This window comes from Acinetobacter brisouii CIP 110357 (genome assembly GCF_000488275.1).
GTDB classification, from domain to species: domain Bacteria; phylum Pseudomonadota; class Gammaproteobacteria; order Pseudomonadales; family Moraxellaceae; genus Acinetobacter; species Acinetobacter brisouii.
Window position 1 is genome coordinate 1,078,471 of record NZ_KI530762.1, and the last position, 57,671, is coordinate 1,136,141.

Annotated in this window: 42 protein-coding genes, 1 tRNA gene and 1 pseudogene (1 of these 44 running past the window's edge); 30 read left to right on the top strand and 14 right to left on the bottom strand. The window is 40.5% G+C overall.

Going from position 1 to position 57,671, the window contains the following annotated elements:
- Nucleotides 1-819, bottom strand: partial view of an SIP domain-containing protein gene (locus P255_RS05080; RefSeq protein ID WP_004901102.1) — the 5' portion only. The gene continues 489 nt to the left of window position 1, outside the view; 819 of the gene's 1,308 nt are visible here — the first part of the coding sequence; its start codon is at nt 817-819; its stop codon lies off the left edge, out of view.
- Between the two features lie 473 nt (nt 820-1,292).
- Here P255_RS05080 and P255_RS05085 point away from each other — a divergent pair, with 473 nt between their 5' ends.
- The 5 genes from P255_RS05085 (at nt 1,293) to P255_RS05105 (ending at nt 9,087) form a co-directional block, all read left to right on the top strand.
- A complete protein-coding gene (locus P255_RS05085) occupies nt 1,293-3,893 on the top strand; it encodes a PepSY domain-containing protein (protein WP_004901103.1) in 2,601 nt (866 codons plus the stop codon).
- A 432-nt stretch (nt 3,894-4,325) separates the two neighbouring features.
- Nucleotides 4,326-6,968: a DNA mismatch repair protein MutS gene (gene mutS, locus P255_RS05090; RefSeq protein WP_004901105.1), complete on the top strand. Its 2,643-nt coding sequence runs from the start codon at nt 4,326-4,328 to the stop codon at nt 6,966-6,968.
- Between the two features lie 168 nt (nt 6,969-7,136).
- Complete coding sequence (fdxA, locus tag P255_RS05095) at nt 7,137-7,460, top strand: ferredoxin FdxA (RefSeq protein WP_004901107.1); 324 nt, start codon at nt 7,137-7,139, stop codon at nt 7,458-7,460.
- Nucleotides 7,461-7,591: 131 nt separating this feature from the next.
- On the top strand, nt 7,592-8,329 hold the full coding sequence (locus tag P255_RS05100; protein WP_004901109.1) for a D-Ala-D-Ala carboxypeptidase family metallohydrolase: 738 nt from the start codon (nt 7,592-7,594) through the stop codon (nt 8,327-8,329).
- Between the two features lie 92 nt (nt 8,330-8,421).
- A complete protein-coding gene (locus P255_RS05105) occupies nt 8,422-9,087 on the top strand; it encodes an O-methyltransferase (protein WP_004901111.1) in 666 nt (221 codons plus the stop codon).
- A 121-nt stretch (nt 9,088-9,208) separates the two neighbouring features.
- On the opposite strand, the gene P255_RS05110 is transcribed toward P255_RS05105, so the two are convergent.
- Complete coding sequence (locus tag P255_RS05110; protein WP_004901114.1) at nt 9,209-10,051, bottom strand: universal stress protein; 843 nt, start codon at nt 10,049-10,051, stop codon at nt 9,209-9,211.
- A gap of 282 nt (nt 10,052-10,333) precedes the next feature.
- Between P255_RS05110 and P255_RS05115 the strand changes: the two genes are divergently transcribed.
- Nucleotides 10,334-10,759, top strand: coding sequence for an EamA family transporter (locus tag P255_RS05115; protein WP_004901117.1), 426 nt, complete (start codon nt 10,334-10,336; stop codon nt 10,757-10,759).
- Nucleotides 10,760-10,998: 239 nt separating this feature from the next.
- Here P255_RS05115 and P255_RS05120 read toward each other — a convergent pair whose 3' ends face one another.
- Together P255_RS05120 and P255_RS05125 are read right to left on the bottom strand one after the other, a co-directional pair.
- The gene (locus P255_RS05120; RefSeq protein WP_004901119.1) at nt 10,999-14,046 is read right to left on the bottom strand and encodes a diguanylate cyclase; all 3,048 of its coding nucleotides are present in this window, start codon (nt 14,044-14,046) and stop codon (nt 10,999-11,001) included.
- A gap of 261 nt (nt 14,047-14,307) precedes the next feature.
- Nucleotides 14,308-16,875: a bifunctional diguanylate cyclase/phosphodiesterase gene (locus tag P255_RS05125; RefSeq protein WP_004901125.1), complete on the bottom strand. Its 2,568-nt coding sequence runs from the start codon at nt 16,873-16,875 to the stop codon at nt 14,308-14,310.
- Nucleotides 16,876-17,899: 1,024 nt separating this feature from the next.
- Between P255_RS05125 and P255_RS05130 the strand changes: the two genes are divergently transcribed.
- Nucleotides 17,900-18,424: an SPOR domain-containing protein gene (locus P255_RS05130; RefSeq protein ID WP_004901126.1), complete on the top strand. Its 525-nt coding sequence runs from the start codon at nt 17,900-17,902 to the stop codon at nt 18,422-18,424.
- 49 nt (nt 18,425-18,473) lie between these two features.
- On the opposite strand, the gene P255_RS05135 is transcribed toward P255_RS05130, so the two are convergent.
- Together P255_RS05135 and P255_RS05140 are read right to left on the bottom strand one after the other, a co-directional pair.
- Nucleotides 18,474-19,571, bottom strand: coding sequence for a zinc-binding metallopeptidase family protein (locus P255_RS05135; protein WP_004901129.1), 1,098 nt, complete (start codon nt 19,569-19,571; stop codon nt 18,474-18,476).
- A gap of 21 nt (nt 19,572-19,592) precedes the next feature.
- Complete coding sequence (locus tag P255_RS05140; protein ID WP_004901132.1) at nt 19,593-20,219, bottom strand: LysE family transporter; 627 nt, start codon at nt 20,217-20,219, stop codon at nt 19,593-19,595.
- Between the two features lie 194 nt (nt 20,220-20,413).
- Here P255_RS05140 and P255_RS05145 point away from each other — a divergent pair, with 194 nt between their 5' ends.
- The 4 genes from P255_RS05145 to P255_RS05160 are packed head-to-tail and all read left to right on the top strand — an operon-like array spanning nt 20,414 to nt 23,366.
- The gene (locus tag P255_RS05145) at nt 20,414-21,193 is read left to right on the top strand and encodes a HesA/MoeB/ThiF family protein (RefSeq protein WP_004901134.1); all 780 of its coding nucleotides are present in this window, start codon (nt 20,414-20,416) and stop codon (nt 21,191-21,193) included.
- A gap of 54 nt (nt 21,194-21,247) precedes the next feature.
- Nucleotides 21,248-22,543, top strand: a complete 1,296-nt coding sequence (locus P255_RS05150) for an ABC1 kinase family protein (protein ID WP_004901136.1) — start codon at nt 21,248-21,250, stop codon at nt 22,541-22,543.
- 15 nt (nt 22,544-22,558) lie between these two features.
- Nucleotides 22,559-22,939, top strand: a complete 381-nt coding sequence (folB, locus tag P255_RS05155) for a dihydroneopterin aldolase (protein WP_004901139.1) — start codon at nt 22,559-22,561, stop codon at nt 22,937-22,939.
- Complete coding sequence (locus tag P255_RS05160; RefSeq protein WP_004901141.1) at nt 22,896-23,366, top strand: 2-amino-4-hydroxy-6-hydroxymethyldihydropteridine diphosphokinase; 471 nt, start codon at nt 22,896-22,898, stop codon at nt 23,364-23,366. Before folB ends, P255_RS05160 begins: the two co-directional genes overlap by 44 nt.
- Nucleotides 23,367-23,425: 59 nt before the next feature.
- Here the strand turns inward: P255_RS05160 and coq7 are convergent, their stop codons facing one another.
- Together coq7 and P255_RS05170 are read right to left on the bottom strand one after the other, a co-directional pair.
- A complete protein-coding gene (coq7, locus tag P255_RS05165) occupies nt 23,426-24,061 on the bottom strand; it encodes a 2-polyprenyl-3-methyl-6-methoxy-1,4-benzoquinone monooxygenase (protein WP_004901143.1) in 636 nt (211 codons plus the stop codon).
- Between the two features lie 3 nt (nt 24,062-24,064).
- On the bottom strand, nt 24,065-25,381 hold the full coding sequence (locus tag P255_RS05170) for an MFS transporter (RefSeq protein ID WP_004901145.1): 1,317 nt from the start codon (nt 25,379-25,381) through the stop codon (nt 24,065-24,067).
- A gap of 140 nt (nt 25,382-25,521) precedes the next feature.
- On the opposite strand from P255_RS05170, the gene P255_RS05175 reads away from it, so the two are divergent.
- The 5 genes from P255_RS05175 to P255_RS05195 all read left to right on the top strand — a co-directional run bounded on the left by P255_RS05175 (nt 25,522) and on the right by P255_RS05195 (nt 36,583).
- Nucleotides 25,522-28,191: an autotransporter assembly complex protein TamA gene (locus P255_RS05175; RefSeq protein ID WP_004901146.1), complete on the top strand. Its 2,670-nt coding sequence runs from the start codon at nt 25,522-25,524 to the stop codon at nt 28,189-28,191.
- Nucleotides 28,192-28,206: 15 nt separating this feature from the next.
- Nucleotides 28,207-32,712, top strand: coding sequence for a translocation/assembly module TamB domain-containing protein (locus P255_RS05180; protein ID WP_004901148.1), 4,506 nt, complete (start codon nt 28,207-28,209; stop codon nt 32,710-32,712).
- A gap of 21 nt (nt 32,713-32,733) precedes the next feature.
- Entirely contained in the window at nt 32,734-33,078 is a 345-nt protein-coding gene (locus P255_RS05185; protein ID WP_004901149.1) for a hypothetical protein, read from the top strand.
- Nucleotides 33,079-33,517: 439 nt separating this feature from the next.
- Nucleotides 33,518-36,157 (top strand): bifunctional aconitate hydratase 2/2-methylisocitrate dehydratase, encoded by a 2,640-nt coding sequence (locus P255_RS05190; protein ID WP_004901150.1) that lies wholly within the window; start codon nt 33,518-33,520, stop codon nt 36,155-36,157.
- A 204-nt stretch (nt 36,158-36,361) separates the two neighbouring features.
- A complete protein-coding gene (locus P255_RS05195; protein WP_004901152.1) occupies nt 36,362-36,583 on the top strand; it encodes a hypothetical protein in 222 nt (73 codons plus the stop codon).
- Nucleotides 36,584-36,736: 153 nt separating this feature from the next.
- Here the strand turns inward: P255_RS05195 and P255_RS05200 are convergent, their stop codons facing one another.
- Complete coding sequence (locus tag P255_RS05200; RefSeq protein WP_004901154.1) at nt 36,737-38,014, bottom strand: sigma-54 interaction domain-containing protein; 1,278 nt, start codon at nt 38,012-38,014, stop codon at nt 36,737-36,739.
- Nucleotides 38,015-38,196: 182 nt separating this feature from the next.
- Here P255_RS05200 and P255_RS05205 point away from each other — a divergent pair, with 182 nt between their 5' ends.
- The 6 genes and pseudogenes from P255_RS05205 to P255_RS05230 all read left to right on the top strand — a co-directional run bounded on the left by P255_RS05205 (nt 38,197) and on the right by P255_RS05230 (nt 42,276).
- Entirely contained in the window at nt 38,197-38,901 is a 705-nt protein-coding gene (locus tag P255_RS05205) for an MBL fold metallo-hydrolase (RefSeq protein ID WP_004901156.1), read from the top strand.
- A 52-nt stretch (nt 38,902-38,953) separates the two neighbouring features.
- A pseudogene (locus P255_RS05210) lies at nt 38,954-40,174 on the top strand (FAD-dependent oxidoreductase); the annotation flags it as partial.
- 25 nt (nt 40,175-40,199) lie between these two features.
- Nucleotides 40,200-40,994 (top strand): sulfite exporter TauE/SafE family protein, encoded by a 795-nt coding sequence (locus P255_RS05215; protein ID WP_004901159.1) that lies wholly within the window; start codon nt 40,200-40,202, stop codon nt 40,992-40,994.
- 12 nt (nt 40,995-41,006) lie between these two features.
- Nucleotides 41,007-41,420: a YeeE/YedE family protein gene (locus P255_RS05220; protein ID WP_004901161.1), complete on the top strand. Its 414-nt coding sequence runs from the start codon at nt 41,007-41,009 to the stop codon at nt 41,418-41,420.
- 1 nt (nt 41,421) lies between these two features.
- Nucleotides 41,422-41,838 (top strand): DUF6691 family protein, encoded by a 417-nt coding sequence (locus P255_RS05225; RefSeq protein WP_004901163.1) that lies wholly within the window; start codon nt 41,422-41,424, stop codon nt 41,836-41,838.
- Between the two features lie 204 nt (nt 41,839-42,042).
- Nucleotides 42,043-42,276: a hypothetical protein gene (locus tag P255_RS05230; RefSeq protein ID WP_004901165.1), complete on the top strand. Its 234-nt coding sequence runs from the start codon at nt 42,043-42,045 to the stop codon at nt 42,274-42,276.
- Nucleotides 42,277-42,537: 261 nt separating this feature from the next.
- Here P255_RS05230 and P255_RS05235 read toward each other — a convergent pair.
- A tRNA-Asn gene (locus P255_RS05235) sits at nt 42,538-42,613 on the bottom strand.
- Between the two features lie 234 nt (nt 42,614-42,847).
- Between P255_RS05235 and P255_RS05240 the strand changes: the two genes are divergently transcribed.
- Entirely contained in the window at nt 42,848-43,279 is a 432-nt protein-coding gene (locus tag P255_RS05240) for a hypothetical protein (RefSeq protein ID WP_004901167.1), read from the top strand.
- 84 nt (nt 43,280-43,363) lie between these two features.
- Here the strand turns inward: P255_RS05240 and P255_RS05245 are convergent, their stop codons facing one another.
- On the bottom strand, nt 43,364-44,596 hold the full coding sequence (locus tag P255_RS05245; protein ID WP_004901171.1) for a pyridoxal phosphate-dependent aminotransferase: 1,233 nt from the start codon (nt 44,594-44,596) through the stop codon (nt 43,364-43,366).
- Between the two features lie 209 nt (nt 44,597-44,805).
- Here P255_RS05245 and P255_RS15455 point away from each other — a divergent pair, with 209 nt between their 5' ends.
- The gene (locus P255_RS15455; protein ID WP_004901174.1) at nt 44,806-44,970 is read left to right on the top strand and encodes a hypothetical protein; all 165 of its coding nucleotides are present in this window, start codon (nt 44,806-44,808) and stop codon (nt 44,968-44,970) included.
- A gap of 53 nt (nt 44,971-45,023) precedes the next feature.
- Here the strand turns inward: P255_RS15455 and P255_RS05250 are convergent, their stop codons facing one another.
- The 3 genes from P255_RS05250 to P255_RS05260 all read right to left on the bottom strand — a co-directional run bounded on the left by P255_RS05250 (nt 45,024) and on the right by P255_RS05260 (nt 48,813).
- Complete coding sequence (locus P255_RS05250; RefSeq protein WP_004901178.1) at nt 45,024-46,412, bottom strand: FAD-binding oxidoreductase; 1,389 nt, start codon at nt 46,410-46,412, stop codon at nt 45,024-45,026.
- A gap of 127 nt (nt 46,413-46,539) precedes the next feature.
- Nucleotides 46,540-47,979, bottom strand: a complete 1,440-nt coding sequence (locus P255_RS05255) for a sensor domain-containing diguanylate cyclase (protein ID WP_004901179.1) — start codon at nt 47,977-47,979, stop codon at nt 46,540-46,542.
- 51 nt (nt 47,980-48,030) lie between these two features.
- Nucleotides 48,031-48,813 (bottom strand): A1S_2505 family phage non-structural protein, encoded by a 783-nt coding sequence (locus tag P255_RS05260; protein ID WP_004901181.1) that lies wholly within the window; start codon nt 48,811-48,813, stop codon nt 48,031-48,033.
- A 131-nt stretch (nt 48,814-48,944) separates the two neighbouring features.
- Here P255_RS05260 and uvrB point away from each other — a divergent pair, with 131 nt between their 5' ends.
- From uvrB to proB, 6 genes are all read left to right on the top strand, one after another.
- The gene (gene uvrB, locus P255_RS05265; protein WP_004901184.1) at nt 48,945-50,960 is read left to right on the top strand and encodes an excinuclease ABC subunit UvrB; all 2,016 of its coding nucleotides are present in this window, start codon (nt 48,945-48,947) and stop codon (nt 50,958-50,960) included.
- Nucleotides 50,961-51,094: 134 nt separating this feature from the next.
- Nucleotides 51,095-51,637: a lipocalin family protein gene (locus P255_RS05270; protein ID WP_044450496.1), complete on the top strand. Its 543-nt coding sequence runs from the start codon at nt 51,095-51,097 to the stop codon at nt 51,635-51,637.
- A 166-nt stretch (nt 51,638-51,803) separates the two neighbouring features.
- Entirely contained in the window at nt 51,804-52,748 is a 945-nt protein-coding gene (gene rarD / locus P255_RS05275) for an EamA family transporter RarD (protein ID WP_004901189.1), read from the top strand.
- Between the two features lie 183 nt (nt 52,749-52,931).
- Nucleotides 52,932-54,389 carry a glyceraldehyde-3-phosphate dehydrogenase gene (locus tag P255_RS05280; RefSeq protein ID WP_004901191.1) on the top strand — a complete coding sequence of 486 codons (1,458 nt, stop codon included), beginning with the start codon at nt 52,932-52,934 and terminating at the stop codon, nt 54,387-54,389.
- Nucleotides 54,390-54,843: 454 nt separating this feature from the next.
- Nucleotides 54,844-56,049: an Obg family GTPase CgtA gene (gene cgtA, locus P255_RS05285; RefSeq protein WP_004901192.1), complete on the top strand. Its 1,206-nt coding sequence runs from the start codon at nt 54,844-54,846 to the stop codon at nt 56,047-56,049.
- A gap of 17 nt (nt 56,050-56,066) precedes the next feature.
- A complete protein-coding gene (gene proB, locus P255_RS05290) occupies nt 56,067-57,200 on the top strand; it encodes a glutamate 5-kinase (RefSeq protein ID WP_004901193.1) in 1,134 nt (377 codons plus the stop codon).
- Nucleotides 57,201-57,671 lie beyond the last annotated feature (471 nt).

The window sequence follows — 57,671 nt, forward strand, 5'->3', positions numbered from 1 at the left end:
ATCATGAATTACAAAATCAATCGCCAGTGTTTTTGCGTCAAGATCAAACAGGCGAGGGGTGTAGTCACGTGTAATCGGTTTAATGTCATCGGCAAATTTTAAGCCTTGTTCAGTCATTTCAGGTTTGAGCAAATGTCCTGTTGCCGCATCTGGGAAGAACAGTTTGACATGGTCATCAAAACTCTCGCTTTTAAAGTCGGCGAGATCTTCACCTTGAAATACAATACGAATCAGGCTTGGGCTAATATTGAAAATATCTTGAACTGTCACAATACGAAATTTGAGGTGATGGCGCACACGGTAAGGTTTTTTATCGAGCGTTGCTGTACTGGTTTTCACTCTTGTATCCTGTTTTAGTTGTTGTAATGTCGTTGCAGCGGTTTTGAGTGCATTTACAAAAATCTCTGCTTCTTCGGCGTTCAGTGGGCGACCTGCCAATACTTCACGCACCTCTTTTTTTAATATATGTAAAGTATCGATAACCAATTTCGGTTGTTGTGCACGAATGTTGATTCGGTTCAAGATTTCCTGAATATGCTCTTTATACGCATCGATCACCTGATGACCAAGTTCAGTCATCTGATAACTTTGTTTACGTGCATCTTCTGCGCAGACTTGCATGCGGATTAGTTGTTTTTCCTGTAATTCAGTCAGTAAGGGGTAGATCATACCTGCACTTGGGCTGTAGTCGCCGTTGGTCATTTCTTGGATGGCTTTGATCAGTTCATAGCCATGTCTAGGTTTTTGGGCAATCAGATGTAAAACCACCCAACGTAAACCGCCATGCCCAAAACCTTTGTGATTGGATTTACCACGCATAGGAAAATTAGAAATAAAAAAAGATATATCTATTTTACACAATAAAAAAGATATATCTATTTTATTTTTTGAATCTGAACACGAGTCTGGCTTTATAAAGGTGACAAGATCTAGCCAAATATGTTGCTAAATCTTTTGAAGGAGCTGAGCTGTCAAATTGCTCATGTGCAATAAAACTAACAACTAAAATGCACAGAAAAATTCAAAAATACGGAGTATGTTATTTACTACTGAACTTTGTAGATCTATTGATTTCTAATGCTTGTGGAGAAATTAATCTTTTGAGGAAAGAAATACCGGATGATATCAGAGCGAAATGAATAGGCTCTCATTTCACGGGTAGTAGATGGCTTGAGCTGTCGGCTATAAGCAATTTCTGATTATCTTTCTAAATGAGAATGTAAATCCATATTATTTACACAGATATTCGGTATAATTTATTTCAATTTTAATGAACCTATTCAATAAATAATATGCTGAAAAAAACACTGTTCCAGATTCACTGGTTTTTTGGTATCACCGCAGGTCTGATTTTGTCACTCATGGGTGTCAGTGGTGCTATTTTTTCCTATCAGCCACAAATAACCAAGCTGATTAATCCAGAAAGTTATTCTGTGATAGAACAGCCACACGCCAAACTGACACCTGCTGAATTATTTTCTCATTTTAAACAGCAGCAACCTAAGATAGAGATCAACAGTATCAGTGTGACCAAGTCACCGACAGAATCTTCGGTGGTCAATATCCAAAAACAAGGTGAGCGTCGTGGTTATGACATGATGGTGAACCCATATACGGCTGAGGTTCTTCCCGAAATTAAGGGGCAGGCATTTTTCCGTTTTATTGAGCAGTTTCACCGTACTTTGACTGCTGGTGAATTTGGTAAGCAGTTGACGGGTGCCTGTACTCTGATTTTAATCTTCTTTGTGCTCAGTGGTTTGTATTTAAGATTTCCCAAAAAGCATTCTTTTAAACAGTGGTTTGCCATTAAGCCGCACCTGAAAGGACGTAATTTTTTGTGGGATTTGCATGCGGTGGTTGGTACATGGGTCATGGTGTTTTATCTGACGTTTGCATGTACAGGGCTGTTCTGGTCGTATGACTGGTGGCGTGCAGGTATGTTTAAAGTCATGGGTGTGGAAAATACCCGTGCGGGAGGAAAGGAGAAGCCTGAAGGGCGTCCAGCAAAAGGTATGCAGCAACGAGGTCCAGACGCTCAGCGACCACAACGTGTACCAGAAGCTGAACAGCAAGGTTCTACATTGTCCAATGTATTGGTTCAGCAACAATTAAATCAAGCATGGGCAGGTTTTAATACTCAGATTGCCCGCGATTATTCGAGTGTCACTTTGACTGTGCCGCAGCAGGCAGATGGGCGAGTAAAAATTTCATTTGTTGATGCGATTCCACAAAATGAACGCGCACGTAACAGCGCCGTATTTAATCTCAAAAACAATCAACTGGAAAAAGTTGATTTGTATGCCAATAAAAAGCTCAATGAGAAAATCATGTCAAGCATGTTGCCTGTGCATCGTGGCAGTTTCTTTGGCCCTGTATATCAATTTTTTGCCATGCTGGCAGCACTGACAATGCCATTATTCTTTGTTACAGGCTGGATGTTGTACCTAAAACGTCGCAAGCAAAAACGTCTGACTCAGGCGGCACGTGGTGATTTAGGATCAGAACATGCAGTCTTGACTGAGCAGGCGTGGCTGATTAGCTATGCAACCCAAACGGGCACGGCTGAGCAATTGGCTTTGGCAACAGCCAAGTCTTTGCAACAGGCAGGTTATGCAGTTGTGGTCAAATCTGTACAGCAGTTAACAGCTCAAGATTTGCAACAAGCCCAGCAGGCACTGTTTATTGTCAGTACTTATGGTACAGGTTCAGCACCTGATCTGGCGGTTGGTTTCAGTAAGCAATTGATGAAGCATCGTGCAGATTTGGCTCAGTTAAATTATGCGGTGCTGGCTTTGGGTTCCAAAGAGTACCCTGAAAGTTTCTGCCAGTTTGGTCATGCCGTGGATACATGGTTGGCTCGACAAGGTGCGAATCCACTATTTGAGTTGATAGAAGTCAATAATGCCAATCCAAAAGAGATTCAGCAGTGGTATGAGGCTTTAGCAGAAGTTACGGCAAGTGATGTTCAGCAAGTTGAAATTAAAAAGCAATTTGAAACATGGACACTGAGCAAACGTGAATTATTGAACCCAAACAGTCTAGGTGCGCCCGCCTTTCATCTGGAATTGCAAACTACAGCCGATGTGACATGGCAGGCGGGGGATATCGCTGAAACCCAGCCACAAAACAGCGTTGAACGTATTCAGGAATTTTTACAGCAGCAATCTATTTCAGCAGAAACCCTGACCAGTCAAGGTAAGACGATTTTTGAAGTGTTACGTAGCAAAGATTTAACCCAGCCGATTTGTGCTTATGCCACGCTGGATGAATTGCTCGAACAATTACCTGAATTGCCGCGGCGCGAGTATTCAATCGCCAGTATTCCTGCACAACAGTGTCTACAGTTGGTGGTACGCCAGCAGTCAGATGCTCAGGGACGACTCGGTTTAGGTTCAGGCTGGCTGACTCAGCATAGCGTGATCGGTCAAGAGATGGCGATTGCGATTCGCAGTAATCCATCATTCCATCTGATTGAAGATGATCGACCTATTATCTGTATTGGTAATGGGACAGGTATTGCAGGTTTATTAAGTTTATTGAAACAGCGCATCCAGCAAAATCGTGGTCGTAACTGGCTGATTTTTGGTGAACGTCAGCATGAGCATGATTATTTCTATCAAAACCAACTGGAAGCTTGGCAAGCCGAAGGTATGCTGCAACATTTAGATTTAGCATTTTCGCGTGATCAGGCTGAAAAACAATATGTTCATCACCGTTTACGTGAACAAGCTGAGGTATTAAAAAACTGGATTGCTGACGGTGCGGTACTGTATGTTTGTGGCAGTATTCAGGGGATGGCAACAGATGTTGATCATGCTTTAGAAGATATTTTAGGTACAGAACTATTGCAGCAGTTACGTGATGCCGGGCGTTACCGCCGTGATGTTTACTAAGATTTAAAATGTGAATTGCCAGAAAGCTTATGTTTTCTGGCGATCTCATTTAACTCAATAACAGATAGATACATCGACTCGTCGTTATTGATCGTCTTTATTTTAAATTCATGTTTTTGCGTTGCTCACTTTTCTTCAGATAAATCATTTATTTCATATCATTGCTGCTTTTGATGAGCAGCGTGCTTAGACGTCAATAAAGTAGTGCTAAAAACTGTATTTATTCATTATTTTAAAATGGTTTATTTTCGGAACGCGCATTCTAGCGAAAAAGAACAGGGCATCCAAGCTGAGGTTTTAGACATTTGTTGAGATTATTTCGCTTTACGGTGTGGTCGGGAGTGAGTTTTTGCTAAAATGCGCCACTTACATTGGTTAGTAAGCCAAACTTTTACGCATTTTAATTTTGAAATTTTAAAGGCATGAATTGATATGACAGACAGTAAAATCATGGCTGATCTTTCCTCCCATACCCCAATGATGCAGCAATACCTAAAAGTAAAAATGGCGCATCCACATGCTTTGGTATTTTACCGCATGGGGGATTTCTACGAATTATTTTTTAACGATGCCCACAAAGCCGCAAAATTACTCGGAATTACCTTAACTCACCGTGGCAAAACCAATGGTGAACCAATTCCAATGGCGGGTGTACCATATCATGCCGCAGAAGGGTACTTGGCGCGTTTGGTCAAGGCAGGCGAAACAGTTGCGATCTGCGAACAGGTTGGCGAGGTGACAGGTAAGGGGCCTGTAGAGCGTAAAGTTGTACGGATTTTAACGCCAGGAACATTGACCGATGATGCATTGCTTGGCAGCTATCAGTCTTCGAATTTGGTCGCGTTATGCATTCAGCAAAACCAGATCGGAATCGCCTTACTGGATTTAAGTGCCAGTATTTTTAAAGTCCAACAACAAACTTACACGGCTGAGCAGCTACCAATTGATTTGGCACGCCTGATGCCAAGTGAAATCGTGATTGATGAAGATCTGGTTGATCAAAACATTTTAGAAGTCATTAAAAAACAGCTGGACTGCCCGATTACCAAGCGCCCAAATGTCGATTTTAATTTAAACAATGCCCAAAAAACCTTATGCGACCAGTTTGCAGTGGCAACATTGTCGGGTTTTGGGATTGATCATTTACCTTTAGCGAAAGCTGCTGCTGCTGCGTTGATTCACTACGCCAAAGAAACTCAAAAAACCGCGCTGCCGCATATCCGTTCCATTCAACTGGAACAGTCGAGTGACTTTATCGCGCTTGACCCAGTGACGCGTCGTAACCTTGAAATTATTGAGCCGTTATTTGAACATGGCACGTCTTTATTTCAACTGATTAACCATTGTCAAACGGCAATGGGTGGACGCTTGCTCAGCCGTACTTTGATGCAACCGATTCGTGATACTGCATTACTCGATCAGCGTTTAGATGCGATTGAACAATTGTTACAGGGCTACCATGAAACACCTGTACGTTTAGTACTCAAAGAAATTGGCGATATTGAACGAGTGTTGAGTCGTGTGGCACTTGGCAGTGCGCGCCCACGTGACTTGGTGCAGTTACGTCATGCCTGTGCGCAGATTCCATTGTTACGTCATGCATTGCAACCTGTGATTCAGTCACAAAAATCAGTACTTTTAAATGATTTAGATCAACAGCTTGGTGATTTTAAAGCACTCCATCAAGAGCTCATGGCAGCGATTGTTGAACATCCACCTGTATTACTACGTGATGGCAATGTAATTGCAGAAGGCTACGATACTGAACTGGATGAACTTCGCCAAATTCGTGATCATGCAGGACAGTTTTTGATTGATCTGGAAATTAAAGAACGTGAACGTACAGGCATCAACACTTTAAAAATTGGTTATAACCGTGTCAGTGGGTATTACATTGAACTGACGCGCGCTCAGGCCGAGCAAGCGCCTGCCGATTATATTCGCCGTCAGACCTTAAAAAATGCCGAGCGTTATATCACACCAGAGCTGAAAGGTTTTGAAGATAAAGTGCTGTCGAGTGAATCACGGGCGTTGGCACGGGAGAAAATGCTGTTTGAAGCCTTACTTGAAACCTTGCGCCAAAACATTGCCAATTTACAGATGATGAGTGCGGCAATTGCTCAAGTGGATGTCCTGAGTAATTTTGCTGAGCAAGCGCGCTTATATACATGGGCGCGTCCAAGCTTTAGCCCTGAAATTGGCATCAAGATTACCGCAGGACGTCATCCTGTAGTTGAAGCACTCAATAAAGCACCATATACACCTAACGATACTTTCTTGGACGTGCAGCATCGGATGGCGATTATTACTGGGCCGAACATGGGCGGTAAATCGACTTTTATGCGTCAAACGGCACTGATTAGTTTACTGGCCTATTGCGGTAGCTTTGTGCCTGCACAGGCAGCACAGCTTGGACCGATTGACCGTATATTTACCCGTATTGGCTCAGCGGATGATTTGTCGACAGGCAAATCGACCTTTATGGTAGAAATGACGGAAACCTCACAAATTCTGCATCACGCCACCCATCAGTCTTTGGTGCTCATGGATGAAGTCGGGCGCGGAACCAGTACCTATGATGGCTTGTCTCTGGCTTGGGCATGTGTGCTTGACTTAACCAAACGTGTGAAATGCTTGTGTTTGTTTGCTACGCATTATTTTGAGCTGACTGAACTGGCACAAGAAGCGGGCATTGACAACTATCACGTTACGGCAAAAGAGCTGAATGGTCAGCTCATCTTGCTGCATAAAGTGCAACAAGGTCCAGCCAGTCAAAGTCATGGTTTGCAAGTGGCAAAATTGGCGGGGATTCCTGCGAGTGTCATTAAGGATGCTCAAAAACGTCTCAAGATTTTGGAAAAGCAGCAACAACAGCACTTACAGACTTCGGTACAAAGTGATTTGTTTATGCAGCTTGAACCTGAAATTGAGATTGTTGAAAAAACAGTTGAAATTGAGGTGGCTTCACCTGCTTTAGATTATTTACAGCAGCTTGATGTTGATAATCTGACGCCACGTCAGGCACTTGAGCAACTGTATGAATTAAAAGCGTTAGCCAAAAAGCCTGTTGAATAATCCGATTTGTTTAAAATAAAACTGGTTGTGAATGAGAATCAATCAGTTTTAATTTAAATTAACAGCCTTTTATATAATTAATATCAATAAAAGGAATTGTTTGTTCAGGGGTTTTTTGCCTACAATAGCGCAATTGATCGAAACCATATTTTTTAGGTAGCTGTCGCCATGACCTTTGTTGTCACTGAAAACTGTATTAAATGTAAATATCAAGACTGCGTTGAAGTATGCCCAGTAGACTGCTTCTATGAAGGTCCAAATTTCCTTGTAATTAACCCTGATGAATGTATCGACTGCGCACTATGCGAACCAGAATGTCCAGCCAATGCAATTTTCTCAGAAGATGAGTTGCCAGAAGGCCAAGACGTCTTTATTGAATTGAATGCTGAGCTTTCACAAAAATGGCCGAACATCACCCAAATCGGTGATCAGCCAGCAGACCGTGAAGAGTGGAACGGTAAAGCAGATAAATTACAATATTTAGAAAAATAATTGCAAAAGATCAGCGAAAGCTGATCTTTTTTTATACAAAAAATTCACATTTCATTTAAAAAAATTCAATTTTACAGCTCTGAATTGGATTACAATGTTAGTCATATTGTACTCCCTCTGTTTTATTTTCAATGATTAAATCTGTATCAAAGCATCTGTTCACCACAGGTGTGGTTTCGTTATTTCTGGTGAGCTGTACCACTACAACGCAACAAACAGGCTACAATTATTCACAAACGGGTAAACGTATTCATATTCCCGAGGAGCAGGTCTCCAATGAACGACTCGTTCCACCGAAAGTGGTGCCTGATTCTTATAATCTATGGTTAGCGCAAGGCAATAATCGCCAACACGCTTATGAATATGAAAAATTTTTAGACCAGCAACATGTGGGCAATATTATTCCAGCGTTTGAATTATTGCGTAGTGCGCGTGACTGGCAAAAATGTAGTAGTTCCGAATACGCCGTACCAAATCGCGAATTATGGGAAAATCAGGTTGCCACATTGCGCGTGTTTAAATACTTGGTTGCAACCAAAGTGTTGACTGACTTTGAAGTAACATCAGTCTATCGTGACATGCCAACCAACCATTGTGCAGGTGGGGCCAACTCTTCACGTCATTTATTTAATTCAGCAATCGATTTTCGTATCGGTGAGAAGTATCCACAACCGAGGGATCTGGCATTTATTGAAAATACCAAGTTCAAGTTGTGTCAGTTTTGGACACAGTATGGACAAAACCTGAATATGGGCTTGGGACTGTATGCATCAGGGCAAATTCATATTGATACGCAAGGCTATCGAACTTGGGGACCTAACTTGAGTCGTAGCTCTTCTATGTGTAGTGGCTACATCGCTCGTGCTTAAAAGAGATCATTTTGGTCTCTTTTTTTTCTGAGAAATTGAACTCATAGCATAAATGTATACAATGACCTGATCGTAAATAAGGTGTGCCAATCATGCAAGAAATGTGGACAGCGTTAGATGAATACATCGAGTCACATTTAATTTCTGAAGATCCAAAACTGCAAAAAATTATTGAAAATACTGCCGAGCATGGTTTTTCAAATCATCTGGCAGTAGCGCCAAATCAGGGCATGTTGTTGCAAATGCTGATACAGATGAATCATTGCAAGCGTGTTTTGGAACTGGGGACATTTGCCGCTTATAGTACGGCATGGTTGGCACGAGCGTTGCCAGAAGATGGTTATTTACTCACGATTGAAGGGCGCGATACCCATGCTGCCATGGCCCAGCACAATATTGATCAAGCCAATTATCCTGTAAAAGTTGAACTCAAAGTGGGGCGTGCTGCGGATGTATTACGCGCTTTGCCTGCTGAAACTCAGCCATTTGATTTTATTTTTATTGATGCCGACAAACAAAGCTACCCAGAGTATTTGGAACTAAGTTTACAATTTTCACGTTCTGGTACAGTCATTGTGCTCGATAATGTGATCCGTGCAGGCGATATTATTAATCCAGACAATCATAAACCGAGTATTGAAGGAATTCGTGAAACGTTTAGCGCATTAAAAGACCATCCACGCTTGTTGTCATGCACTGCCTTACAAACTGTTGGCAGTAAAGGGCACGATGGTTTTGCGATTGCAATTGTCAAATAACAGCGAATGTAACAAAAAATCACCAATTGATTTTTTTATATAAAAATAAATAGCTTAAGTATTCTGTCCATAGAGTTATCCACAGATTATGCGGATAACTATGGACAACTTTTTACGAAAACTATTTGGCGACAATGAGCGGCACATTTAAGTTTCGGAAAATGGTTGTCGTAATACTGCCCAAGAAAAATTGATGAATTTTGCTGTGACTAAATGCACCAAGTAAAACCAATTGAATGCCATGCTGACGCTGGTATTCCATGATGCTTTCTGCGACATCGCCATAACGTGCCTCAACTACGACATCTAAACCTTGTGCTTTGAGGAATTGTTCAGGTTCTTTGAGTACTTCTGGATGATCACCAACATAAAGCAAGTGACATTGAAGTTGGCGTAGTAAATCGCTTTCGGCAATACGATGCATCATTTTTAAACAGGTTGGTGAATATTCATAAGCAAATATGAATCGGGTAGGTGCTTTAAAATGATCGCCAATGGTCATGATGGTACATTTTGCCCCACGGATAAAATTTTCAACATTGCTGCCAATCGCTTTATTTTTTTCTGCAGCACGTTCCCCAACTCGACCAATAATTGCAATATCGTCTTCTTTTAAAATATTGAAGCTTTGTTCAAGAAAGTCACCTTTTTCCTGAATAATACTGACATCAATGCCATGTTTTTCTTTAATCATGTTGGAGATGTGATTTAAGAGATTATTGCTATAGTTGACGGCAAGCTCACTTTGTTTTTGTTCAAGTTCTGCAAGTTCTTTGAGCAACATGGCATTGCTTTCGAACCCGATGACACCACTAATTTCCCCTAAGTGATAACTGGCTGGATAGTAATCCAAAATTTGTAATAGCACCAATTCTCGATGTGTCTGCTTCGCGACCCATGCCGCAGCATCTGCAATGGCATTAATACAGGGTGAAGAATCTATACAAGCAATCACACGTTTCATTATAGCCTCTCTTTGAGTTGACACTCTTAGGTCTAATTCTTGGTTTTACTGTAGCACAAGTTGTTCATGCTGCAAGTTACAGATATCGCAATTTAGCTCACCTTCATAAAATTACAGAAAATATTCTTATTATTTCGTAACAATAATTTATCTCTGATCGTATTTAAACAATCAGGAAAGTTGAGCGTATGCCAAAAGCCAATGCCTGACATTTTGCCAAGCCTGACTTAAGTTTGACGATGTATGCTGAATCGGCTGAAACACAATGTAGAGAGGCGATAGATGTTATCGAATTGGTTATTTTGGGCAATTTTGTCTGCAAGTTTTGCTGCATTAACCGCAATTTTTGCCAAAGTCGGGCTACAAGGTGTAGATTCGGATTTTGCAACCCTGATCCGTACGGTTTTGATTGTACTGATTTTACTGGCATGGGTGAGTTTTTTAGGAAAATGGCAAAATCCATTATGGTTGAGTGGGAAAACGTGGTTGTTTCTCAGCCTTTCTGCTGTAGCAACAGGCGCATCTTGGCTATGCTATTTTCGTGCTTTGCAAATGGGGCATGCTTCTCAGGTTGCACCAGTTGATAAACTGAGTGTGGTGTTGGTTGCAATTTTTGCCGTGATATTTTTGGGAGAACGTCCAAGCGGGCAAGAGTATGCAGGTATTGCGCTGATTACAACGGGCGTATTAATGATTGCACTAAAATAACGATAGACGTTTGCTATGACTGCATTCGTAATTGATTTGGCTTCCTGCAATCGAAACAGATGACCTGTTTCGAGGTATGAGTTGTACTTAGAATATAAGATGATAATTCGGTTTCGGTCAGGATGTTTTACCAGTGTGCTGATGTGGCTGGCTTTTTTACAACCTGACCTAAAACAAAGATAAAATCATAAAAAAAATCATATTTTTCTCTTGGTGTTCAACAGATGCTAGCCTCCTGACTATATTTTTTTACTATTTTTCGGCATGTTTTCCTGCCATAAAGTTGAACGGTTCCGACCATTTCGTTTTGAAAAATATAAGGCGCTATCTGCACGTTCCAGACTATTTTCAATTGAGTTTTCAGGCTGTTTAATGATGTAAATACCTAAGCTGATTGTAAAGTTAATCATGCCAAGATTCACAACAGTGGCAGGGTTAGACATGATCATTTCCCTGAAAAATTCTGCACGCTCAAAGGCTTTTGTTGTATTTGTATTTGAGAGTAAAATCACAAATTCCTCACCGCCCAAGCGCCCGAGTAAGTCATTTTTTCCTAACTGTTTTGACAAAACATTGACCAAATGCTTGAGAACTAAGTCGCCAATAGCATGCCCATACGTATCATTAACAATTTTAAAGTGGTCAATATCAATCATGATCAGGGCAGAAGAAGCTGTAAGACCTTTTGAAATATCCTCAAGCTCAATCGCTAAACGGTTGATAAATGCGCGGCGGTTACTGATTCCTGTGAGAGCATCGGTTGATGCCAACAGTTCAAGTTGCGACTCTCGCTCTTTTTGTGGAGTGATATCATGGAAAATCCAGCATTGTCCAAGAAAATGGCATGAATTGATTAAAGATAGGTTTTCAATTTCGAGATAACGACCATCTGCCAGCATAATGGTTTTTTTGAAACTCTCATCTCGATCATTGTGTGTGAGGTTGAGGTGGTATCCAGTCACATGATAAAGGGTTTTTTCAAATTCATGTGTAGGCAGCTCAATGAGCTCATTTAATGACAAATCAAGTTGTAAGGTCGAAATCAGCATCTGATTCGCTGCAACAGTATGGTGTCGTTCTCCGATACTGGTATCAACAACCAGAATTCCTGAAGGAAACTGTTCAACTAATGCCTCAAGACGCTGTTGGGTTTTCACTAAATCAGATTCTGCGCGATGGCGGGCATCAACATCGTTGAGTGTCCAGATAGCGTTCCCCGAATGGTCTTCAGGGTCGAGTAAAGCACCTTGAATATCGAACCAGTTTAATGTGCTGTTATACATATACAGAGGCCATTCGTCACGAACGTAACCTGTTTGTTGTACGGTATTGAATAATTCAATTAGTTTTTCATTGGTATGATCATTTTTATGCAGATGGCTAAAGCTAATTTTCGTTTTTTGTTCGCCATAAGGTAACTGAAAAATTTTGGCTGCTCGTTCATTGGCATACAAAATTTCATGTTTGGCGCTTGTAACGACAATCAGAGAGTTACTACGGTCAAGCACGGCTTTGACCAAGTGTGAATGCTCAACTCGTTTTTGAATATCTGTGTATGTGCCTAACATTTTAGTGGGTGACGATGATGCATCGCGCTGGGTAACTTTCCCTCGAAGTTCCACCCATAACCATCTGCCATCTGCTGTTTTTAAACGAGCTTCAGTACGAAATTCATGCCCATGCTTTAAATGTTGAGAAAGCTGCTGCATAAAAGTTTCGCGATCTTGCGGGTGCAAAAACAGATTGAGAAAATCTTCAAAAGATAGTTTGAACGCGTTATGTGCATATCCCAGCATTTCATAGCAGCGTTTATCCCATTTCAATTCATCGGTAATATAGTTCCATTGCCATAAACCGTCTTGCACTGCCATAAATGTCAGACGCAGATGTTCCTCTTTTTGCCGTAATTTTTCCTGTAATATCTCATCTTGAGTAATATCAAGGATATAACCATGGCATAAAATATTGTGATCTTCTTCGATTTGGGCTTTAGCGTGGCTGCGTAGCCAGCGAATAGAACCATCTGGGCAAATCACCCGATATTTCACATCCCACGCTTTTTGGTTATGTAAACTATCACTAATCACAGTGTACACATGAGTGATATCTTCGGGGTGAATGCATTCAGTCAAATAATCCAGTTTAAAATTTTGCTCTGAAAAAGGCTGAATACCATGTAATTCAAAGAAGCTCGGATTGGTAAAAGGCAATGTTAAAGAACCATCAGGATGAATACAGACTTGAAAGAGCCCACCTGGAACTTCATTTGCCAAATACATAAAATGGCGTCTTTGTTGTACCAGCATGGCGAGGTTACGCTGTCGCTGTAAGGCGAGCCACGCACTAATCAGTACAATCACCAATAATAAGCCTGTACCAATGAGGTTATAGGTCAGGTTACGCTGGTAAGCATTATCTAAAGCAGCAAAGGTATGCTGTCTTTCAATTCCTGAACTGATAATCAGAGGAAAGCCATCAACTCGCTTCCATGCGTACATGCGTTGTAGCTGGTCTGGGCCAGTTTTTGCTTCATAAGTACCATTTTGTACATTATTTCGAAACAGTTTAAGCCGCTCTTTGGGAAGTGTTTTTCCTAAAACCTTATCTTGATACTGCGAGCGCGCTAAATAAGTTCCATCTTCGCGTGCCAGTAAAATGACATCGATAGGGTTATCAAAAATATTCTGGAAATATTGTGAAATATAGTTTGGAGATAACGACAAAATCATCACACCAATAAATTTATGGTTACGATACAATGGTTTGGTTAACTGAATTGCCCACTGATTGGAAAATTTTTCTTTGACTGGCGAGCTAATATAGAAATCAGTTTTTTGATGTAAATGAACCTGAAAATATTCACGATCTGTAATGTACATCGCATTTTTATCATTTTTAATTGGCTTTATATTGGAATAAATCAGTTTGCCTTGAGCATCGGCAATCGAAATTTGAGTGATAGAACCTCGCGGATAGCTATGGCTTACATTGTAGATTGCACGTTGAAATGCTGCATTATTCTGCAATTCGTAATTATTTTTCATGTCAATCATACTGTAGTTCAAACCTGTAAATAATGTTTGGACTTGAACAGAAACAGCATTGGAGATTTGACGCACCCGAACCCAAGCCTGCTGCTCAGTTTGCTGATAAAGGGTACGTTGCGTGTTAAAAAAAATGATCCAGTAAATTACAATTGCAAAAATAACAAAACCAGTGCTCGCCAAAATAATAAATGAGGCAGGTGTCAGATTTTCACGCCATAAGCTTTTTGAAGGAGAAGGCATATATTCACTACATTCTAAATATATATTTGAGAAAATCTCAAAATTTTTATTTACCTAAATTCTAAATAATCAAAAGAGGGTGAGAAAAAATCTCTCTTTATGACTATGAAAAACTGTAATATTTAATCGATCACAAGCTGATTTATAGATTTTCATCAAGCAATTTTATTTTTCTTGTGCCTTATTGAAATCTGTTTCAATCCTGTTCGGCGAGAAAAATAAAATAGGTATAAATCATGATAAAAGCAGCCTAATGAACATCTATCTTTTGTTAGAGAAATCCCATTCGTCTAACCAAGTTTCAAAAGCAGAAGCGGACAGTGGGCGAGCAAATAAATAACCTTGAGCAACTGAATATCCCTGTTGATATAAAATTTGGTGTTGTTCTTGTGTTTCAACGCCTTCGGCGATAATGGTTAACTTTAGCGTTTTAGCGATACTTAAAATAGCCTGACTTAAAGCTTGAGCAACTTCATCATATTCGAGGTCTGCGACAAAGCTCCGATCAAGTTTAAATTCGGAAATAGGTAGGCGGCGTAAATAACTTAAACTTGAATAGCCTGTACCAAAATCATCCATAGAAAGATGTACACCTAAGTGATGAATGTCATGGATGATTTTTGTAGTGCATGGATGACTATCTAATAAAACATTTTCTGTCAGTTCTATGGTTAAATCCCGTGGTTGTAAACCATGCAGCCGTAAAATTTCTGCAAGGGTATTTGGAAGTTTTATACAGTGAAAACTGGTCGGCGATAAGTTTACCGAAACAGATGGAACATTTAGACCCTTCATACGCCACTCTGTAAGTTGGCGACAAGCTTCTTGAATCACCCAATAGCCAAATTCGGTAATTAAACCACTTTCTTCTGCAATGGAAATAAAACGCTCTGGTGAGATTTCACCAAGTTCAGGGTGAGTCCAGCGAGCCAATGCTTCGATGCCGTATAGCTCGCCTGTTACCAAGTCAATTTGTGGTTGATAATGCAGGTTTAATTCATGATTGAAGAGTGCATGGCGAAGGTCTCTTTCCAGTTTGAGATGACCTTGCAATAATTCGTTCATTTCATGACTAAAAAAACAAAACTGATTGCGCCCACTATTTTTTGCCTGATCCATCGCAATATCTGCACGATGTAGTAGATCTTCAATGTTATGACCATCATCTGGAAACATCGCAATCCCGATACTGGCACTTATAGTCAGCGTAATAGAGTTATGAATCTTTATGGGTTTAGCTAAATGAAGTTGTAACTCTTCAATCACAATTTGCGCTTGCTGATGGTTACTTTCAGGTAAGATAATGACAAATTCATCACTTGATATTCGCCCAATAATATCATTACTGCCTAAATTTCTTTTTAAGAGTTCAGCAACCTGACACAATAATTCATCCCCAACAAAATGCCCGTATGAATCATTGATTATTTTGAAGCGATCAAGATCAACATATAAAACAGCGATAGGCGTATTATTGCGAATACTCGAAGTAATGAGCTGATCAGCCTTGCTCAGCAATAAACTGCGATTGGCTAAACCTGTCAATTCATCATAAAAAGCCAATTGCTGAATGCGCTGTTTAGTCTTTTCGCGCTCAAATGCCAATGAACAAAGATTGCTACAAGCATTGATAATCTGTTGGTGAAAGCTCTCCAGCTCTAAATTTCGTGGCTGTTTAAAATAGAAAGCAAAAGTACCAATCACTTGATGCTGATTGTCAAAAACAGGTGTTGACCAGCATGCAGTATGCTCCAAAGGATGCATAGCATCACGATAATGGTCCCATAAAGGATCTGTTGCAATGTCATCTACAATGACAGGTTTGCCACGCCAAGCTGCTGTACCACATGAGCCAACACTAGGGCCAATACGCACATTGTTAATGATTTGACCATAATGCGCTGGTAAATTGGGAGCAGAGATGGGATGCAATAATCCTTGTGCATCGACTTCTAGAATGGATGGTGTGATTTCTGGTGCAAGCAATTCAACTTCATTACAAATAATATCAAGAACATTGGTCAGTGAAGATTCTTTAGACATTGCTTCTAAAACTTTGTGTTGCAATGTTTCACGTAACTTGGTGATGGAAATATCCGAAAAGGTGATAATTGTATATTTCCGATGGTTATCTGGATCAAGGATTGGTTTTTTTATAATTTTTGCCCAGTAACGTCGATTTTTCGCAACAACCAGCTGTTCATCTATCAGCGTATTGTTTTCATTTAACTCACTGGCCTGCGGTTGGTGCGTAAATAAAGAGAATGGGCTTTTATCCAAAATCTCATGTTTTTCCCAGCCAAACATACGGTTAAAGCCTTTATTACAGTATACAATTCGAGAAGAACTATCTGTAATGAGAACCGCTGTATCATTAATATCTGCTGCAAGTGAGAGATGATCCAAATACAATTGCTGCTCTCGCTCATGTTGCAAGCGAGCACTGATATCTGTAGCAATTTTTAAAATTTGAATCACTGTTCCATGTTGATCCAATACAGGGGTATAGGTAGCTTCAAGCCAACAGCTGCTCTGGTCTTCCCGAATCCGTTCAACAAAACCTGAATAGGGAATACCTTGGCATAAAGATAACCAAAAATCATCATAACATTCTGTTTTTGCAAAAGAAGTTGGGCAAAAACTACGATGAATACGTCCAATTGCCTGACTTTCAGTCATACGAAATAAAAAGAGATAGTTTTTATTTGCCCATTGCAAAATCCCATCTGGAGAAAACTCAGCAATAGCAATTGTTTTTTCTAATGCTGTGAGTTGTAAAGTTGGTGTTGCTGTTCGCTTCGCTGAAGTCAGCTTAACTTTATCTTTCATTATACTTTTTCCAAAGCATAGAAATTAATCTTAGGTTTGATTATCAACAATTTAATCATTTATTTTTTATAAATTGAGACACTCCAAATGCTATGCCAGATCAGTGGATTAGGCTTCATTCACCATTGTTTAGCTTTTTTCTCACTGAGCAAACAATATTTAAATATATTTCAATCACGCCCAAGAGAAATAAAATGGGCGTATGAAACAAGTCGATTAATTCGTTCCTATGGCTAGAATGTGACCAAAACCATTTACCTCTATTTATATTATACAAGATGCTAAAATTTGCAAAAAAATTCCATGACTCATGTTCATTTTTATCTAGGCCTAAAAAATACAGTGATCGATTGAAGCATAATGGAGTGGAGTTCGATATAAACTGTATACTAATAGCCAATTAAAAAAACACGCTATATTGATATTGGGTTTGAGTTTTTATGCGAATTCAGTTTAGTTGTTACAACAAAGACTTTATTAAGATTAAGCAGATCTGGGAAGAATAAACGTTACATCAAATACATTATTTAGGAGATGTACAAATTTTTAGAGATATAAAAACCTTGCCTTTTCATATAAACCTTATTTTTGAACCAGTTCTTACACATACGCTCTTTTGTTCAATAAAAAAGCTATTTCACTATAATGTAATAAAAAATCTGTAATTTCTATCGGTTTTTCAATCGAAATGATTTTGTTTTAGTCGCTGTGTTTTTTAACTGGTTTAAATAAAATTTATTTATATAATTGATTTTTATCTATTTTTTATGGATGGTGTTTTTGCGGTAATGTTTGCATGAATAAAGCCATGTGAAAAATATGGGTATAAAATATACAAATGAGAATAAAAGCCCTATCCAACATGGATTGATTGTTGAAAGATGAAATATTTTTTACTAAATGGTTGGAGTATTTTTTATAAAAAACATATAGATATATTGTATTTTTCAATATATTTTGAATTGTTTTTAAAATGTATCTTTTTTGTATATAATAATCAAAAACGTGAACCAAGTAACACTTTATGAAAAAAATATTTATTTCTATGCTTGCTATGGTTTTTTCTGCAAACTGTTTTGCAGCAGCAAACCTAGAAAAAGAAAACATGTACTGTTTCTCCTTACCACAAAAACAAGGTGTTTATGTGTGTAAACCATGGTCAGAATGGGCTGCAAATCCAGTTGCTAGTAAAGCGAAAGTTGAGGTTGAAGATTTAAATACGGCCTTAGAGGCAGCTACGGCCCCTGTACTGGCTAAAAATAAGCGCTTAACCAGTGCGGAAGCCCGCAATCTACTGGAACATGGTGATAAAACCTGGATGATTCAGATTGCGCTAGCTGCCAATGAAGCCAATGCCGACAGCATCGTATCTAAATTAAAAGCCAAAGGTTATCCTACTAAGAAAAGTATGACCTCGAAAGGTGTTCGCGTGATGGTCGGACCAAATGATTACCAGACGGCTAGTGAATTAAAAAAGAAAATTCAGGATGATAATAGCTTAGGTGCGAAATCGGCATGGTTATTTAATTGGGGAACATCTTTGCAATAATTGTCATTTATTTTAGATGCGTATTTTGCTCGGTTAACCTCAAGGCTTTTTATACTTGATGTGTATTTTGATGAGTGAAAATTCGTTGATGAATATCGAGCAGGCTACGATGAATAAAGTGCAATTTCTTCAGCACAATTCCAGAAAGCGTAAATGGGTAAGCATCTTCTTGTCCGATGCTGCGATTTAAGCCATTTAGAATATACGTTAATGCAAACCAGTTGCTTAGCGTATGTTCAAAGTCCTGAGACAATAATGGTGGTTCTTTAAAATGGAGATCAGGGTCAATGGCATGTTGCCCCTGCATTTTCAGACCTGCATGATAAGCTGTATCGAGCGTGTCCATCATATGTAAATAATGTGCCCACGTTTCTGCCCAATCTTCCCAAGGGTGTGCACAGGCATATCGACTGACATAAAAATCTGACCAGTTTTTGGCTGGACCATATTCATAATACCGCTCAAGTGCTTGAGCATAATCCTGACGCTCATCACCGAAGTGTTGACGAAACCCTTCAAGCCACTCTGGGAAAAAATGCTGCATTAAATCAAAATAATAATGCCCACTTTCATGACGAAAATGCCCAACTAAAGTTCGATAATTCTCTGCCATATCCAGTCGGGTTTTCACTCGAATCACAGCATCGGCTTCGCTGGCATCTAGTGTAATCACACCATGAGCATGACCTGTCATAACAGGTTGCCCATCGTAAGGCATTAAGAAATTAAACTGTAAACCAAGGTGATCGTCAGGATGTTTTTTAGGCTTGGGAAATATTTCCAGTTGATTGGTGAGATATAAAAAATAGCGTTTGGCGGATTCAATATGACGCCAGTAGTGTAAGTTCTTTTCGACAGATAAGTCTGGAATGATATGTGTTAACTGACAGGATTCGCAGTACAGTTGATCCTGTTCGGCAGGAATGACCCAGTTACACGCCTGATAAGTCGAATAATTATAACAAGGACGATAATAAAGATGAGGATCTTCTGGATTCAGGTTTCGCCATGTTTGCGCATCGATTTTAGCGAAAGATCCCATGCTGTTCGTTTCTACTTGAAAGCCTAAAACCGTCGAACAGTATTGGCATACTGTATTGTGGAAAAACACCTGATGTTTGCAATTCTCACAATAAAATACGTTCATGCCGAGATATTCCTATCGGGTTTAGATTTTTTGTCGAACCAAACTTAAAAGCATGGCAGCAACACCATACATGGAAGCAAAAAAACGATTGACGATTTTTAACTTTTTATAAGATTGAAATACACTTGAAGCCTTCGAAGCTAAACCCGTATAACCTAACATCACGATCACATCAATTGGAATCATGGTCAGTGCCATAATCATATATTGTTTGAACTGAGGTGCTTTAGGGTCAATAAACTGCGGAAAAATAGCCAAAAAGAATACAATGGCTTTGGGATTGCTAATATTGATTAAAAAGCCTTTGAGTGTTGCCATTGAACCTGAAAACTGCTGCTGATCTTTGTGAATGGCAATGCGGTTAACAGGTGCTTTCCACTGTATATATGCCAAGTAAATTAGATATAAAACCCCGAGCCATTTCACAGCAAGAAAAATTACAGGAAAGGTATTAAGCAACATTCCTAAACCTGTTGCAACAATCAAAATCTGAAGCAGTAGTGCCAGTTGCAACCCCAGAATATTCCAAAGTCCACGTAAAAAACCGTGACTTAAACCATTGCTCATAGATGCAATTGCACCCGCACCAGGAAATAAACTAATCACCCAGCATGCAGCAAAGAAAGATAACCAGAGATGAAAGGACATGATCACTATGATCCAAGATTAAAGGAGTGTTTTACACTGTTTTGGGTGGGAAGGAAAGAGCCAAAATTATGATCAATGATGGGGCTATTAATTGTCTATTTTTATGTTCATTTGCAAAGAGTAATGCTATTTTTTTTCTAAACAAGCTACACTTAGCCCTCTGTTTTTCAGCAACATAAATTGGATTGTCCGTGATGGATCAGCAAACCGAAATCTGGCAACAGCTCAGTGACGATGAAATGCATTTTTATAGCCGACAAATATTACTAGATGGCTGGGATATTGATGCTCAGGAAAAGCTCAAACTCGCCAATGTCTTGCTGATTGGGGCTGGGGGGCTAGGCTGTCTGACTGCGGAACTGCTTACACGGGCAGGAGTGGGTAAGCTGACAATTCTGGATGCTGATCAGATTGAAACCAGTAATTTACAGCGCCAAGTGGCGTTTCAACCCCAAGATATTGGCTTTTATAAAGCAGAAACACTGGCAAAACGCTTAAAACAGATTAACCCACATATTCAGGTTGAAGCTCATAATATCCGACTCACCGAAGATAACGCAGCAGATTTTATTGCATCTCAAGATTTGGTGCTCGATGGTTGTGACCAATTTGCTACGCGTTATTTGGTGAATCAGGTATGTACTCAGTTGGCTGTGCCATTGATTAGTGCATCGGCAATTGCCTATGAGGGGCAACTGTTTATGGTCACAGCAGACTCAGCTTGTTACGAATGTATTTTCCCAAAAACCGAAAGTCAGGATGAAAGTCTGCGCTGTGCCAATTCGGGCGTGTTGGCAACTACTCCCAATGTGATGGCGAGTTTGCAAGCACATCATGCTTTGTTATATTTAGGCTTGAATTTAACGCCGTTGAAACAAAAATTGCTCCTTTGGAATGGTTTGACCATGCAGCAACGTATTGTTAAATTTGAAAAAGATATAAATTGTCCAAACTGTCAGGCAAGAACTATATGACAGAAAGTTTTTTTTGCTACACTAGCCATAGATTTGAATTGGCATGAACTGCTTATGAAAAAAAATATTCTGGTTGATAGTTTACGCTCGGTCGCTCGTATGGGGGAAACCGCAGTCGTGGCGGCAAAAGCAGGCTATAAATATGCCACCGTAAAACCAAGCAATGCCAAGCTGATGCGGGAAACCTTTGAAGAGCTGGGTTCGACTTATATTAAACTCGGACAGTTTATTGCCAGTACGCCTTCATTATTTCCACGTGAATTTGTAGAAGAGTTTCAGGGGTGTCTGGATCAGACGCCAAAACTTCCATTTAGTTATATTGAAGAAGTATTGCAACAAGAATTTGCAGATCGAAACCTGCATGATATTTTTGCTTCAATTGAAGAAATTCCGCTGGCTTCGGCATCGATTGCCCAAGTCCATGCCGCTAAACTGGTCAGCGGTGAAGATGTGGTCATTAAGGTACAGAAGCCAGGTGTCGAAACTATTTTGTACACAGATTTAAATGTTTTGCACTGGGCAACAAAAGTTTTGGAAAAAGTGGTTCCTAAAGTCAAATTTGCGTCTTTAGCCGATATTGTTGAAGAAATTAAAACGCGGATGGTGCGAGAAGTCGATTTTATTGAAGAAGCGCAAAATATTGATGATTTTGTTGAGTATTTAAATGTCACACAGAATCGGGCAGCAACAGCACCTAAAGTTTATCATCAGTATTCAACGCGTCGTGTGCTGACCATGCAGCGTTTGTATGGCGTGCCATTGACTGATTTTGATGTGGTCAAACATTATGCCAAAGATCCATCACAAGTGTTGATTACCGCCATGAATACATGGTTCGGTAGCCTTATGATGTGTAAGAGTTTTCATGCTGACTTACATGCAGGTAACCTGATGTTGCTCGAAGATGGTCGCGTGGGCTTTATTGATTTTGGAATCGTTGGTCAGTTGAATCCAGAAGTCTGGACAGCTTGTATGGCATTTATGGATGCTTTGCAGCATACCAATTATGATGCTATGGCAGAAAGCATGTTAAAAATGGGGATGACCAAAACGTCGGTTGATACCACCGTACTTGCCAAAGATATTGAGCGTTTGTTTAGTGGTGTGATTTTGACTGATCCACAAAAAATCCTTTCAAGTAACCCTGCCGACTTAAATGACATTATGCTCGATATAGTTGCAATTGGTGAACGCCACGGTATTCACTTTCCGCGAGATTTTGCTTTACTGTTTAAGCAAATGTTATATTTTGATCGGTTTATGCGTGTACTTGCGCCATATGTCGATATTTATGCCGATCAGCGCCTGAAAATGGTTCAGGATGTTGATGTGCCATTGCTAAAACATTAATGCTGGAAAAGATGTATGGATGCCATCATTATTGAAGGGCTAAAAGTAGATACCGTGGTCGGTTGCTTTGCTTGGGAAAGACAAATTCATCAGCCATTGATGCTGGATTTGATTATTCACCATGATTTGTCACAAGCAGCTCAGTCTGATGAACTGAATGACACGATTAACTATGCACAAATTTGCGAACTGAGTGCTGAAGTGATTCAGAAGGCTCAGCCCAAGTTGATTGAACATGCAGCGCAGTTAGTGATGCAGCGCCTGTTTCATGAGTTTGAAGGTATTCAAACGATCACACTCACTATTCGTAAGCCTGCGATTATCGCGCAAGCCAATTCAGTAGGAATTCGTCTTGAACGCCAACGACACGATTTTTGCTCTCGCACTGGCGAGTAATTTTCAGCCCAAGCAACATTTAACTTGGGCAATCCAACAATTGGCTTGTTTGGGGACACTTGAGTTATCACATGTCTACCAAATTCCATGTCGAGATGGGGTTGGAGAAGATTACTTAAATTGTGCCTGTATACTACGCTCCCATTTATCGAGTCAGGATTTGCAGGATCTGCTAAAAGACTTGGAACAGCATACGGGGCGGGTGCGACCTTCACATAAAATCTCATTGGATATTGATCTGATCGCATGGGGCAAGCAACTTTCAGAATTACAGCTGAATCAGAAAAAAATGCCATTTGCACCTGATGTAAAAATTCCAATGTACGAGCTGATCGCCAGTGACGATTTTAGCTATACTGAAACGGTGAATTATCCGAAAATCAGGTTGCCACTGGAGTCTATCGACTGTGCAATTGCTGCATCCTAAAACTAAAAAAGCCAAGTTGTTACTTGGCTTTTTATTGGCTATAAACGACGATTTTTATATTAAATATAATAACTGGTTTTGGTCATGAGTTTAGAAATCGCAGTCATGGTAATACGTACAGGAAGTGGCAAATCAACGCCGCCTGCATGTAATGCAGTATCACGGTGATGCAACTCATCTTCATTCATTTGTTCTAAAATTTTACGTGAACGCTCATCTTGCTGTGGTAACTGATTGAGATGATCTGTTAAATGCAAACTAACTTGACGTTCAGTTTCAGCCACAAAACCAAGGCTGTATTTGTCACCTGCAACACCTGCTGCTGCACCCATCACAAATGACAGCCCATACCATACAGGATTTAAAATACTCGGAACACTATCCAATTCTTTGAGGCGGTCTTCACACCATGCCAAGTGGTCTTGTTCTTCAATCGCTGCCTGTTCCATTTCACGACGTACATTGGGTAGTTTTGCGGTAAGTGCTTGCCCATGATACAGCGCTTGTGCACAGACCTCGCCACTATGATTGACGCGCATCAAGCCTGCGACATGACGTGCTTCACTCACTGAGAGTGGTGCTGGGTTTGTTTCTGCCGGGTTGTTGCGGTGAGCAGCGGTTGCTCCAGGGACTAAACTGCGTAAACCCTGATCAAAGGACTGAATAAGACGATCAATACCTGAATAATGGCGCATAACTTAATCCTCTAAAGCATTGTTTATACCATTTAATAATGGTTTTAATTTCAATAGTAATCCAGTGCAAAAGATAGCACTAAATACGGCAGTCATGCAGAATAAAATTTGCATATCGAGCTGGAAGACACTCAAAATTAAAATTGAAAAAATAGCTGACGCGACCATAAAAATCGCATTAAAAATATTGTTGGCAGCGACTACACGGGCGCGGTGTGATACAGGTGAATAGGCTTGCATCATGGCATAGAGCGGCACAATATAAAAACCACCACTGATCCCAAGTAGAATAATCGCCAGCATGACATGATAATAGATCAGACCGTGCGAAAAAATGTCCTGAATACTGAAAAGCGTGTGATGTACTGGCAATTGATACATTGCCCATGCCAAATAAAAGGCAAAAATAGTCAATCCAATCGCGCCTACAGGCACCATTTTAATATTGACTTCTGCTCCTCCAATTTTACGGCACAGCAATGAGCCAACGCCAATCCCCACTGAAAAAAATGTGAGCAATAAACTCACCACATTTTCTGAGGCATATAGATACTTGTGGGTCAGCTCAGGAATTTGAGTCAGGTACGATGCACCATAAAACCAGTACCAGGAATTTCCCATTAAAATAAGAAATATGATTTTAATATCTTTGGCATATTGAATCGTTTGCCAACTGGTGCGGAAAAAATTCCAGTCAATTTTCAGTTCGGAAGCACTGACGCGCTGGGTCAAAATAAAGCGGCTGGAGATATAACCCAAAATTGCAATAATTAATACGGTTAAGCATACCCAAATTAGTGTGTCATGCGAAATAGAAATAACAGCACCGCCCAAAATCATGCCAAATAAAATGGCAAGAGATGTTCCCGTTTGGAATAGGGCATTGCCTGACATGAGTTCATTGGTATGCAGAATTTCAGGCAAAATGGCGTATTTGATTGGGCCAAAAAAAGTGGAATGTACTCCCATCAAAAACAGTGCCAGCAACAAGAGCCAGATTTGACCGAGCATAAAGCCAGCACTGCCAATCGACATAATCATGATTTCTAGGACTTTAATCCCACGAACCAGTTGAGCGCGTTCAAATTTGTCTGCAATTTGCCCAGCCGTTGCTGAAAATACAAAATAGGGAGAAATAAACAGTAAAGCAGCCAGATTATTTAAAGTACTGATATTGCCTGAGCTATGTTGAATCAAACCATAGGTAATAACCAGTAAGAGCGACTGCTTATAAACATTGTCATTCAATGCTCCAAAGAACTGGGTGAGAAACATTGGTAGAAAACGACGGGAGGCAAGCAAATTTTGTGGTTTTTCCATGCATTCTGCGCTCTAATTTAATGGAGAATTGTTAGTGAAGAGTATCTCATAAATAAAATCATGTATCATACTGCAGAGCTTGAGCGTAAAACTGCTTAAGTCAAAATTGATCTTTTAAAATCACATTGGTTGTTGTTTTTATGCATGTTTGCACACGATTTCAAAAAACAATCTTGGTCGAAAACTTACAAACAATTTTAAAAATAAATCAGATTCATAAAGTTGTGTGTGTGAGTTTACTGTATGGTTTTTGCCAGCATTATGCTTGGGCTGAAGAAACGACAGCTGGTATCAATAATACAAATACTGTAACAAACAGCAGTAATCTTAGCACAACAACCAGCGATACCACACAAGACAGCATGCAGATGCTGCAACAGCAGCAACAAAATCAAAATTTGACTGATTTTAAGCCTATCAGTTTTGATGATTTAGAAAAAATGCCTACAAGTAGCATCGATGCTTCTATGGCAAATGAAATTGAACGTGAAGCAGAGCAAGCCAAGAAAGAAGCACAAGCCTCTCGTTCGACTTCGTCAACTCCTGTAATCTCAAGCCAGCCGATTGCGCAAACTGCGCAGCAAGTGAATGAACTCCAGCAGTCTCCAGTCAATGTTGATGCGCTAATGCATCAGATTCAGACTGATCAAAACACGACAGTGGCTGCTGAAACCGCCAACAAAAATGCTGAAAATGATAGAGCGTTTGAACTTGCCAGTGCAAATATGGCGCAGCAAAAACCAAAGGGTTTTTTGCAAAAAGTGATCGCTAAAATAAAACCAAAGAAAGATGTAAATGCGGTGACTATTCCAAAAATTTCAGTCACTGTAAATGGTGCGCCTAAAGCTTTGCAGGATAATATAAAAAATAAACTGGAAACTTTTACCACAGAAGCTTATGCGGATTACAACTCAGCATTGCCCCAACTTCGGGCGATGGCAAACCAAGCTGCTCAGGCGGTGGGATATTACAATGCCAAGTTTAAATTCAGTAAAACAGGTACTGATCATGTAACGGTTCAGGTGACTCCAAATGAACCTGTAAAAGTGGAAACGCAGAATATTGAATTTTCTGGTGCAGGGCAAAATAATCCGCAATTTCAGGTCATTCGTTTAATTCCTGATTTAGATGTGGGTAGTATTTTCAACCATGGTTTATATGAGCAGACCAAAAACCGTATTAATGATGCGGCCAGTGAAAATGGTTTTTTTGATGCTTACTGGCGTTTGCATGATGTGAAGGTGCAATTACCAGACAATAAAGCAGACATTAATTTGCGTTATGAAACTGGTGAGCGCTATAAGGTCGCCAATGTCGAGTTTCGCATGAGTGATCCATCGAAACCATTGCCACTCAAACTCAAAGTATTACAAAGTATGGTGCCGTGGAAAGAAGGAGATGATTACACCTTTTGGCGTGTCAATACTCTTGCAAATAATTTGACCAATTCTCGTTATTTTAACTGGAGTCTGGTTGACAGTATTAAACCTAATCCGATTGTGAAACAGCTAGAGTTAGCGCCTGATATTCAGAAGCTGGTGGATGAACAAAAGCTGCAAGAAGTTGAGGCAGTTCAGCAGTCTCAAGATAACACAACAAAACGTGCCAAATATTCCAATAAAGAAGTGACACAAAACGTTGTGGATGAAAATCAGTTTGCGGGTACAGGTCAAAACCCATCAGATGAAGTTTCGCAAAGCCAGTCTCAGCAAGTCCAGCAAAAATCTGAAAAAGAACAGTTGCAGGATCAGGCACGTAGAGAGAAAAAAGTACCTGTGATTGTGACTTTAAATACAGATAAATTAAATAGTGCTGAGCTAGGTGCTGGGTGGGGAACAGATACAGGTCCACGTGTCCGTGCTCAATATCGCCGTGGGATTGTAAATAGTTCAGGACACTCTTTTGATGCGAACATGGAAGTGTCACAGATCCGTCAGGCAATTGATACCCGTTACAGTATTCCCAATAAAGACCCGTTAAATGATTATTTTAGTTTGGTGGGTGGCTACGAGCGGGAGAAATTTAATGGTGTAGGGCCAGGCATGAGCTTGACCACAGAATCTGCCGTGATGGGTGCAGAACATTTAATCAAAAACCCAATTGGGAACTGGCAGCAAATCTACGGTTTCCGTTACCGTCTAGATCAGATTCATCAAATTGGGCAAGTGAACAGCGCTAATGTCCCAGATGCTTTCTTGCAGCCTGGATCGAATCCGCAGCAGCAGGCTTTATTGTTTGGTTATCAAATTTCTCGTACGGACAGTAATAATCCTGTCAATCCAAGTAAAGGTTTTAAGCAAACCTATAAAATTCAGTTAGGTTCAAAATCGATTGTTTCTGATGCCAATATGGCAATTGCGAATGCAGACTGGAATTTTATTTATTCTATAGGGAAAAATTATGATCACCAGTTTGTCGGTGGTTTGCATTTAGGCTACATTTTTACTGATGATTTTGCTAATGTGCCATATAACCTACGTTTCTTTGCTGGTGGGGATCAAAGCGTTCGTGGTTTTGACTACAAGAGCCTCTCTCCAACTGAAAATGGTTACAAGATTGGCGGGCAAGCGCTGGCTGTGGGATCTTTAGAATATAACTATCAATTTAAAGAAGGTTGGCGTGCTGCGATTTTCTCTGATGTAGGGAATGCCTATAACAAGCGTTTTTCAAATTCAACTGCATATAGCATGGGCTTGGGAATTCGTTGGCAGTCACCGATTGGCCCAATTCGCTTAGATGTGGCTTCGGGGCTTTCTGACCCAAATCATCCGATTCGTTTACATTTCTTTATTGGTTCACAATTACAATAAGGCTTTTCAACTCACATGACTGAACAACAACAGCAACCAGAAAATTTAGCTACCCAACCTAAACGTCATATTTTGCGTACTGTTGTCCTGAGTTTTTTGGGAATTATATTGCTTCTGGTTGTAGCACTTGCAGTCATGTTTTCTACCGATCGCGGTAGCCAGTTTTTACTGGATCGAGTTTTACAAAGTCAAAAAATAATAAAGTATGAATACGAAGGGGGGAATTTCCTTAAAGGATTAACCCTGCGTAAAATGGACATTAATGTTAATGGAATTGAGATTAAAGTTAAGCGTGCCAAAGTGATCATTGGCTGGCGGGCAATTGTAGAAAAAGAGCTGCATTTTAGTCATGCTGAAGTTGAATCTTTAGAAATTATTGATCAAAGACCACCAAGCAATCAGCCTTTCAAATACAACCAGATCAAGTTGCCATTTACCTTGCGTTTAGATGCAGCAACACTTGATCATTTACAGATTCGGGTCAGAAAGACCGTTGTTAATTTTTATGATATTCAACTACATAAAGCATTGTGGTCTGGCACTGAACTGAAGTTTAAAGATTCCAGTTTTAATATGGGGTATTTATCTGTAAAACAGGCTTCAGGACAAATGAAGTTTGAACAGAAATACCCGCTGCAAGCAATAGGTAAGCTCAATATTCCAGCACTACGTGCTTTAAATATTCATGATATTACCGTGCATGCAGGTGGAACGCTGGATACCATTACAGCGGGTGCAGCAACGCACACCCCAGATTTATTGTCAGCACGTATGATTATTCAGCCTTTACATGCACACGTGCCGATGTGGGGGCAGCTGAATTTAAAAAATTATAATTGGCCGCTTTTGACAGGGGAAAAACTGTGGTCAAAAACTGGGGTTGCCAAAGTTGATGGTAATGCCTCAGGTATGAATATTCATGTTAAGACTGACTTGCGTGGTAAAGATCTTCCCGAAGGTAATTACCAAGTTGAAATGTTTACTGATTATTTGCATCAGTTAAATATTAGCAAGTTCAATGGTCAGGTGATGCAGGGCGATCTTCATGCAACAGGGTTGGTTAACTGGCAGCATGCTGTACGTTGGGAAGCGCAAGGGCGTATGCAAGGTATGCAACCAAAAGATAAACTGGTCCCTGCAAGTATTCGTGATTTCCTTCCACCAAATCTGGATGGAAACCTCACATCTGCCGGAACACTGGGAAAAGGTTTGCATACCACAGCATCGGTCAGTTTTGATAAATATGAAACATGGAAGTTAAAACTTGATCAGGCTCCTGTAAAAGACAAAAAAGTTCAACCGATGCTGATCAATCTGGCTTGGCAAAATATCAATCGTCCTATGCCTTATATTGGCGGGTTGAATAGCCCATCAGGTCAGGTTGATGTGACGGTGCAAAAAGGTCAAGAAAATATTCAGGTCGCAACACAAGTCATCAAGCATGAACAAGGGTGGCTACCTACAGGACAATATCAGGCGAAACTGAATTTTAAAAATCAGGACTTGAATATTCCTGAATTTAAATATGTGACGCCTGAAGGTGGATTGACTGGGCATGCGGTGTTGCAACTCCCGACTGCCAAACGCCAGTTCAAGTGGAATGCGGGTGTGGTTGCCAAGAACTTTAACCTGCAAAGTATGATTGCTGCTGCGCCTGTTAATTTATTAAACGGTCAGTTAAACGCCAGCGGTTATGCAAATAAAAACCAGCAAATTATTGAATTTAAAGGTGTTGACTTAAAAGGGCAGTTGGCAGATCAGGCCCATGATACGGTTCATTTGACAGGAACTTCAACTGTTGCAGTCATTTTTAATGACCAAAAAACAGGTGGTGGTTTAAAAGGTTATGCAGTTCGTTACAATGGAGCATTACAGTCCAGTCGTGTGCCTAATAGTGCAGGAATTTTACAGTTAAATCTGTCTGGAACATCTGATTTTATTAAAATTTCCCGTTTGAGTCATGATGGTGCTGCAGGTAAAATCTTGGCGGATGGTCTGGTCAGCCTGAAAAATGGTATTGCATGGAAAATCAATGCTGCACTGGTGCATTTTAAACCGCAATATTTTATTAGCAGCCTTAATGGTGAAATTTCGGGTGTGGTTAAAACAGAAGGTTTGTGGTCGGATGCTTTAAAGCGCATCAGCATTCAACAGTTGAATCTTGCGGGGATGATTAACCGTCAAGTTGTACGTGGTAAGGGGAATTTGGCAGTTGTAATCAATAGCAACCAAAAAGGATTGGTGCCACAGCAGTTTGAAGCAAACAATCTATTTTTAGCCTATGCTGGTAATCAGCTGCAGGCAACGGGTAATGCTCAGAACTTGCATCTTCAGGTGAATGCTCCTGCCTTATATGCGATTTATTCGGGCTTGCGTGGTCGGGCGTATGGTTATTTGGATATGCAGACTCGCCCACATTTAAAAGCGACGACAAATCTTGCTGTGGACAACTTTGCCTTTAAAGATTTGCTAAGTATTCAAAAGTTAAGGGTACGAGGTGAGTTGCCGACATCAGAAACCACACCAACTATGCTTAAAGCAGAAATGACCAATTTGCGTCGTGGCAACCGTCAGATTCAATATGGTGCTGTGACTGTTGCAGGAACACGAAAGGCGCATGTACTGCAAGTGCAAGGCTGGAATAATTATTCTAAATTCTATGTACAATTGGCGGGTGGTTTTAACCCAAATAATGACTGGACAGGGCAGATTCAAAGAGGTGTGTTTGACTCAGTTCGTGCAGTGCTGACCCAGCAGCAAAATGCAAATGTTGTGTATCGTAGCGCAACTCGGCAGCTATATATTGGACAGCATTGCTGGGCGAGCAAGCAAAGTCATTTGTGTTTTGATCAGCCTATTTTGGTGAGTCCAAATGCAGGGAATATTTCGTTTGTCGCAAGTGATTTGAACTTAAATGACTTCTCTGCGTTTATGCCAGATGGTTTGGCAATGACAGGACAGCTAAATGGCTATGCCAAAGCATCTTGGGCACAAGGCAAACACCCAAATATTGATGCAAAACTCATCACAAAAAATGGTCAAATTGGCGTCACGGCAGATGATCCTGATGATCCTGCGACAACAACCAGTTATCAACAACTGAGTTTGATTGCTAAAAGTGTGACACAAGGTTTATTGCTACGCCTAGATGTTAAAACGGAAAATATTGGTACAGGTTATGCCAATGTTGTGATTAACCCTTATAACAGTGCATTGCCAATGCAGGGTGAAATTGCATTTGACCGTGTAGATCTGAAGTTTTTAAAGCCATTTGTACAGGATATTCGTTCGATTAGTGGTACGTTGGCATTTGCAGGAAAGGTTAGTGGAACCTTGACTAAGCCATTATTGGCAGGAAACCTTCGCCTGAAAGATGGTGCGCTTAGTCTGGTTTCTATTCCTGTCAATATTCACAATCTGCAGCTTTATTCGGCGATTCAACAAAACCATGCCACGGTTCACGGTGGATTTAATAGCGGCAAGGGTGTTGGAAAAATTGATGGTCAAGTAGATTGGATTGGCGAGCCAAGAGTACAGTTGAATTTACAAGGTAATAACTTGTTGGTTCGTCAAGCGCCGTTGGTTACAGCCGTGATTAATACCAATATGGCTTTTGATATTTTACCGCTTCAGAAAAACTTGAATGTTAAAGGTAATATCGAAATTCCACGTGCTTTGGTGAACATGCCAGAATCGAGTGCCAACGTGGTCAATGTCTCTTCTGATGTTCGTGTTCTTAAAGCTGGGCAAGATGCGCTACAGGTGTTGCGTCAGTCCAAGCCTTGGAAGATTCAAGCAGATGTTGACTTACAATTGGGAAATAAAGTTATTTTCCAAGGTTTTAATAGCCGTATTCCATTGGTCGGGCGTTTATACCTCACCCAGCGTGGTCTGGAAACCGCGATGAGTGCCAATGGGGCAATCGGCGTTAGCCAAAAAGTCAAGATTGAACCGTATGGGCAAACGCTCGATTTAAACCGTGCCATTGTTCGTTTCAATGGTCCTGTAGGTAACCCGACATTAGATATTGACACCACTAAGAATATTTCGGGTACAACAGTGGGGGTGCGTATTACAGGAACAGCATCTTCGCCAAATATTCAAGTGTATAATGATGGTGGCTTGTCTGAACAAGAAGCATTGAATGCTTTACTTTCAGGACGAATCCATGAAGGTAGCACCAGTTTAAACCAGACCACGACTTTTAAATCAGATGTTAACAACACGCTTGCTGCAGCAGGAATCAGTTTGGGGCTAGGTGGGACACGAGCATTTACTAACCAGATTGGACGAACTTTTGGTTTAAGTGGTTTGGCTTTAGATGCTGAGGGTACAGGCAATGACACACAAGTGAGTGTTACAGGGTATCTAACGCCAGATCTGTATTTGCGTTATGGGGTCGGTGTATTTACCAACGTTAATAAGTTAACTTTGCGTTATCAAATGAATAAACGCTTATACTTGGAAGCCAGTCAGTCTTTAGAACGAGCAATTGATGTATTCTATAACTGGCGGTTTTAATTTTAAATTTTGGAGCATTGAATGAAGAAGATTTTGCTATTGGCGATGTCAGCAATGGCCTTGATGGGTTGCAGTAAACCTAAACAATTGCCTCCTCAAGAAGCATGGCAAAAATTTTGTTCAGTCATTCCAAGTGCTGCGGCCAACATCATGACTGATCGTCAGCAGGGTGTGAAAGAAGCCGATGCGCTAGAACACGCGAAAAAAATCCCTGATCAGCATGCTCAACAATATCTTGAGTCTTTAATTAAGGAAGCATACAAAGTACCTGTTTACCTGAACAATGACCAGCGCCAAAAAGCACTAGATGCGTTTACTCAGGGACGTGAGCAGGAATGTTTAAAGCAAACTGCTCAAAATAAGTAACACAAAAAGTTTGAGGAAAAGTGGTGGTAGTGACCACCATTTTTCTATTGAATAGTGAATCTAAGCAGCTTAATGATAATTTTTATCATTAAGTTATTTATTTTATTCAGGAAAATTCGTAAATTTGTCATCTATTTCCACTAAGGTGGAATAGGTATGAAAGAGAGAGTCTGCCAATATCTTGATGTTTCTTTGGTGATTTATCAAGGATGACATCATCGAGATTACCAAAGAAATAAAGCGTTAAGTAGGAAATCTATATTTATGTGATTAATTGTCTATATATTTCGTCAGGAAATAATGACCATTAAAAACTAATAGGTTACCTGCATTAACTTTTAACAGGAAGTTTAGTAGAATTTTGCTGTCCATATTACTTATGAAGCTTTTGGAAAAGCAGGAACTCATAAGTGATTTTTTAAAAAAGAGGAATAACACCGTGCTAGAAGCTTACCGCCAACACGTTGAAGAACGTGCCGCACTCGGAGTCCCACCGAAGCCACTTGATGACGCTCAAACTGCTGCATTAGTCGAATTATTAAAAAATCCACCAGCAGGCGAAGAAGCATTCCTTGTCGACTTACTTGAAAATCGCGTTCCAGCAGGTGTAGACCAAGCTGCTTATGTTAAAGCTGCTTTCTTGGCAGCGGTTGCAAAAGGTGAAGCGACTTCTCCACTGGTTTCTAAAGAACGTGCGGTTTACTTGCTAGGCACTATGCTTGGTGGTTACAACGTAGCTCCTTTAGTTGAACTTTTGGATGATGCTGAATTAGCAAGCTTAGCTGCTGAAGCATTGAAAAAAACTCTTCTCGTATTTGATGCATTCCATGACGTTGCTGACAAAGCGAAAGCGGGTAACGAAAATGCGAAAGCAGTTCTTCAATCTTGGGCTGATGCTGAATGGTTCACATCGCGTCCAGATGTTCCAGAAGAAATCAAAATCACTGTATTTAAAGTGACTGGCGAAACCAACACTGATGACTTGTCACCTGCACAAGATGCTTGGAGCCGTCCAGACATTCCATTGCATGCAAATGCAATGCTTAAAAACGAACGTGATGGTATCAACCCTGAAAAACCAGGTGAAGTTGGTCCATTAAGCCAAATTAAAGAACTTATCGCGAAAGGCAACCAAGTTGCTTACGTTGGTGATGTTGTTGGTACAGGTTCTTCTCGTAAGTCTGCGACTAACTCTGTACTTTGGTTCTTCGGTGACGAAATTGCGCACATTCCAAACAAAAAAGACGGTGGTTACTGCTTAGGTGGTAAGATTGCTCCGATCTTCTTTAACACAATGGAAGATGCAGGTGCATTGCCAGTAGAGATCGATGTTTCTAACATGAACATGGGTGACGAAGTTACTCTTAAAATCGATCACGCTGCTGCTAAAGTAACTGCGTTCAAAAATGGCGAACAAATCGCTGAATCTGAACTTAAAACTCCAGTACTTCTTGACGAAGTGCGTGCAGGCGGTCGTATCAACTTAATCGTTGGTCGTGGTTTGACTGCTAAAGCACGTGAAGCTTTAGGTCTTGCACCATCTACATTGTTCCGTACTCCAGTACAACCAGCTGCAACTGGCAAAGGTTTCACTTTAGCTCAGAAAATGGTTGGTCGCGCTTGTGGTCTTCCAGAAGGTCAAGGTGTAATTCCTGGTACTTACTGTGAACCAAAAATGACAACTGTAGGTTCTCAAGATACAACTGGTCCTATGACTCGTGACGAGTTAAAAGACTTGGCTTGCTTGGGCTTCTCTGCTGACCTTGTGATGCAGTCTTTCTGTCACACTGCTGCATATCCAAAACCAGTTGACGTACAAATGCAACACACGCTTCCTGATTTCATCATGAACCGTGGTGGTGTTTCTTTACGCCCAGGTGACGGTATTATTCACTCTTGGTTAAACCGTATGCTTCTTCCAGATACCGTAGGTACTGGTGGTGACTCACATACTCGTTTCCCAATTGGTATTTCATTCCCAGCGGGTTCTGGTCTTGTAGCGTTTGCTGCTGCAACTGGTGTTATGCCACTTGACATGCCAGAGTCTGTTCTTGTGAAATTCAAAGGTAAAATGCAACCTGGTATCACTCTACGTGACCTTGTGCATGCGATTCCTTACCGTGCGATTCAAGAAGGCGACTTAACTGTAGAGAAGAAAGGTAAGAAAAACATCTTCTCTGGTCGTATCTTGGAAATCGACTTAACAGAAATGGAAACTCAACTGACCGTTGAGCAAGCATTTGAACTTTCAGATGCTTCTGCTGAACGTTCTGCTGCTGGTTGTGCAATCACTCTTTCTGAAGAGAAAGTTGCTGAATACCTACGCTCAAACATCACAATGCTTAAGTGGATGATTTCACAAGGCTATGGTGATGCGCGTACAATTGCTCGCCGTGTTGAGAACATGGAAAAATGGTTGGCTAACCCATCACTTCTTAAAGCTGATGCTGACGCTGAATACACTAAAGTGTACGAAATCGACCTTTCTACAATTACTGAACCAGTTCTTTGCTGCCCGAACGACCCAGATGATGCGAAACTTCTTTCTGACGTTCAAGGTGCAAAAATTGATGAAGTATTCATCGGTTCTTGTATGACTAACATTGGTCACTTCCGTGCTGCTGGTAAATTACTTGATAAAGTACCAAGCGGCTCATTGTCTACTCGTTTATGGTTGGCTCCACCAACACGTATGGACGAGCACCAATTGATGGAAGAAGGCTTCTATAACACTTATGGTAAAGCTGGTGCACGTACAGAAATGCCAGGTTGCTCACTTTGTATGGGTAACCAAGCACGTGTAGCGCCAAACACAACTGTTGTGTCTACATCAACTCGTAACTTCCCGAACCGTTTGGGTCAAGGTGCGAACGTTTACTTGGCTTCTGCTGAACTTGCATCTGTTGCTGCGGTTCTTGGTAAATTACCAACTCCAGCAGAATATCAAGAATATGCTGCTCAAATCGACAGCATGTCTGCTGACATCTACAAGTATTTAAGCTTCGACAAAATCGAAGACTATACAAATGCTGCGGGTTCTGTAGATACTAAGAAAATTGCTGCTGCTCAGTTGACCTAATTTATTGAAAAATAGATTTAATTGAGTGAAGATAAGGGCTGATTAATTCAGCCCTTATTTTTTAGAATTAAAATGTTAGATGTCAACTTGCGTAAAATAGAAAAAATTCTTAGTTTGGTTCTTTTAAAAGTTAAAAATAATACAATCTCTTGTTTTACAAATAATGCAAAATGTCGGAGCTTTTAATTTTGGAAATTTTTAATAATGCCTAAACAATCCAGATTTTTCTGTATAGGTGGTTTTCTTAACGGTTCAAGTGTAAAAGACCAAGGTGAAAGCTTTGTTTGTGTGGAAAATGGCAAACAAGTTACTTACCGAAAAATGGAAATTTTCCATCAAGATGCGTGGGATCATGATTACTACGTTTGTGAAACCACGACAGACCAACAAGCACGAAACTGGGTTTATGATATCGAACCAAATTAAATGCCGATATTTTTATTCAGAGCATAGAGTTTAAAAGACAGGCAATAAAAAGCCCCATGGTTAGGGGCTAGTCGTATATGAATCAAGTCATATACTGTATGAGGCTCATCTCAAACTGCGCGTATTAAAGCATAAATTACGCTATATTCATACTTAAATATCCCATTTCTTCCGATAGCGCCACAGCGTGGTACGGCTAATATTCAACTCATCTGCAACCTTTTGTAAATCCTTGTTATATTGCTCAAGCAAATGCGCCAGTAATTCTTTTGTAATGCTTTTATTCGACAACGGTTCAGCGATTTGGGTATCGCCATGTTGAACATTAGAAATTTCATACGGCAAATCATTTACATCAATATAAGTTCGACCTTGCGACATCGCTAAAGCATAAAGTAATGTGTTTTTCAGTTCGCGGATATTTCCTGGCCAGTCATATTGCAGCATGATTTGCATGGCACGATGAGTCAGCATCGGTGTAGCTTGGTCTTGCGGAAGGCTGTTTTCCTGCAAGATTTTTTTAATGATTAAAGGAATATCTGCTTTACGTTCCCGTAGCGGTGGTACAAAAATCGGAATGACTCGTAACCGATACAGCAAATCCTGACGGAAACGTCCTAAACGCGCTTCTTCACGCAAGGCACGATGGGTTGCGGCAATAATTCGCACATCACTTTTTAAAGTCTTTTCACCACCAAGCTGTGTATATTCACCTGTTTCGAGAACACGTAGTAACTTGGCTTGTAGCTCCAGTGGAATTTCCGCCACTTCATCTAAAAACAGCGTTCCACCTGCAGCGCGTTCAAACACGCCTTTGTGGTCACGAATTGCTCCTGTAAAAGCACCTTTGACATGTCCAAACAGTTCACTTTCTAAAATATTGGCATTTAAACTGGCGCAGTTAACTGCGATGAAAGGGCGATTATGCCGTTCGCTATAGTCATGAATGGCTTGGGCGACCAGTTCTTTACCACTACCAGATTCACCACGGACTAACACTGGGAACTGCGTTGAAGCTACGCGTTGAATAATCGAAAACATCGCAAACATTTGTGGGGTTTGGCTGTTAAAGCGTTCGGCAAGCTGGAGTTCTGCTTGAGAAGGTTGTAACTGCGTAGTGGCTTCAGGTGTACAAATACTTGGGCAAGGCTGAAATAAATGCAGGTTATAAACTTGGCTTGCAATCTCAACAGGATGCTTAATATAAAAACTATTAAACTGATCGATATAGATTTCCTGAGAGGTATCTTCACTTGGATGCAAGTGTAAATATTGCAATAGTGTTTGCTGATGCAAGTCATGTTCATTTGAAGTTTGCCAGATGACTTGTTTTTCATCTAAAACAAAGACAGTCGCGTGATGAAATAAACTTTGTAACTGCTGTAAAAAAGCCTGAGCAGATGCTAACGAGTCAAAAAACAAACGATTCATAAGTTTTGATGTTTCAAATAATGTTTCAATTAATCTTAATAAATTTCATATGTAACATCAACATTTTTAGTTTAAAATATTATTTTAAATAAGATATTGAAATATAATATTATTATTTTTATTTAAAAGTTGGCATTAATTTTGCTATATTCAATATAAGCACAATGAAATGGAACATGACCATGCTTTTCAAACAATTATTCGAACCTGAAAGCTCTACTTATACTTATTTATTGGCCTGCGAGGATACCAAACAAGCAATTCTGATTGACCCTGTCGCATCAGAAATTGAGACGTATTTGGACTTGCTTGAACAGCACGGATTGAGCTTGGTATATAGCTTAGATACACATGTACATGCCGATCATGTGACTGGAGCGAAGCTATTAAAGGAACGTGCAGGTTCTAAAGCGGTGTTACATCGTAATTCAGGTGTACCATGTGGTGATATTTTAGTCACTGATGGCTGTTTATTACGAATCGGTTCAATTGAAGTTGAAGCACGTTATACACCAGGGCATACCAATGCTTGTACCAGTTATGTTGTTGATAACATGGTCTTTACAGGTGATGCACTCTTGATTGATGGATGTGGACGGACTGACTTCCAGGAAGGTGATGCAGGAACCTTATACGACAGCATTCACAATCAACTGTTTAGTTTGCCTGATGATACCGTGGTTTATCCAGGGCATGATTATAAAGGTCGCACCCACTCAAGCATTGGCCATGAACGCGAATTCAATGCGCGCTTAGGTCATAAGCAAACTCGCGAAGATTTTATTGAACTGATGAAACATTTGGATTTGCCATATCCTGCAAAAATTGATGTGGCACTCCCTGCAAATAAAGCCTGTGGAAATGTAGATGCAGACTGTAAGAAATAAGGAACAAACTATGCAACCACTTCAACAATCGAATACTACACATGTTCTTAAACATGACGTTGTGATCGTCGGCGGTGGTTCGGCAGGGATTGCCGTGGCATCAAGTTTATTGGCACGTTCACCTTATCTGAATTTGGTGATTATTGATCCCGCTGAAACGCACTACTATCAGCCAGGCTGGACCATGGTGGGTGGTGGTATTTTTAAGGTGGAATCGACAGGTCGTGCAATGTCTGATGTGATTCCAGTCGGTGCCAATTGGGTCAAGCAGGCAGTTGCAGCGTTTGAACCTGAGAAAAATCAGTTGATATTGCAAAATGGTCAGCAGATTGAGTATCAATCGCTGATTGTTTGTCCTGGATTGGTACTGAACTGGAATGCGATTGAAGGTTTGAGTGAAACTCTGGGTAAAAATGGCGTGACTTCCAATTACCGTCAGGATTTAGCACCGTATACATGGCAACTGGTACAGCAGTTAAAACAGGGTAAAGCGATTTTTACTCAACCACCAATGCCAATCAAATGTGCGGGCGCACCGCAAAAAGCGTTGTATTTATCTTCAGATTATTGGTTAAAAAACAATGTTCTGAATAATATTGAAGTGAATTTTTACAATGCAGGTGCAGTGCTGTTCGGTGTTAAAGAATATGTGCCTGCCTTGATGGAATATATGCAACGCTATAAAGCACATTTACATTTTGAACATAAATTGGTCAAAGTCGATGGTGCGAGTAAAACTGCATGGTTTGAAGTGAAAAAAGACGGAGAAACGACTCAGGTTTCGACTCAATTTGACATGTTGCATGTTGTTCCGCCTCAGCATGCACCCGATTTTATTCGTCATAGTGCATTTGCCGATGCTGCTGGCTGGTTTGAGGTTAACCCTGAAACATTGCAACATCCACGTTATGCGAATGTTTTTGGTTTAGGTGATGTGATCAGTGCCAGCAATGCTAAAACGGCTGCGGCTGCACGAAAGCAAGCCCCGATTGTGGCAGTTAATGTTTTAACTTATCTCAAAGGGCGTAGTGATTTTTGTCATTACGATGGTTATGGTTCCTGTCCACTAACAGTTGAGCGCGGCAAAATCGTACTGGCAGAATTTGGCTATGGTGGAAAATTGCTGCCTTCATTTCCGCGCTGGTTATGTGATGGGCAAAAACCGACCAAGCTGGCGTGGTTTTTAAAAGCGCGTATGCTGCCAGAAATTTACTGGAAAGGCATGCTTAAAGGGCATGAATGGCTCGTCAAACCAAAACGCCATGCGGCTTAATTTGGCGTTATGAGAGAAAATCGTCATGTGGATACTGGTTGTTGAAGGCCTTGCCATTGGTTGTCTATTGGGGTTAACAGGGGCAGGTGGTGGTATATTGGCTGTGCCTGCACTTATGGCATCTCAGGGGTGGACGGTAGCGCAAGCTGCACCAGTGGGGTTGTTAGCTGTAACTTTCTCGACATTTATTGGCACGTTGCAAGGCCTGTTCAAGAAAATTGTTCGCTATCGTGCAGCATTGTGGATTGCACTCGTGGGTATTCCTGCATCACATTTGGGAATCTGGACGAGTCAGCATACTTCACCAATGTGGTTGAGCTTACTGTTTGCTTTGGTGATGTTTGTAGTGGCATATCGGCTATTTAGTCATCCGCATGAAGATTTTCATAATCCGCCTTGCCGAATCAACCCTCATACGGGTAAGTTGCAGTGGGATATTCCAACTGCCCTGATTTTAGGGGGAATCGGGATAATCGCAGGGTTTCTGACGGGGTTGCTTGGTGTTGGTGGTGGTTTTGTGATTGTGCCAGCACTAAAGAAAACCACGAATCTAGATTTGCATAGTATTGTTGCAACATCCCTGATGATTATCTTTTTGGTGGGTGGTTTAAGCATCGGGTTACATGTTGTAGAAGGCTTTGTTTACCCAACTACGGTAACGGTAGTATTTGCTGCTGCCTGTTTGACTGGGTTATTGTTGGGTCGACAAGTTGCAACACGTATTTCAATTCATTATGTGCAGCGAATTTTTGCAATTACGGTCATACTAGTGGCTGTACTGATGCTGTTTAAATCACTTAAAGCTATTTTTGCCTTATAGGAGTCTTACAATATGCATGAATATGCTTTGGCATTCTGTGGCGGTGTACTGCTCGGAATAGCAACCATTAGTTACTTGTATAGTGTTGGGAAAATCGCTGGAGTCAGTGGGTTGATTGCCCAGATGCTGACACCTAAAAGCTGGTTCAGCACGCCCGCATTTTGGTTTTTACTTGGGCTGATTGTGATGCCATTTGTTTATCATCAGTTTTTAGACTTGCCTGTAGAGGTTAAAGCATCGCCTTGGGTATTGATGCTAAGTGGATTGCTGGTGGGTGTGGGAACACGTCTAGGTTCGGGTTGTACCAGTGGGCATGGGATTTGTGGGTTAAGTCGTTTGTCGACACGATCTTTTGTTGCAGTGGGCTGCTTTATGGCATGTGCGTTTTTAACTGTATTGGTTACGCGTTATCTTTTGGGTGGCTAACATGAAAAATCTGATTGCATTTATTTGTGGTGGCGTATTTGCATTGGGGCTGATGCTCTCAGGTATGTCGAACCCTGCAGTGGTACAGGCATTCTTCGATGTGTTTGGTGCATGGAGTCCACGCCTGATGTTCGTGATGGGCGGAGCAGTGTTGATCTCGTTCTATCCATTTCAGCGTGCAATGCGTCAAGAGCATCCAAAGACTATTTTTAATGAACCGATTGATTTGCCAACAAGTAAGATCATTGACTCACGATTAATTATGGGTTCAATCCTGTTTGGTATTGGTTGGGGTTTGTCAGGTATTTGTCCTGCACCAGGTTTAACCTTGCTTGGACTGGGGCATTGGGAAGCATTGTATTTTATTATTCCAATGTTGCTTGGCATGTTCTTATACAAACTGAGCCAAAAAGCTTAAAAACTTCAATCACCATTTCTAAAGCAAGGATGCTTATATGAAATGGCTTTGTATTGTGCAAAAACTGCACAATATTAATGCAATAAAAATTCCTGAAAGGAATATTTAAAATATTTTAATATAAAAATGATATAAAATAATGACTTATTGTTTTGGCATATCCCTTGCATTTTAAATTATACAACCCGCAAAGGAGAACACGCTATGACTGAACAGAGTATGTTTAAAATAAAAAATATTCGCCTGACTGATCCGCGTACTTGTGAGCTGTATATGCAACATAATGATACGGCTTCAGTGAAAGGCTGGGTGATTCAGTGTAATGCTGCTTTATCGAACCAGTTTCATGAGCATTTGAATCAGTTGTGCCAATCTGAAAATCCATTTATTGCTTTACTGCAGTTGAAACAGTTCCATAAAGTCGAAGTATTATGTTAAACCCTAATCTGACTTAAACGACAGCAAGCACTGGTCTTTGCTGTCGTTTTTGTTTCTACAATTTTCATTGCACTTAAAGTTATTTATGAATGACGACTTTTGCCCCGCAACAATACTAATCATGGGATTGGCATAACCTGCGTGTACTTGGCGACATAGTAGTAGGGTATTTTCACATTGCCAAAGAAGCAATTACGGCGTTTGAAGCAGAATAACAGACATAAAAAAGCCCGCTTTAATGCTGCGGGCTTTTTTGCATTTTGGCTCTCCAACCTGGGCTCGAACCAGGGACCTGCGGATTAACAGTCCGTCGCTCTACCGACTGAGCTATTGGAGAATCTGCAGGCGATTATAATGTGATTTTAATAAGGGTCAAGTAAAAATCTAGGGCAATTTTTTGGATGTTGTATATTTAAACAAATGCTCAAGCGATATCTAAAAAAGTTATTTTTTTTTGAATTTTTTTGCTAAATTAAAAAAATAAATAGGTCGTTTAAAGTTTTTTAAATTTTAAACAGTGTGGATTTAACCCAACTTGCCAGCACACAAATGGCTAAATCGGAGGCGCAACATGCCAACTCTTCGCATTCAAGATATCTTTGCAAACTTTCAATTTTACAAAGAAAACTACCTTTCCATTTTAAAAAATCCGCAAAGTTATTATCAACCCGTTGCTGATGCCTGTATTCACTTTGCCATTTTGAGTGAACAAAAAGTTTATTTGGGTGATTTGTTACAACTGTGGTTTGGTGACAAATGGACAGAGCATCAAGCTCAGCAATTACAAAGAAGTGAAGGTAATTACTGGCAGCCTGTGCAGCAAGATTCTTCAATTAATGATATTTTTGTGTTTGCAATACAAGGACAAGGCATTGGAAAACATGCCAAAGCACTGGCATGGTCGCAGCATGATGCTCAAATCCGTGAAATTTATTTAGATCGTGTCTTGCCTTATTATTTTAATTTTATTGCGTTAGAACGCCCAAAACATAGTGCGGTTTAAATCGCTCTTTTTATTTTACGTTTTTCTTTAGATCATAAAAAAACCCATCAGAAACTGATGGGTTTTTTGTATCGGCGTAATGAATTACGCTTTTTTCTCAGCTTCGATTGAAGCAATCGCAGCATCTACGCCTTCAATTGATTCAGCAGCTTTTTTGATACGCGCAAGAGCATCAACAAGGACTTCGTCAGCAGTCGCGTAAGAAATACGCATGTAACCGCCTAAACCAAATGCGTCGCCAGGAACAACTGCAACACCAGTTTCTTCAAGTAACCATGCAGAGAATTCTGTGCAAGATTTTAAGCCTTTCGCACGAATTAACGGACGGATATTTGCATACGCATAGAACGCGCCGTCAGCAGGTAGGCAAGAAATCCCTTTAATGTCATTCAAACCGCTTACAACCAAGTCATGGCGGCGTTTGAACGCTTCGATCATTGGTTTTAGGACGTCTTGAGGACCATTCAATGCAGCTTCAGCAGCAACTTGTGAAATTGAAGTCGGGTTTGAAGTTGATTGAGACTGGATTTTTTTCATCGCACCGATCAGTTTTGCAGGACCCGCTGCATAGCCAATACGCCAGCCAGTCATCGCATATGCTTTAGATACACCGTTCAATACAATAACGCGATCGTAAAGGTCTGGTGCAACAGTTGCGATGTTATAGAATTCATCGTCCCAACGGATTGGTTCGTACATGTCGTCAGATGCAACCAATACTTGTGGGTGGCGACGTAATACTTCAGCCAAAGCTTCTAGCTCAGCTTTGGTATAGATCATGCCTGTTGGGTTAGAAGGGCTGTTCAATACCACTAAACGAGTATTTTCAGTGATCGCAGCTTCTAATTGTTCAGGGGTAATTTTGAAACGTTGTTCTTCACCACATTTCACAATCACAGGTGTACCTTCAGCGATAATCACCATGTCTGGATAGCTTACCCAGAACGGTGCAGGAATAATCACTTCATCACCTTTGTTTAACAAAGCAAGCGCCAAGTTAAAGAATGATTGTTTACCACCACAAGAAACCAAGATCTGGTTTGCTTGGTAGTCAAGGTTATTGTCGCGTTTCAGCTTAGCAATAATTGCTTTTTTTAAGCTTGGCGTACCATCAACAGCAGTGTATTTTGTAAAGCCATTGTTAATCGCTTGAATAGCTGCATCTTTGATGTGTTGCGGGGTATCGAAATCAGGTTCACCTGCACCCAAACCAATTACATTCTTACCAGCAGCTTTAAGTTCAGCAGCTTTATTTGTTACGGCAAGCGTAGGAGACGGTTTGATAGCGTTTACACGATCTGACAGACGTACGTCCACTGCGATATTCCTTCTTTAGTGGGATTAAAAATAAAAGCATCCTATCTTAACGTAAAAAACCCAACATGTTAGATACAAATCGTTCAAAATGAGAAAAATTCATAGGAATTTTAAATTATGCAACTTACAGAGATCTATTTGATCATTCACACTCGTCAAGGTACTCGAAAAAGCTTAAAATAGACAAAATTTCGAGTTTTGTTTGTTGTATGAGTCAAGATAAACCGCAAGTCCAGTTGCCTTTTCCACTGCCAACGCAGCAGGATCAAGAAGATAGCACGACACATAACCATGTTCGTCCAAAACCAAAGCGTTATGCTGATCGGACTTGGGCTCCTCCACGTGGCACACGTCGTTCTATGGGTAAACGCTAATTTACCCTCGACATATCTAAAAAAGCACGTCATCTGACGTGCTTTTTTGCTTTTTATTTAAAAATTTTATTTGGATTTAAAATCTTGTTTGGGTCAAACAGTTGTTTGAGTTGTCGCATCATGTTCAGGGTATTTTCATCGACTGAATAATGCAAATAGTCCCGTTTAAGTAGTCCAATGCCGTGTTCTGCGGAAATACAGCCTTTAAATTCGCGTACCACACCATAGACCACTTCATCAATTCCTGTCATCACTGACTCAAGCTGATCTTCTGGTAGATGTTTTAAATCTAAAATAATATGCATATTGCTGTCGCCGATATGCCCAAAGAACAGGCTGACCAAATCTGGAAAGTGCTGATCTAAGCGTGCCTGACAGACTTCTTTAAATTCGCCTAGTTCGCCAATCGGTAAGCTGACATCGAAGCATAATGGTCGTCCCGTACTAGAAATTTCAGCAGGCACAGTTTCACGAATCAACCAGAGTTGCTGCGCTTGCGCCTGATTTTGTGCAATCACGGCATCTAAAATTTCGCCTGTTTCAAACATGTCAGCCAGCAGATTTTCCAAACTTTCAGCAGGGGCTTCAACATCAAATATCGCATAGACAGGATAGGACTGGGTTAGTGGATTGCTGCTGTTTTGCATCCATGACAAGCTGAGCTGATAGTATTCATCCCACATGACTTCAAAAGCATTTGGTGTGGTCAGGTTTTTTTGCAAACGACGCAACAGATGTACTGCTGACAAAAAATCGGGGAAAGCACATAAACAGGTACTGAGTTCACTGGGTGGTGCCGAGAGTTTCAAAACTGCTCGAGTCACAATGCCAAGTGTGCCTTCGGAACCGATAAAATTCTGCTTAAGGTCATAGCCAGCATTGTTCTTGATCATTTTATTCATCAAATTCAGCACACGCCCATCGGCAAGCACCACTTCTATGCCCAGGACATGTTCACGCATCATGCCATAACGAATCACCGATAATCCGCCAGCATTGGTGGCAATATTTCCACCAATCTGGCAAGATCCGCGCCCACCCACATCGACAGGGAAAAACAAACCTGCTTGACGTGCGGCATTTTGTACTTCTTCAAGCGTCACACCCGCCTGTACAGTCATGGTTGAAGCGTATTGGTCAATTTCTTCGATTTTATGCATTTTATCCAATGCAATCACAATTTCATCTGCATTGGCGATACCTGCACCTGCAACGCCTGTCATGCCGCCTTGAGGCACAACAGCCTGTTTGAGTTCATTACAGATTGAAAGAATTTGTGAGACTTGTTCGGTATTTTTAGGAAAGAGCACAGCATAGGGTTGAATGCGTTTGTAATTACTCCAATCGGTATAGTGACGAATATTGATGGCATCGCCCATGGCAATTTGCTGTTCAGCCAAAAATACTCGACAACGCTCAACCACTTGTAGCTGGGTGCTCATGTTCTTTCCTTTTTTATGATGATGGATGTAATACTCATAGTTTATCCCAAGCTGTGAGACGCGGTCAGATTTTCCCGATATCCTCAAGAAAAAAGCCAGTTCGGAAGAAAACTGGCTTGGTGAGGTTTTAAGCATTTGCATTTTGATTGGAATAAAAACTTTTCTTTCTTATATACATGTCTTGATCTGCTCGTCTGAGCAATGCTTCTATGCTTTCGTTGGGCGCAGTGGTTGCATGTCCGATAGAAATGCTAATCGGCTGACTAGAATAATACTGATTGTCGATATTAAACAGTTCATGAATGGTTTGTAATGTGGATAATGTTGCGACTTCATCTGCAGATGGCATTAAAATGACAAACTCATCACCACCAATACGTGAGGCTGTATAGGGCGTATTTAAAATAACCTGATTCAAGACAGCACCAACGCGCCGTAATAAACCATCTCCGACATCATGTCCCAATTCATCATTAATCTGTTTTAAGCCATTCATATCTAGATAAATACAAGACACAGGACGGGCAAAACTACGCTCTAAGCGGTTAATTTCTTCTGTATAAAATGAACGGTTATACAGCTTGGTCAGCACATCATGTTTGCCCAAATATTCCAGATAATTTTCGGCTTTTTTACGTGCAGTAATATCTGTCAGTGCAACTTGTACCAGTCCCCAGTCGTGTTCATACCCTGGAAATACGGTAAATTGCAGTAGTACATTACGAATTGTGCCATCAAGGGCATAGTTGACTGCTTCACGTTGGTGATGAATATTGCCTTTCCATAGCTCGATGAGTTGTTCACGAAACGTATTTTGCATTTCCTGCGTAAACACTTTGTGCAGGTTTTTAAACAATGTTGGCTTGTCGGGCGCTTTAAACAGCGTCAGGGTAGCTTGGTTGACATCGAGCAAAATAATGTCTTCAGTACATTGCTGAATAAAATCGGGATGAACATCCAGAAACGTCCGAAAGTCTTCGATACCCAGCTGACGTATCTGGTCAATGCGTCGTTTAATCCGACTGAAATCTTCAACCCACAAAGAAGCAGGCGAGTAAGTAAACATCGACTCTGCCAAAATACGGTTTTTGGCTTCAAGACGCTGTGCATCTTGGTAAGCAGTAATATCTTCAGTGGTAAATAGTACACGTGACAAATCATGTTCAAAGCCTGGTAAAACCGATGCACGCAGTTGAACATCCAGACGTTTACCCGAAAGGGTATAGTTGACGCCTGTGCTGGAAAATTCGGTTTCACCATTCCATAGCGCTGCCAGTTCATAAACATGTGTGTCGAGCATATCTGCTTTAAAAATTAATGCCAGATTAGCGCACAAATGCTCTTGATTCTCTGCTTCAAAAACTTCAAGCGTTTTTTGATTGACTTTGATTACTTTAATTTTTTGTGTTGACTCGACCACTCGCTGTAAGTCTTCTTGTAGAAAACTCACAATATCTTCAACACCTTGTGCACGCCACTCATCAAATTGCTGTTTGACCTCACTAAAATCTTCAAGCCACATAGGAATGGGAGCTAAATCAAAAATTGAAGAATCAAAATGTGGCATGGCTTAAATCAATCCCCAAATGCAGTTTAAAAGTCAGAAAATGTATAAAAATTAGTGATGGCGTTTAATTGGATGTTTAATTTCAATTTCAGCGTTCCAGACGCGAATAAAATCTTGTTCATTGAAATCGTAAAGTTCCATCAAGGCGAGGATTACACCACCATAGATATAACTCTCGTCGGAGTGATTCGGTAAATTAAAAATCTTGTGATTGATCTGTTTTAAAATGTCTTCAATTTCATAATTACGACTGCGTCCATACTGGTCTTCTGGATACATTTTTTGTTCCAGTACTTTGAGTGCAATTTGTTTTTGTTCTTTACTTAAGGTGGTGTGCTTGAGGGCTTCAGCATAGTCATCGGCCAAAATGACGTCTTCACTAAAAATGCTATGCAGTAATTTACTGGTCAGGTTTGGAAACAAACGGTTGGCATTTTTTTCCACATATGGACGAAAAGATTCAGGGAAAATGACATTAGAGGAAATACCCTGAAACAAAGGGGCAATCTCAGAGACCTGATAGCCCGCAATACCACAGCCGAGTGCGGTAATAAAATATTTGGTGGTCAGGTGATTTTGGGTATAGATTTTAAAATCTTCAATATAATGCGCAATTTGTGAAATCGGCATTTGCTGTAAATGTTCATTTAGTGTTGGAATGGCAAAGCTTTGACCTGACCAGCCACGTCCTACGCCTGTCATTGCACCAAAAAACAGTTGCGCGATACGGGCAGCGCCGTCATCGTGTTGACCTGCAAGGTTGCTGCCAAAAACAAAAACCGTGTCTTCAGGTAAACTTTTAATTATGCTTTCATCATGATACTGGTAAGTCATCGTCGTTGTGTTTTTTGCTATGCTCTTGTTTGTCATGTTGCAATTGATTGGCAAGTCGGTCAAGTAAAAAATACTTGAATAATCTGTGTTCAGTCCAATTTATATTTATAAATGAATAATGAGAGAAGAGTGTGAGTAGTCAGCCTTTTGATTTGGTCACCCAATATGCACCTGCGGGCGATCAGCCTCAAGCAATTGAAAAGTTGGTCACTGGGGTTCAGCAAGGGCTGAAGAATCAGCTTTTACTAGGGGTTACTGGGTCAGGAAAAACCTACACCATGGCAAATGTAATTGCCCAGTTACAACGTCCAACCATTGTCATGGCACATAACAAAACACTGGCTGCACAGTTATATGGTGAGTTTAAGGCATTTTTCCCTAACAATGCAGTTGAATATTTCGTCAGTTATTATGACTATTATCAGCCTGAAGCCTATGTTCCATCGTCAGATACTTTTATTGAAAAAGATGCAGCGATCAATGACCATATTGATCAGATGCGTCTTTCCGCAACACGTTCATTACTAGAACGTCGTGATGCGATTATTGTGGCATCGGTCTCTGCGATTTATGGTTTGGGTGACCCAAATGCCTATATGCAAATGTTACTGCATGTGGTTGAAGGCGATATCATTCATCGAGATGAAATCATCCGCCGTCTGGTTGAAATGCAATACAGTCGTAATGAACTGGAGTTTGTACGAGGCACATACCGTATTCGTGGTGAAATTATTGATATTTTCCCTGCAGAATCGGAACAGCAAGCCATACGTATCGAACTGTTTGATGACGAAGTCGACTCGATTCGCTGGTTTGACCCACTGACAGGGAAAATGCTGCGTAAAGTACCACGCGTCACTATTTATCCAAAAAGCCACTATGTGACGCCGCAAGATCATTTGCAACGTGCAATCGGTACGATCAAAACCGAACTCAAACAGCAAATCGAATTTTTTAAAACCAATGACAAATTACTTGAAGCCCAGCGGATTGAACAGCGCACACGCTATGATCTGGAAATGATGCAACAACTGGGTTATACCAACGGCATTGAAAACTATTCACGGCATTTGTCAGGGCGGCAAGCTGGCGAAGCACCGCCGACATTGTTTGATTATATTCCTGAAGATGCTTTGCTGCTGATCGATGAATCGCATGTAACTGTGCCACAAATCGGCGCGATGTATAAAGGTGACCGTTCACGTAAAGAAAACTTGGTGAATTATGGTTTTCGTTTGCCAAGCGCGCTCGATAACCGCCCGATGAAATTTGAAGAATGGGAACGGATTGTTCCTGCGACCATTTTTGTTACTGCAACACCTGCCCATTACGAACTGGAAAAATCACAGCAAGTGGTTGAACAGGTGGTGCGTCCAACAGGATTGATTGACCCTGAGATTGAGATTCGCCCTGTCCTGACTCAGGTCGATGATGTTCTGTCTGAGATCAACATTCGTAAAAAACTCAATGAACGGGTTTTGGTTACGACATTAACCAAACGCATGGCAGAAGACCTGACCTCTTATTTAAAAGAATACGGTATCAAGGTTGCGTATTTGCATTCGGATATTGATACGGTCGAACGGGTCAAGATTATTCATGAACTGCGTACAGGTGTACATGATGTGTTAGTCGGGATCAACTTGCTGCGTGAAGGTCTGGATATGCCAGAAGTATCGCTGGTTGCTATTTTGGATGCAGACAAGGAAGGTTTTTTACGTTCCGAGCGTTCATTGATTCAAACCATTGGGCGTGCTGCACGGCATTTAAAAGGTAAGGCCATTTTATATGCTGACCGCGTCACCGATTCCATGCAAAAAGCCATTGATGAAACTGATCGCCGTCGCAATAAACAAATTGAATTTAACCAAATGCACGGTATTACGCCGCGTAGTGCGATAAGACAGATTATTAAGGAAATCGATACAGGTGAAATCATTGCCGATGAACCTGCTGAGCAGCAATATCAACAACTGCAAAGCTTAAGTGCTGACGAGCAACATTTGATTGCTGATCCAAAATTGCTGACCAAGCATTTGGCAAAACTGGAAAAAGAAATGCTTAAAGCGTCCAAAGAATTACAGTTTGAGCAGGCCGCTCGTTTACGGGATGAAATTATACGGTTAAAAAATCATTTGATCATGTAATGGGTTTTACAGAATTCTTACAGTGTGGTTGCTAAATTATAGTTATGTTTTAAAAAGTAAAAATCCTTTTTGAGGATCGATGAGGATGGTCAAAAGTGAATAAAAAACTGAAAACAAAATCATGGTTCAAAAAAATGATGGTTGCAACCATACTGCTTGGCATCGGTACATCAGTGATGACACATGCACAAAAGCCGATGCCGACCATTACGCAGGTTGATTTGGCAAAATACTTGGGGGTTTGGTATGAAATTGCCAGAAAACCAATGTATTACCAAAAACAATGTGCGCGTAATGTGCAGGCGGTTTATACGCTCAATGTGAATGGCAATATCAGTGTTGAAAATAGCTGTGTCAATACTGATGGGCACTTGGAGCAGGCGCAGGGTGAGGCGTATGTGGTCAATGCACCACATAACAGCAAATTGCGTGTGAGTTTTTTGCCAGAATCACTACGTTGGTTACCTGTAGGGCGAGGGGATTACTGGATTTTAAAACTTGATGCGAATTACCATACTGTGCTTGTAGGGGAACCAAAGCGAAAATATCTCTGGATTTTGTCACGTGAACCACATTTGTCAGAGGATGTTGTACAGGAATATATCAAGTATGCACAAAGCCTTGGCTATAACACTAATGATTTGATTCGTACCCTACAAACTGAAAAAAATAATTAAAAAGCCAACAGAAAATAACCAAACCCCGATATAATCAGCTGGTGTTTTTTTGAGTAAACGGTATAAATTTTTTAAAAATCTAAGCCGTGCTCTTTCTCCCTGTTCGTTGTTCTAAAAGTATTTGGTTATTCTATGTTTTCTTGTGATATTCCACTCGGGGGTGTAGGTGGTTAAAGGCATAATTTTTTCTGTTTTAGCCTCTACAGTTTTCGGGATTTTGTATTTTTACAGCCAGTTCCTTAAAATTTTTGATGGTTCGCAAACCTTTGGCTGGAGAATGATTGCATTGTTACCATTTTTAACCCTGTTTATGTGGTTGAGTGGTGATCTTCATCTGATTCGTCAGGTATATGAACGCGTCAAACAAAAGCCGACATTTTTCTTATTGCTCCTGTTGACAGCGATGTTGGCTGCTGTGCAGCTTTGGCTGTTTCTCTGGGCGCCGATGCATGGGCGCGGCATGCAGGTGTCTTTGGGTTATTTCTTATTGCCTTTGGTGTTGGTACTGGTTGGGAGCGTTTTTTACAAAGAAAAGCTGTCATGGTTTCAAAAAATTGCTGTTTTATGTGCTCTATTGGGTGTGGCTCATGAATTTTGGCGCATAGGTAGTATTGCGTGGGAAACCTTGTTGGTCGCCTTGGGTTATTCAGCTTATTTCTTCTTACGTAAAGTCATTAAAACTGACCATCTGGGTGGTTTTTGGTGGGACAACATGCTGATGTTGCCTATCGCGATTTATTTTGTGCAAACATGGACTTTACCTTGGAATACATTTCTTGAGCAGCCCCACTTAATTGCTGCAATTATTGGTTTGGGAATCTTGAGTGCGATAGGTCTTGGAAGCTATATTTTGGCAAGCCGTTATTTACCTATGGTGTTATTTGGCTTGCTCAGTTATCTTGAGCCTGTGCTTTTAGCCATTTCTGCTGTCATTTTAGGCGAGAAGATTCAGGCAGAAGAATGGTTTACTTATATTCCAATTTGGTGTGCTGTTGGTATTTTAGTTTTGGAAGGAATGTGGCATATTTACTTGCAACAGCGTAAACGGCATGCCCTGATTACTAATATTGAAAAATTCTCTGAACGTGTTAGATATAATCGAGAAAAATAATTAAATTCAACTAATTAGATGAGTTTTATATTCATTTTTTTTGTAAATATATAATATTTTTTTATGAATATGACGATAGTATAATCTTTTTATGATAATACTATCGTTATTTTAATTTAAACTTGCTCCGTTTTCCTTTAAAATTATCCGCGATAAACACTTCTATAATTTGAGGACGTACTTGTGAGCAAAGAAACGATTGTCGCTCTACATGCAGAACATCAGGGTCGCTGGAAGAACCGCGAAGAAATCGCAGAAAAAATGATTGTTTTAATCGGTCAATTATACCGTGAAAAAAACATCGTCACTTCTGTGTATGGTCGCGCTTTAGTTAACCGTTCAGTGATTCAGATTTTAAAAGCACATCGTCGTACTCGTATTGTAGATGTTGAACTGTCTGTTGTTAATACTTTCCCGATTTTAGAAGCATTAGCAAAAATCGACAATATTGGTTCTGCTGAAGTTGACCTTGGTAAACTTGCTGTAGAATACAAAGAAAAAGGTGGTGATGTAGACGCCTTTGTTGCAAATGCTGTACAAGCAATTCAAAACCGCGCTACTGAAGTTGAACCTAAAGATGTTGTTCTTTATGGTTTTGGTCGCATCGGTCGTATCTTGGCACGCTTAATCATCGAACAAACAGGTATTGGTCGTGGTTTAAGCATAAAAGCGATCGTTGTACGTAAAACTTCAGATGGTGATTTAGCAAAACGTGCATCTTTGTTACGTCGTGATTCAATTCACGGTTCTTTTGCTGGCACAATTTCAATTGATGAAGAAAACGAAGCAATCATTGCTAACGGTAACTTCATTAAAGTAATTTATGCATCTAACCCAGCAGAAGTTGATTACACACAATACGGCATTGAAAATGCATTGTTAATTGACAATACAGGTAAATGGCGTGATGCAGAAGGTCTTGCTCAACACTTGAAATGTCCAGGTGTTGCACGTGTTGTATTGACTGCACCAAGTAAAGGCGAGATGAAAAACGTGGTGTTTGGTGTAAACCAAGCAGACATCTTGGATGAAGACAAAATCATCTCTGCTGCAAGCTGTACGACTAATGCGATCACACCGTTGTTGAAAGTATTAGATGACAAATATAAAGTTCTTAATGGTCACGTTGAAACTGTTCACTCATTTACCAATGACCAAAACTTGATTGATAACTATCATAAAGCAGATCGCCGTGGTCGTGCTGCGACACTGAACATGGTTATTACTGAAACAGGTGCGGCAAAAGCAGTTGCGAAAGCATTGCCTGCATTAAAAGGTAAATTGACTGGTAACTCAGTACGCGTTCCAACACCAAACGTATCTTTAGCAATCTTGAACTTGACGTTAGATAAAGAAATTGATCGTGATGAAGTGAACGAATATGTTCGCCAAATTTCAATCAATTCAAACCTACAAGGTCAAATTGGTTATACCAACTCGACTGAAGTGGTTTCAAGCGACTTTATCGGTTCACGCAGCGCAGGTATTTTTGATGCGCAAGCAACAATTGTTTCTGGCAATCGTTTAACTGCTTATGTATGGTATGACAACGAAGTTGGCTATAGCTGCCAAGTGTTACGTATTGCTGAACAAATGAGTGGTATTAGCTACCCTAAAGTTCCAAGTACAACTCAAGCATAATTGTTGTTACTGTAAAAAACCCAGTCTTTTGACTGGGTTTTTTATTTGAGATTCTAGGTTAGTTGTTGTTGGCTTTTAATATCTGTGTGGGATAACCGATTAACTGTTCTTAGTCTTTTGATTCAGCATAGCCTTGATCTGAAGCTGAACAATTTTTATCTTTGTCTACTGCGCGATATAAAATACCTTGCTCAATAATTTGTGATAGAGCACTAACTAATTCTCTCTGTGCCAGTTGTGTGATGCAGGAGAGGCATTTAAATCACTGTGTTTGTAAAGCTTCGGCTTTTTAATGTTCTTTTGCTGTAAATTGAGAAAAATCTTGGATTTATTCTTCAACATAAGAAAATTTAACTGGCAATAACGATAAAAACCAATTGTGTCATTTTTCTATTCGAGAAATTTATTAAAATATGGCAGAATAGACGGTTTTAGAGATTTAGAGGATTGGCCAATGCGCTTTGTTGATGAAGCAGTCATTACCGTAGATGCTGGCGACGGTGGCAATGGCGTAGCCAGTTTTCGCCGTGAAAAATTTGTCCCATTTGGTGGTCCAGATGGTGGGGATGGTGGTCGTGGTGGCAGCGTGTATATTCAGGCTGATACTGACACCAGTACCTTAGTCGATTATCGATATACCCGTAAATTCCGCGCTGAGCGTGGAAAAAATGGTTCTGGTGCAAACTGTGCTGGTCGTGGCGCGCCCGATGTGATTTTAAAAGTTCCTGTTGGAACAACCATTGTAGATACAGAATCTGGTGACATTATTGGTGACCTTGTTGAAAATGGTCAGCGTGTGCTTGTTGCACAAGGTGGTGATGGTGGTTTAGGGAATACCCATTTTAAATCATCAACCAACCGTTCCCCACGTAAATTTACCACAGGGATTAAAGGCGAATTCCGTGAAATTCGCCTAGAGTTGAAAGTTCTTGCTGATGTTGGCTTGTTAGGTATGCCAAATGCAGGAAAATCAACTTTTATTCGTGCAGTATCTGCAGCAAAACCAAAAGTTGCTGATTATCCATTTACCACGATGGTACCAAACTTGGGTGTGGTTGATGCTGACCGCCATCGCTCATTTGTTATGGCGGATATTCCAGGGTTGATTGAAGGTGCGGCAGAAGGTGCAGGTTTGGGGATTCGCTTCCTGAAACACTTGGCACGTACGCGTATCCTGTTGCATATTGTTGATGTACAACCGATTGATGGCTCAGATCCTGCGCATAATGCCAAAGCGATTATGGCTGAGCTGAAAAAGTTCTCTCCAACTTTGGCTAAATTGCCAGTCGTTCTTGTATTGAACAAACTTGATCAGATCGATGAAGAAAACCGTGAAGAATGGTGTCAGCATATTTTGACTGAACTGGACTGGCACGGCCCTGTATTTAGAACATCTGGGTTGCTTGAAGAAGGTACCAAAGAAGTTGTGTACTATTTGATGGATCAGATTGAACAACAGCGTGAGCGTGAAGTTGAAGATCCTGAGTATGCAGCAGAAATGAAAGCCTTCCGTGATCAGCTTGAAGCTGAAACACGCGAGCAAACATTGGCTGCTAAAGAAGCATATCGTGCGATGCGTAGAGCACAACGTCAAGGTGATGATGACTTTGATGATGACGATGAAGATGATGGTGACGTGGAAGTAATATACGTACGTTAAGTACGACTGAGGACATAATGATTGAAGTGGTGAATGGGCAACGTCAGCTAAACGGCTGTAAACGTATCGTTGTGAAAATCGGCTCTTCTTTACTTACAGCAAATGGTCAGGGCTTAGACCTCGATGCAATTTCTCATTGGGCAAGTCAAATTGCCGATTTGCATTGTTCTGGGCATGAAATCATTCTGGTTTCATCTGGTGCTGTAGCAGAAGGCATGGTACGTATGAAACTTGCCGCACGACCCACAGATTTGCCAAGTCTACAGGCCTGTGCTGCCATTGGGCAGATGGGGCTGATCCAGACTTGGTCAAGTGTTCTCGAAAAACACCACATTCAGACGGCACAAGTGTTATTAACTCACGATGATCTGGCAGATCGCCGTCGCTATTTAAACTCATGTGATGCACTGCAACACTTGATCGAATGGCGCGTGATTCCAGTCATTAATGAAAATGACACGGTATCTACCGATGAAATCCGTTTTGGTGATAACGATACTTTGGCGGCTATGGTTGCAGGTCAGGTGCATGCTGATTTGTTGATTATCTTGACAGATCAGCAAGGCATGTTCGATGCCGATCCTCGTTCCAATCCAAATGCCAAATTGTTGTCGAGCGTCCGTGCCTTAGATGAAACATTGTTTGAAATGGCTGGTGGTGGTGGTTTGCTTGGACGTGGTGGTATGGTCACCAAAGTCCGTGCGGCACGTTTAGCAGCCAAGTCAGGTTGCCCAACGCTGATTGCGAGTGGTGACAGTGATCTGGTCTTGTCTCGTTTAATGTCTGGTGAAATGCTTGGAACATTGTTTGTAACAGACAATGACCGCATGACAGCTCATCAACAATGGCTTGCTGCACATCTGCAAACCGCGGGTCGTTTGGTGATTGATGATGGCGCGGTAGAAGCGATTAAGAAAAAACATCGTAGCTTGTTGCCTGTAGGTGTTAAAGCTGTCGAAGGGCATTTTGATCGTGGTGATGTGGTTGAATGTGTCGATACGAATGGACAGCGCGTTGCCGTAGGTCGCGTGAATTTCAGTTCTCGTTCTGCAGATATTGTCAAAGGGCTAGCATCGGATAAGGTTTTTCAAGTTCTGGGTGAAGCACGTTCTTTGGAAATGATTCATCGCAATCACATGGCAATCTATTAATTGTGCGAATGTAAAAAAGCTCACTTTGGTGGGCTTTTTTTATGAAAGAAATAAAAATAATAAAATTTTAGGAAGAGTGTGATTATATTGTTATGTGTAATAATTTATTAATAAAAATAATTTATGTGCATTCTGTTGTTATTTTCATGGTTAATGATTTGATTTCTTGGCATTTTTATAAAGACAAATAATATTGTGATGGTATTTATTAATACAAAGCAAACAAGCATATTTTTTTGTTACAAATATATTGAAAAGTATTGTTTTGATGATTGGTCTTGGTTTTAATTTTTATATTAAATCATTTTATATCAATAACTTGTTTTTAATAACTGGTTTTGAAACAGAGTTGTTATAGGTACTAAAATATAAAATTTAACATGTGTTATCTTCAGTTTATTATTAAGTTGTATTGTTTTTATAAAAAACCCATGCTACTTTTATGTCTATCGAGATTTTATTGAAAATATA

What these genes read in the sequence shown, in the direction of transcription:
- P255_RS05085 (WP_004901103.1), top strand. Translation starts at nt 1,293, where the DNA reads ATGCTGAAAAAAACACTGTTCCAGATTCACTGGTTTTTTGGTATCACC.
- mutS (WP_004901105.1), top strand. Translation starts at nt 4,326, where the DNA reads ATGACAGACAGTAAAATCATGGCTGATCTTTCCTCCCATACCCCAATG.
- fdxA (WP_004901107.1), top strand. Translation starts at nt 7,137, where the DNA reads ATGACCTTTGTTGTCACTGAAAACTGTATTAAATGTAAATATCAAGAC.
- P255_RS05100 (WP_004901109.1), top strand. Translation starts at nt 7,592, where the DNA reads ATGATTAAATCTGTATCAAAGCATCTGTTCACCACAGGTGTGGTTTCG.
- P255_RS05105 (WP_004901111.1), top strand. Translation starts at nt 8,422, where the DNA reads ATGCAAGAAATGTGGACAGCGTTAGATGAATACATCGAGTCACATTTA.
- P255_RS05110 (WP_004901114.1), bottom strand. Translation starts at nt 10,051, where the DNA reads ATGAAACGTGTGATTGCTTGTATAGATTCTTCACCCTGTATTAATGCC.
- P255_RS05115 (WP_004901117.1), top strand. Translation starts at nt 10,334, where the DNA reads ATGTTATCGAATTGGTTATTTTGGGCAATTTTGTCTGCAAGTTTTGCT.
- P255_RS05120 (WP_004901119.1), bottom strand. Translation starts at nt 14,046, where the DNA reads ATGCCTTCTCCTTCAAAAAGCTTATGGCGTGAAAATCTGACACCTGCC.
- P255_RS05125 (WP_004901125.1), bottom strand. Translation starts at nt 16,875, where the DNA reads ATGAAAGATAAAGTTAAGCTGACTTCAGCGAAGCGAACAGCAACACCA.
- P255_RS05130 (WP_004901126.1), top strand. Translation starts at nt 17,900, where the DNA reads ATGAAAAAAATATTTATTTCTATGCTTGCTATGGTTTTTTCTGCAAAC.
- P255_RS05135 (WP_004901129.1), bottom strand. Translation starts at nt 19,571, where the DNA reads ATGAACGTATTTTATTGTGAGAATTGCAAACATCAGGTGTTTTTCCAC.
- P255_RS05140 (WP_004901132.1), bottom strand. Translation starts at nt 20,219, where the DNA reads ATGTCCTTTCATCTCTGGTTATCTTTCTTTGCTGCATGCTGGGTGATT.
- P255_RS05145 (WP_004901134.1), top strand. Translation starts at nt 20,414, where the DNA reads ATGGATCAGCAAACCGAAATCTGGCAACAGCTCAGTGACGATGAAATG.
- P255_RS05150 (WP_004901136.1), top strand. Translation starts at nt 21,248, where the DNA reads ATGAAAAAAAATATTCTGGTTGATAGTTTACGCTCGGTCGCTCGTATG.
- folB (WP_004901139.1), top strand. Translation starts at nt 22,559, where the DNA reads ATGGATGCCATCATTATTGAAGGGCTAAAAGTAGATACCGTGGTCGGT.
- coq7 (WP_004901143.1), bottom strand. Translation starts at nt 24,061, where the DNA reads ATGCGCCATTATTCAGGTATTGATCGTCTTATTCAGTCCTTTGATCAG.
- P255_RS05170 (WP_004901145.1), bottom strand. Translation starts at nt 25,381, where the DNA reads ATGGAAAAACCACAAAATTTGCTTGCCTCCCGTCGTTTTCTACCAATG.
- P255_RS05175 (WP_004901146.1), top strand. Translation starts at nt 25,522, where the DNA reads ATGCATGTTTGCACACGATTTCAAAAAACAATCTTGGTCGAAAACTTA.
- P255_RS05180 (WP_004901148.1), top strand. Translation starts at nt 28,207, where the DNA reads ATGACTGAACAACAACAGCAACCAGAAAATTTAGCTACCCAACCTAAA.
- P255_RS05185 (WP_004901149.1), top strand. Translation starts at nt 32,734, where the DNA reads ATGAAGAAGATTTTGCTATTGGCGATGTCAGCAATGGCCTTGATGGGT.
- P255_RS05195 (WP_004901152.1), top strand. Translation starts at nt 36,362, where the DNA reads ATGCCTAAACAATCCAGATTTTTCTGTATAGGTGGTTTTCTTAACGGT.
- P255_RS05200 (WP_004901154.1), bottom strand. Translation starts at nt 38,014, where the DNA reads ATGAATCGTTTGTTTTTTGACTCGTTAGCATCTGCTCAGGCTTTTTTA.
- P255_RS05205 (WP_004901156.1), top strand. Translation starts at nt 38,197, where the DNA reads ATGCTTTTCAAACAATTATTCGAACCTGAAAGCTCTACTTATACTTAT.
- P255_RS05215 (WP_004901159.1), top strand. Translation starts at nt 40,200, where the DNA reads ATGTGGATACTGGTTGTTGAAGGCCTTGCCATTGGTTGTCTATTGGGG.
- P255_RS05220 (WP_004901161.1), top strand. Translation starts at nt 41,007, where the DNA reads ATGCATGAATATGCTTTGGCATTCTGTGGCGGTGTACTGCTCGGAATA.
- P255_RS05225 (WP_004901163.1), top strand. Translation starts at nt 41,422, where the DNA reads ATGAAAAATCTGATTGCATTTATTTGTGGTGGCGTATTTGCATTGGGG.
- P255_RS05230 (WP_004901165.1), top strand. Translation starts at nt 42,043, where the DNA reads ATGACTGAACAGAGTATGTTTAAAATAAAAAATATTCGCCTGACTGAT.
- P255_RS05240 (WP_004901167.1), top strand. Translation starts at nt 42,848, where the DNA reads ATGCCAACTCTTCGCATTCAAGATATCTTTGCAAACTTTCAATTTTAC.
- P255_RS15455 (WP_004901174.1), top strand. Translation starts at nt 44,806, where the DNA reads ATGAGTCAAGATAAACCGCAAGTCCAGTTGCCTTTTCCACTGCCAACG.
- P255_RS05250 (WP_004901178.1), bottom strand. Translation starts at nt 46,412, where the DNA reads ATGAGCACCCAGCTACAAGTGGTTGAGCGTTGTCGAGTATTTTTGGCT.
- P255_RS05255 (WP_004901179.1), bottom strand. Translation starts at nt 47,979, where the DNA reads ATGCCACATTTTGATTCTTCAATTTTTGATTTAGCTCCCATTCCTATG.
- P255_RS05260 (WP_004901181.1), bottom strand. Translation starts at nt 48,813, where the DNA reads ATGACTTACCAGTATCATGATGAAAGCATAATTAAAAGTTTACCTGAA.
- P255_RS05270 (WP_044450496.1), top strand. Translation starts at nt 51,095, where the DNA reads ATGATGGTTGCAACCATACTGCTTGGCATCGGTACATCAGTGATGACA.
- cgtA (WP_004901192.1), top strand. Translation starts at nt 54,844, where the DNA reads ATGCGCTTTGTTGATGAAGCAGTCATTACCGTAGATGCTGGCGACGGT.
- proB (WP_004901193.1), top strand. Translation starts at nt 56,067, where the DNA reads ATGATTGAAGTGGTGAATGGGCAACGTCAGCTAAACGGCTGTAAACGT.